Source organism: Deferrisoma palaeochoriense (assembly GCF_054656955.1).
In genome coordinates, this window is the sequence record NZ_BAAHXI010000034.1 from 1 (window position 1) to 43,254 (window position 43,254).

Sequence of the window (43,254 nt, forward strand, 5' to 3'; positions counted from 1 at the left end):
CTAATCGTTGCGGCGTTCGTTGAGGGTGGGGTTGTTGTTCGCCCGCCCCCCGTTTGACCGCAAGCCGCGGGTTACTTGGGGTTGGGCGGCCGCGGCGCCCCACCCGGCCCACGCCCGCCGGTACGGCGGGTTACCAAACATGTACAGGGGTTTTTGTTTTCGGTTGTTATTCTTGTCGGTTGTGGGTGGGGGGGGGCCCGCCCCCGCCGGCTCGGGTCGTTTTCGTCCGACCGCTTCGGTTACGGCACCAGGCAGTGGCCCGGCGCCAGATGGGTCCAGTGATGGAACGGAAAACAACCGGTCAGCAACACCAGCGTTGCCGCCACGGCCACCCCCCAGATCCACAGTCGTTTCATGGTTCGCGCGCTCCTTCGGGGCCTCGCCCCGGTTGGGGAAAGGGAAAAATGCCGTTGCCTGCCCCTTGAGACGCACGCGCCGCCCGGGGGTTTACCCGGGGCCAAACAGTTTCTTCGTCCACGGAAGAGAGATGCGCGTGGGGGACTGGGTCGGGCCGGGTGCGAATGCCCCACCCCGCCACAGGAGCCGTGCCAGGCGAAGGCCCACCGCCTCCTCCACCCCCCGCAGGAGGTCCACGGCCCGCACGGGCTCGGCCAGGATCACATCGGCCCGCGCGGCCGGATCCCCCGGTGTGCCACACGCCCCGGCGGGGCACCACACCACCGGCACGGACGGCCAGGGCAGCCCGGCCGGCCAGGGCCCCCAGCACACGACCACGTCGGCCTGCCCGATGCTCCCGGGTTCTCCGGGGACCACCTCGAGCCCGGCCGCTTCCAGCACCGGCCGCCACCCCTGTTCTTCCCCCACCCAGGCCACTCGCACCCGTCACACCTCCCCTCGACGAAGACAACATCCCTGATCCCCGGCAAGGGGTGCAGGGGGCGTGCCGTGAAGGAGCGCCCGGCGAATCCCGGGGCGCACGGAAGGGTTGTGAACTCGAGGGGGACTTCGGCGGCCGAGGCGAGGGGAGGGACCGAACGGAAATGGAGAATAGTCTTCAGCAGGCTGGGGACTATGGTTCAGGGGGCGCGACCGGGGGCCGGGCCTCGGGCGGCCCCCCGGGGAACCGGGCCCACACCACCTCCCCGTTCACCGTGTTGACGGCGGCCTCCCCGGCCCAGCGGCCGGCCTCGTCGAACAAAAACGCCAGCACGTACCCGTAGTACCACTCCCATCCTCCCGGCCGAAGCCCCTCGTCCGGGGGCACGGCCTGCCGCGCGCGCGAGAGAGCCTCCTCCGGCCCAAGCCGCTCCCGCACGAGGTCGGGGTCGCGCCGGGCCCGGTGCCCGTATTTCTGGTTCCACATCATCTCGGGGTCCATCCCCGGAAACCGCTTCGGCCCCAGTCGGCCGTCGGCGGAAATCTCCAGCGCGAAGGCCCCCCGCCCCGTGTCCGCCTCCCGCACGTAGGCGAAATACCGGTCCCCGCTGCGCGCCACCCTGTGGACCCGCACCCCTTCGAGGCCCAGGGCGGCGATGTACTCCTCCGCGTAGCCCCGCACCGCGTCGAGGCCCTCCACGGGCCGGATACGGAACTCCTTGGGCACGAGCCCCACCCCCGCCCGCACCGGGAACCCCCCGGGGCCCGCCGCCGCGTTGAGCGCGAGGGCCAATACGACCCATGTTCCCGCAACCCTTCCACGCATCCGTCACCTCCCGCACGGGGCACGCCGCTTGCTTTGGGAGTCCGGCGCCGTACACTCGCAGAAACCATAGCCTCCATTGAACACCCTGCAACCCGTAGACGAGGAGAGGCCCCCATGAAACGCCTCGCAATCGCCCTCGCCCTCGCCGCCACCGTCGGCCTCGCGCCGCCGGCCGGCGCCGAAAAGATCCCCGTTTCGGCCACCCCCGCCTACGAGGCCGCCTTCGGCGCCCCGCCGGCGTCCGAGGGGGTGGCCTGCCGGGCGGCCGTGGTGTACCTGCCCGGGCTGGGGGCCTCGGGTTCCCCCGACCGGCTCGCGCCGGTGCCGCTGTTCTCCGTGAACCCGGACCGGATCGTGGAGGAGGCGGCCCGGGTGCTGGTGGGGGGCCACCCGGAGCAGGTGCGCCTCCTGCCCCTTCCCCGCCTGTTTCCCGAGGGGACGACGCTGGCCGGGGTGGAGGTCACGGACGGGATCGCCCGGGTGCGGGTGACCCAGGGGCTCCCGGGCACGACCCACCCGCTGGCCGCCCAGGCGCTGGCCCACACCCTGACCCAGTTCGAGGGAATCTCGGCCGTGCAACTTCAGGCGGGTGCCGAGCCTCCCGGCCCCACGGTGCGGCCCGACCCGGCCGCCGTCGAACCGCCGGCCGCGCCCCGGCTGCTCGACGTGCTCACGGCCGTGCACGAGGGGGAGACCCCCGAGGAGATCGACGTCCTCTTCGACCGGCCCGTGGAGGTGATCGAGGTGCGGGTCGAGTCGCCCGCCGGCACCCCCATCCCCGGCCAACTCTACACCTCCATGTTCGACATGGCCGCCGTGCTGCGTCCCGCCGACCCGACCCGGATCCGCGAGGGCATGGAACTGCGGGTCACCTGGGCGGTCCGGGACCGCAAGGGCCGGGAGGCGCGGGGGGCGAAGACCCTGCCCCTGCGCTGGTACGTCCACCCGGAAACCCGATGATCCCCACGGTGCTTGCGGTGCTGGCCGCCCTGGCCGGACCGGTTCCGGATCGCGTGCCCGAGGCCGTGAGGGCCGGCACCCCCCGGGCCGTGGCCCGAATCCGGGCCGGGGCGGAAATCCGCGCCGTGTGGATCGAGGGGAAGTTCGGTGAGTACGGGGACCGGGTCCACGTGATCCGGTTCAATGCGGCGGGCGACCCGACGGCCGTGGAGGGCAAGTTCATCCGGCTGGGCGACGACCGGTTTCGGTTCTCGCCCGCACCGTGGGGCTGGCACGTCACCGGAAAGTTCGGGGACGGGGGCGGCCCCGGATTCGAGGTACACCTCGACGCCGCCCGCAGCATCCGTGAGGTTCGGGGCCGGTTCTACCATTACGGCGACGAGGTGTTCCGTTTCGTGCGGGACGGGGACGGCCGCCTCGTCCGGGTGGAGGGGAAGTTCGGCCGGGACGGGACCCCCGGGTTCACGTTCGGGTACGACGAGCAAGGGAGGATCACCGCCGTGATCGGCAAGTTTCTCACGTTCGGCGACGAGCGGTTCGTGGTCCGGTACTACCCCGGCACGCGACTCCCCCTCGAACTCCGGGGGAAGTTCGCGCGTTGGGGCGACGACCGGTTCGGGTTTTACTATGAAGCGTGGTAAGTGGTCGGCGGCCCGGGTGGCCGCCTGGGTCGCCGTCGGGGTGGTCTTCGCCCTCGGCTACGACCTCGTGGGCCTCCTGCCCTTCTGGGGAGCCCGCCTCCCCCTCTCGTGGGCCGCCCGCCTGCAGGACTGGAGCCACCCCCTGCGGTTCGGCCTCGTGCTGGCCGCCCTGGCCGGCCCCTGGTGGGCGCTCACGGCCGTGCACGGCTCCCCCCGCAAGCTCCCGCCCGGGCCGTCCCGGCGCCGAGCCCTGTGGATCGCCTGGGGAGGGCTGGCGGTCGTGCTGCTCCTGTTGGCCCTTCCTTCCCTACCCCTGATCCCCTGATCCCGCCGGCCGACCGGACGGCCCGCCGTTCCGGGGGTAGCGCCATCCCCCGGAAAAAAGGGGGCAGTTTTCGGTCGTGCCCAGGACCGGCCATGTGGGGTGTCAGCGGAGTCTGGCCATGGATCACCCCCTTTCGTGATGGGCTCGGGCGGCGGCGGCGGCGCCCCCGCTCCGCCGCCCACCGTCCGGCGTTTCCTGAGCCCTGCATCCCCCGTGCCACGGCCCAGTGCCCCCGCAGCGGCGCGCCCTGGCCCGCTTCCCTTCGCCCGTGCGGGGCTGCGGGGGCAGTTTCGCGAAGGATTTTCCACACCCCTCGGCCAATCCTCTACACCAAGCCCCGAACCGGTCCGCCCCGGGAACGCGCCCCCGAACCCCAGGGCCCCACCGGCCGGGTGCGGGGCGGGCGCGCCGCTCCCCGCGGCACGGTTCGTGCTTCCCTCCTTCGGGCGACACCCCGAACGTCGTCCACGCCACCGCCGGCGAGGAGTCGCCCCATGAACCGAACCGCAAGCCCCCTTCCGACGGGTCATCCCCATGGAAACGATGCCCCCCCCACGGGCCCCCGGGCCGACCGGACCCCGTTCCCGGCGGCACCCGCGGCCGTGGCCGCGCTGGTCGTGGTGCCGGTCATCGGCCTGTTTGTCGCCTTCGAGGTCCTCGGCCAGCTCGACCTGCTGGAACGGGCGCTTTCCCAACCCGGCGCGGTCGGGACGGCGGAGATCGTGCGAACCCACCTCGGCTACGCGGTGCTCGCCACGGTGTTCCTGGTGGCCGGGCTCGCGGCGGTGTTCGACGAACTCCTGGCGCGGCGGGGCCCCGCCGTCCGGGATGCGGCCCAGGAGGCCGACCGGGCCCGCCGGGAGGGCGCCCAGGCCGCGCTCCGGGCCGTGGAACTCGAACTCGAGCGACTGGGCGCCCGGGGTTCCGCACCGCCCGCCGCGTGGCGGGCCGCCGTCGCCCGGGCCCGCGCGGAGCTGGGGCTCGACGCCGGAGCGGCTCCGGCACCCTCGGCCGGGGCCGAGGATGTCGGTGTCCCCGTTACCCTGCAACACGGAAGGAGAATCCCATGAACCCGATACGGCGCGTCCTCTCGGCCCCCACCGTTCTCGGCGCGGGCGCCGGCTTCTTCGTCCTGCATCCTCTGGCCATGGCGGCGGTTTCGCCGCCCCGGGCCGTGCCCGACCTGGGCAGCTTCCATCCGGGGATGATCCCCATGGCCCTCGCCTTCGTGGGTGCGGGCGTGGCGCTGGCCTGGGCCCTGCACGTCCTGGCGCCGCCTCACGCCGATGCCGGGAAGGCCCCGGGTGGTGCCTTCGCCCGCACCTGCATGTACTGCAAGGCCATGCCGGTCGCCGGGCCGGACGGTCGGGAGATCTGGCTTCCGCTGGAGCAGGCCCTGCTCCAGTCCTACGACCTGACCCTGTCCCACGGCATCTGCCCCCACTGCATGGACGCCGTGGTCGAGCCGGAACTCCGGGCCCTGCGGGAACGCCGGGGCGGGCCCCTTGCCGGGTCCGGAACCCCGCGGTAGGTTCCAGGCCGGGCCTTGTGTGCAGGTACCCCACACGAAAGGAGAACCGTCATGAGCCAGGGGACAGACCCCGTCGTCGATCCGGTCTGCGGCATGGAGGTCGACCCGGCGAAGGCCGAACACCGCCATACCCACGGCGGCACGACCTACGTCTTCTGTAGCGCCCACTGCCTCGAGAGGTTCCGGGCGGATCCCGCGGCGTATTCGGGCGGCGCCCGCGACGCCGGCGAATCCGGGCCGGCCGCCCTCACGGACCCGGTGTGCGGGATGGCCGTGGATCCGGAGACGGCCGAACACCGGCACACCCACGGGGGCGCGACCTATGCGTTTTGCAGCGCCCATTGCCTGGAAACGTTCCGGGCCGACCCCGAGGCCTATCTGGGCGCGCGGCCGAGGGCGCCGGAACCCCACCCGGCCGGCACCCCGGGGGGCGGGTACACCTGCCCCATGCACCCCGAGGTGGTGGCGGACAACCCCGGCCCGTGCCCCAAATGCGGCATGGCCCTGGAACCGGTGCTCCCCGCCGCCCCCGGAACGGGCCCCACAGAGTACGTGTGTCCCATGCACCCCGAGGTGGTCCAGAGCGAACCCGGGTCGTGCCCCATCTGCGGCATGGCCCTCGAGCCCCGGGTGCCCGACGCCGGGGAGGAGGAGAACCCCGAACTGCGCGACATGCGCCGCCGGTTCTGGGTGAGCTTGGTGCTCACCGTGCCGGTGTTCCTGATCGCCATGGCCGACGCGCTGCCTGGCCGGCCGCTCGAAGGACTCGCCGCCGGCCGAACCCTGACCTGGATCGAACTCCTCCTCGCGACGCCGGTGATCCTGTGGGGCGGCTGGCCGTTCTTCGTGCGCGGCTGGCAGTCGGTGGTGAACCGAAGCCTCAACATGTTCACCCTGATCGGGCTCGGCACCGGCGTGGCCTACGCCTACAGCGTCGTCGCCGCCCTCTTCCCCGACCTCTTCCCCGCGTCGTTCCGGGACGAGGCCGGCCAGGTGGCCGTGTATTTCGAGGCCGCCGCCGTCATCGTGACCCTGGTTCTCCTGGGACAGGTGCTGGAACTCAAGGCGCGCAGCCAGACCGGCGCGGCGATCAAGGCCCTCCTGGGGCTCGCCCCCAAAACGGCCCGGCTGGTGCTTCCCGACGGCACCGAAACGGACGTCCCCCTGGACCGGGTCAAGCCCGGCGACCGGCTCCGCGTGCGGCCCGGCGAGAAGGTGCCGGTGGACGGGGTGGTGGTGGAGGGGCGGTCGAACGTGGACGAGTCCATGATCACGGGGGAGCCGATCCCGGTGGAGAAGGGCCCGGGCGACCCCGTCACCGGGGCCACGGTGAACGCCACCGGCTCGTTCGTGATGGAGGCCAAACGGGTGGGAGCGGAGACCCTGCTCGCCCAGATCGTGCGCATGGTGGCCGAGGCCCAACGCAGCCGGGCCCCGATCCAGAAGCTGGCCGACCAGGTGGCAGGCTACTTCGTGCCCGCGGTCGTGCTGATCGCGGGGATCACCTTCGTCGTCTGGGCCGGGTTCGGCCCGGAACCCCGCCTGGCCCACGCCCTCATCAACGCCGTGGCCGTGCTCATCATCGCCTGCCCCTGCGCCCTGGGGCTCGCGACCCCCATGTCGATCATGGTGGCCACGGGCAAGGGGGCCACGGTGGGCGTGCTCTTCAAGAACGCCGAGGCCATTGAGCACATGCGCAAGGTGGACACCCTGGTGGTGGACAAGACCGGCACCCTGACCGAGGGCAAACCCCGGCTCGTGACCGTGGAACCGGCGGAGGGGATGGACGAGGCGAGGCTTCTGCGCCTGGCGGCCAGCCTGGAGCGGGCCAGCGAACACCCCCTGGCCGCCGCCATCGTGGCCGGCGCGGCGGACCGGGGCGTCGAGCCGGCGGCCGTGGAAGGGTTTGAGTCGATCACCGGCAAAGGCGTACGGGGCCGCGCGGACGGGGCCGAGGTGGTGCTCGGCACCAAGAACCTCCTGGACGACCTGGGCATCGACCCGGGCCCGCTCGCCGGCCGCGCCGAGGCCCTGCGGGCCGAGGGGCAGACCGTGATGTTCGTGGCCGTGGATGGGAAAGCGGCGGGGCTTCTCGGGGTCACCGACCCGGTGAAGGAGACGACCCCCGAGGCGATTCGGGAACTCCACGCCGAGGGGATCCGGATCGTCATGCTCACCGGCGACAGCCGCACCACGGCGGAGGCCGTGGCCCGAAAGCTCGACATCGACGAGGTGGTGGCCGAAGTGCTGCCCGAGGACAAGGCGAACGTCGTCAAGAAATTCCAGGACGAGGGCCGGTTCGTGGCCATGGCCGGCGACGGCATCAACGACGCCCCGGCCCTGGCCCAGGCCCAGATCGGCATCGCCATGGGCACCGGCACCGACGTGGCCATGGAGAGCGCCGGGGTGACCCTGGTGAAGGGCGACCTGCGGGGCATCGTGCGGGCCCGGAGGTTGAGCCGGGCCACCATGCGGAACATCAAGCAGAACCTCTTCTGGGCCTTCGCCTACAACAGCCTCGGGGTGCCCATCGCAGCCGGCGTGCTGTACCCGGCGTTCGGGATCCTGCTGAGCCCCATGATCGCCGCCGCGGCCATGAGCTTCAGCTCGGTGTCCGTGGTGGGCAACGCGCTCCGGCTACGAAGCCTGCGGCTGTAGTTCCCCGACGGAGGCGATCAAAACGTGACCGAGGCGGTCACGCCCGCGCCGTAGTCCGGCGCACCGTCGGTCACGCCCTTGGAGACGTAGCCGCCCAGGCCGAACCCGGAGGGAAAGCCGACGTCGAGACCGAGCCGGACCTCGGCCGAGGGGCCCGCGTACTCCGAGGGCGCCGAGGCCCAGAAGACCGAGGTCCAGACCTCGGCCACGTCGGTGACGAACCGGCCCAGGCCGGCCTCGATCGCGCCGAAGTCCCGGAGCCCGAACGCCTCGGACTCGCCCTGGAACACGTAGCGGGCCGACCCGAAGAGATCCCAGTCGCCCAGGATCTTGGCCGCCTCCGCCCCCACCTCGAGGTCCCATTCCCCGGTGCCGAGGTTCTTTCGCTCGTCCGCCGTCGGCACCTTGACATCGGCCGACACCCGGATCTCGGGAACGGCGTCCGACTCCTCGATCAGGGAATACGACACCCCCACGGCCACGTCGCCCAGGCCCTCCTGCGCCTCGGTCACCGTGTCGACGTTCCCGGCCCCGTGGCGCCGGGAGTCCATCACGGCGCTCCCGCCCGTGGCCGGGGACCGCCGATCCGACTCCACGTCGAAGCGCATGCCGCCGGCCGTCGTCGTGGTGGTGCTGGCCGACTGGTAGAGGTACGGCACCGAAACCTCCAGGCTCCACCGGGGCGCGGGCCGGTAGCGCGCCTGAACCGTGACGGACCAGGCGTCGGTGGTCTCGCCGGTTCCGTAGTCCCCGGTCTGCACGTCCAGCCCGATCCCGAGGCTCAGGTTCCCGGCGGCCCGGGACGGGCCGGCCGCTCCCCCCACGAGAAGCGCCGCCACGACCACGACCGCGGATCGCTTTCCGTTCACGGCAGGCCTCCTTTCCCCCGCGTCATCGCGCGCCCGCCGACACCGGGAGTTCGAACCGCACCCGGTCGGCGAGCCCGCCCCGCTCCACCTCGACGGTGAACGTCCACCGGCCCGGCTCGTCCAACTCGAGGCCGGTCACCTCGTACGCCCCGTATTCCACCTCCCAGATCTTCGGCCGCACCTCCTGGCCCGACGGCCCCCGGGCCACGGCCCGCACCGTCGCCCCCTCCACGTCGCCCATCTCGGCGTGGTGGACGATCAACTCGAACCGGTTGCGGCCCACCCGGAGCCGTTCGGGGGTGGTTTCGAGTTCCACGCTGAACACGCGGTGTTCCCCGATCTCGAAAAAGCTCTCGGCGTAGTGTTTGGTGAACCCCTGGACCTTGGTGTCGATCCGGGTGAGGGGCGCGAACGCCGCGCCGGCGCAGCCCCCCACGACCAAGAGCACCCCAAACCATACGAACCGACGGACGAATCCCGTTTGCATCCGGCCCTCCATTTTTTGTGAAACTCCCGCTGGGACGGTGGGACGCCGGGACGCGAAAATCTTTCCTGATTCCCGCGTCGCCCCCCATCCGAACCTGTAGAAGCGGCCCCGTACCCCTGTTCTCTCCGCACGGCCCCTACTTTCAGAACGCGCCGCCGGCGCCGGCGAGCACCCGGAAGCGGACCTTGTTCTGGTCGCCGTTGAGGTCTTGCCACACGGGGAACCCGGCCGCTACGTACGCGTTGAACCGCGGGTGGAGCCGAAAGCGCACGCCGGGCGAGACGAGGAGCACCCCGCCCCCGCTGTCCGGATCCTCCTCGCCCGAAACCCTCTCCTTGGCCTGCCAAAGCCCGTTGGCCTCGAGGGCCAGATCCACCCGCAAAGGGGGCGGCACCCGCACCACGAACGCGAGATCGTAGTTCAGCCGGTCGCCCAGGTCGGTGCTCTGGGTTCCCTCGGTCACCCAGGTGTACCTCACCGAACCGTGGAGCGAAAACGGGCCGTAGGCCTGGCTCACGGCGGCGCCGGCCGTGACATCCCACGACCCGGTGCCCGGCTGGAACTCGGCCTCGAACCGCTCCCCCTCCCGGTCCCGCACCCGGGTCTGGCCCGTGGGCGCCTTGAGGGCGAGGATCCCGGTCGCCTCGAGGCCCCACGGCTCCGAACCGAAAAGCCGCACGTGCAGGTGCCCGGCCGCGTCCCCCACGCCCCGGGCGTCGCCGTGGCGGTGGACCTCGTCGGGCGGTTCCGACTCCTCGATCCCGAGCCGCACCACGTAGGGAACGCCCAGGTGCACCGTGACGAACCGGCCCAGGCCGTAGCTGGCCGAAAGGGTGTAGGTGGTGACGCTTTCCAGGTCGTGCACCTCCCGGTCCCGTTCGGCGAACCGGCGAAGCCGGCCCTCCCCGAAGGTGTCAAAGACGAGATGGTCCACCTGCAGATCCAGGGCCCCCCGTCCGGGGCCCAGATTGCCCGCCGCCGGCGTCACCAGCGGGCCCGCGCCCTTTCCCGAGCCCCCGCCCAGCACGGGATGGGTCGCCCAGGCCGGCACGGTGGCGCCCCACAGCAGCACTCCGACGAGAACCCCCTTTGCGCTGCGCTTCATCATCGCCCTCCGTATGTTCGGACGTTATCCTAGCATACCCCGTGCCGGGGAATCGGGTACCCGCCGGCGGGAGGCGCCGACGTTTCGTGGTCCCGGTGGGGAATAGTCGCCACAGCCGTAGGAGTGTCCCCGACAACCCGTTCCCGGCCCGCTGGCGGCCGGCGCCCCGGGCCGGCACGCGGCTTGCTCCCCTCCGATTGACCGGGGGCACTGGCCGTGGTAGGTTTCCCCCACCTTCACACCATTTCCCCAGGAGTCGTCTGGCATGCCTAAACCGATCGATCGCCGCGCGTTCCTCCGGACCGGGCTCGCCGTGGCCGCCGGCACCGCCGCAGCCGCCACGGGCCGGGCCGCCGAGTGGTTGCCCCGGCCGGCCCTGGCCGGGTTGGGGCCCGACGAGGTGCCCCTCCACGCCCCGGCCCTCCTGCGGCCGGGCGAACCGCCCCCGGGCGCCCCCCCGCCGGCCCAAGGGGCCATGGGCGGGATGCACGGCCACGCCATGGGCGGCGTGGTCGAGGCCCCCATGCCCGGGGTGCCCGCCGTGGTGGAGCCGCCGGGCGCCCCCTCGCCCTCGGAGGTGGAGTACAAGGTGTTCCACCTCGACATCCGGATCGTCCGCCACGAGATCCTTCCGGGGGTCGAGGCCCATATGCTGGCGTTCAACGGCATGGTGCCCGGCCCCACGTTCCGGGTGAACGAGGGCGACTGGGTCGAGGTCCGGTTCAAGAACCGCACCGAACTCATGCACACCATCCACTGGCACGGCATCGACGTGCCCTACACTATGGACGGGGTGCCCTGGGTCACCCAGGACCCCGTACGGCCGGGCCAGACCTTCGTGTACCGGTTCCAGGCCAGGCCGGGGGGCACCCGGTTCTACCACTGCCACTGGGGCACGGTGCTCCACATGCAGTCGGGCATGCACGGCGCGTTTCTGATCGAGCGGCCCGACGACCCGGTGCGCCAGAGGTTCCCGTACACCCGGGACTACGTGCTCATCCTGGAGAGCTTCGACCTCAACTTCATGCGGGAGGAACTCAACCGCATGCTCCAGCGCATGAAGGAACGCATGCGCCTCATGGCGCTGGGGAAACTCGACGAGCGCACCCTGGCCACGTTCCGGGGCTACTCGCAGTATCTCCGGGCGATCGAGGAGGGGTACATCCCGCCCTACACCCTCCAGCGCATGGCCGGCGAGGGGCCCCACCTCAACTTCAACTTCTTCGCCATCAACGGGAAGAGCTACCCCGCCACCGCCCCCCTGCTGATCCGGGAGGGGGAGTGGATCCGGGTGCGCCTCATCAACGCCGGCATGGTGGAACACTACATGCACCTGCACGGCCACCAGTTCTACACCGTGGCCGTGGACGGAAACGACCTGGCCGAGCCGGTGCGGGAGAACACCGTGCGCGTCTCCCCGGGGAAAACCGTGGACATCGTGATCCACGGCGACAACCCCGGGTACTGGACCTTCCACGACCACGACACCCGGCGGGCGACCAACAACGGGGTGTACCCCGGGGGCGCCCTCACGGTGCTCACCTACGAGGGGTTCGAGGGGCCCTACACCCCCCGGGTGGCCCTGGACGAGTGAGCGCGGTTCCGAACGAGGAGAAGCGGACGATGCGATTCCGGACGATGCTGACCACCACCGCCGCGCTCCTGGTCGCGGCGGCCCCCGGCGTGGACGCCAAAGACCTCGGCGCCACCGTGATGCCCCGGCTCACCCTGGGCGGGCGCCTGATCTCGACCCTGGACGCCACCTGGGCCGAGGGCTCCGGCCGCGGCGACGACGACCGGTACGACGTCAACGTGGCCGACACGAGCCTGCTTCTGCGGGCCGACCGCCGGCTCTTCGACAAGAGCGTGGGCGGGGCCGTGGTGGGGCTCGAGTTCCCCGACCCCGACGCCGACTTCCAGGACACGGTGTTCTTCCACCAGGTGTACGCGTTCCTGTGGGACCGAACCTACCAGGTGGAGCTGGGCCGCACAAAGCTCCGGAACTTCCTCGTCGAGTTCCCCACCCTGCGCGACGACGACCTCCTCGGGTTCACCGAGATCCAGAACGGGTTTTCCGCCTCCAACACCGAGGAGTACCACCAGTTCGGGAACCACCTGGCCCTGGATCTGTTCTGGCCCGAGCGCTTCCTCCAGGCCACGGGGTACCTCGCCCAGCGCATCGAGACCGATGAGGCGGGAGAGGTGAAGGAGGAGTTCGACTTGAACTCGGGGGGGTTGCAGGTTCAGTTCACCCGGCCGGAGGCCCTGCGGTTCGCCGGCCGGCTGCGGCAGCTCGGGTTCGGGTGGGACGCCCAGCGCGTGGACCGGGACGGCGACACCTGGAAGCACGCGTTCCTCGCCGGCGGCGTGGTGAACCTCACCATGGACCCCCTGGACCACTGGGAGGCCATGGCCCAGGTGATCTACGACACGGGCGCCGGGGACCCGGACCTCACGACGGAGCGGGGCCGGGCCGCGGCCGAGGCCCTCTCCGTGGTGGCGGCCGTGAACTACCGCCACGCCACCTTCCAGCTCCTGCGGTGGAAGGCCGGGCTCACCGCGGCCTACAAGGACTACCGGGACGAGGACGCGGCGGAGTGGAGCGCGGTGCCCACCCTCCAGTACCGCCTCGGCGACGGCGTGGGCCTCCTGGTGCAATACCAGTACACCCAACGCACCGGAGATCTTGCCGATGCCGTGGGGTTCGACCGGGAACACACGGTCCAGGTCGGGCTCAGCTTCGACTTCGAGACCACCTTCAACGACTACATCGGGGAGCGCCAGTCCATCCTGAACCTCGAACACGGGTACGTGCGCTGAACGCCGCCCCGGCCCGGAGGAGGCCGTCCATGAACACGAGATCCGTACGTCTTGCCGCCATCCTGCTGCTCCTTCTCGCGGCGGCCCTGCCCTCCGCCGCCCAGACCACCCTGGACCGCGTGAAGCGAACCGGGGTGTTGGTGGTAGGGGTACCCGAGGACGACCCGCCCCTGGCGTTTCGGGAACCGGACACCGGGCAACTTGCCGGGTACGACGTGGACGTGGCGAGGGCCCTGGCCCGGGAACTCGGGGTGCGGGCGCGCCTGCGCCCCGTGAGCGGCACCGACCGGCTCGCCGCCCTGATCGACGGGGAGGTGGACGTGGTGACGGGGCTTACGCATACCGAACCCAGGGGCGCCCTTGTGGCCTTCACGGAGCACTACCTCGTGTCCGGCCAGAAGCTCCTCGCGCGGGCGGGGACTATCCGCACCCACGAGGACCTGGCGGGCAAAAGAATCGGTGCGGTGGTCGGCACGTTCTCGGAGAGTTGCGCGCGGGAGCGGTGCCAGGTCAGCCGCATCATCCCGGTCGACGACTACCTCCAGGGGATCGAGGCCCTCCTCGCCGGCGAGATCGACGCCTTTATCGCCGACGAGGCGATTCTGGTCGATCTGCTGGCCGCGGTGCGGGGCCGGGGGTTCGAGATCCCGGACCTGGTGATCTTCGAGGAGGAGTACCACCTCGCCGCCCGCAAGGGGGACGCCTCCCTCGTGGCGGAACTGGACCGGGCCCTGGGGCGGTTGGAGAAGTCCGGCCGGCTCGCAGAGATCCGGGCTTCCTGGTTCGCCCCCCAGGAGGAGGTGGCCCCGCCGGCCTACGGGGCCATCGTGCGCAAGGCCGCGACCCGGCCACGCTATCTCGGCCTCGTGTTGCGCGGCGTGCTCTACCCCGACGCGGCGGTGGACCTCTACGCCCTCGACGGTCGGTACGTGGGCCGCGGCCAGGTGACCCGCGTGTTGGGCGACGAGTTCTACCTGGACGTGGACCCGGCGATCTACGACTACGTGCGCCCCGGCTACCTGGTGGCCATGAATATGACCCGGGAGATGGCCCTCGACGTGCTGCTCCGGGGCCGAATCGCCCTGAAGGCGGTGGAGGCCGAATCCGAAGCCGCCGCCTCGGGGCTTCAGGCGGAAAAGGAGCGGGAGGCTCTGGAAAAATTGCGGCGCGCCCGGGAACTGGACACCTTGCGGGAGCGAACCCGGATCTCCATCCAAGGCGACCGGGCCCGGTACTTCTTCTACTACCGGCGAAACCGGTTCCGCTGACCCCCCGACGTGCGGCGCCCAACGGGAAGGAGGCCAGCCATGATCCACATCGTCGAGACCGACAAGAGCGTGGGAACCGCTGTCGCCGACCTCACGGAGGCCGTGAAGCGCCACGGGTTCGGGGTGCTCCACACCTACGACCTGCGGGCGAAAATGCGGGAGAAGGGGGTGGAGTTCCCCCGGGAGTGCCGGATCCTCGAGGTCTGCAACCCCCACCGGGCGGCCGAGGTGCTCGGAGCCGACATGGAGGTGAGCCTGGCCCTGCCCTGCCGGATCACGGTGTACGAGGAGGGGGGAAAGACGAGGATCGGCACCTTGCTCCCCACGAAACTCCTGGAGGTCTTCCCGAAGGCCGGGGCCGTGGCCGGGGTGGCCCGGGAGGTGGAGGGGGAGATCCTGGCGATGATCGAGGAGGCGGCGGGGTGAGTTCCGCTAGGAGGCTGGAAGGCTGGGAGGTTGGAAGGCTGAACGGCTCGCTAATTCCTTCAGGAAAATATTGCCGGGAGCGGCTGGGGGGCTGCGATTCGGGTACCAGGGGTCAGACTTCTGAAACGCCGGGGAAGTCCGAGAACGAAAACGCGAGCGTTCCTACTCCGGGCAACGGGTTCCCCTGTCCACCGTCTTCTGCACTCTGACCTCTGGTACGGCCACGCGCCTTTCCCCCTGCCCTCCGTCCTCTGATCCCTGGTTCCTGCACCGCAAGCCCCCCCGGGGCCGATGGGGGCTTCCCGGGAACGAGGTGGAGAGCCCCTCACATCGGCCCCGCCGTCGTGCTAGCATACCTCCCCTTCGCATTCCCGAGGGAGGAGGCCCATGCCCCACAGCCACGTGTTCCCGTTCTCGGCCCTGGTGGGCCAGGACCGGATGAAGCTCGCCCTGGTCCTCAACGTGATCGACCCCACGATCGACGGGGTCCTGATCCGGGGGGAGAAGGGTACGGCCAAGTCCACGGCCGTGCGGGCCTTGGCCCAACTCCTGCCCGAGATCCCGGTGGTGGCCGACTGCCCCTTTTCCTGCCACCCCACCCGGCCCGAGGAGATGTGCGCGCGGTGCCGGGAGCGCCGGGTGGCCGGCGAGGCGCTGCCGGAGGCCCGAAGGCCCATGGCCGTGCTGGATCTGCCCGTGGGCGCCACGGAGGACCGGGTGGTGGGCTCGATCGACATCGAGCGGGCCCTCAAGACCGGCGAGAAGGCCTTCGAGCCCGGGGTGCTCGCCCGGGTGAACCGGGGCATCCTCTACGTGGACGAGGTGAACCTCCTGGACGACCACATCGTGGACGTGCTCCTCGACGCGGCCGCCATGGGGGTGAACCACGTGGAGCGCGAGGGCGTGTCGGTGCGGCACCCGGCCCGGTTCGTGCTGGTGGGCACCATGAACCCCGAGGAGGGGGAACTCCGGCCCCAACTCCTCGACCGGTTTGGCCTGTGCGTGGACGTGGTGGGCATCCGGGACCCGAAGGACCGGGTCGAGGTGATCCGCCGCCGCCGGGCCTACGAGGCCGACCCCGAAGGGTTCCGGCGGGCCTGGGCCGAGGCCGACGCCCGGGTCCGGGAGGCCCTGGTGCGGGCCAAGGACCTTCTGCCCCGGGTGGAGGTGACCGACGAGGACCTCGAGGTGATCGCCACCCTGAGCGTGGACCTGGGGGTCGACGGCCACCGGGCGGATCTCGCGCTGCTCAAGGCCTGCCGGGCGCTCGCGGCCTACCGGGGCCGCACCCGGGTCACCGACGACGACATCGCCGAGGCCGCGGGCCTCGTGTACGCCCACCGGCTCAAGAAGACCCCCTTCGAGGAGCGGATCCTCTCGGAGGAGGAGGTGGTCTCCTCGATCCAGCGCACCCGCGAGGCCCAGAAGCCCCCCAAGCACAACCCGCCCCATAAAAAAAAAGAGCCCACCTGAGCCCCGAGAAGAAGGCCGGCGACCGGCTCGTGCTGGCGGAGCGGGTGTACGCCGCGACCGGCCGGTTTCTCGTGCGGGGCACCGTGGTGAACCGGGAGGTCCGAAAGCACCTGGCCCGGGGCCGCAGGGTCCGAAACCGCCTGGCTCCCGACGCCGGCCGCTACATCCGGGCCCGCATCCCCCAACACAAACCCCGAGCCCTCGCCGTGGACGCGACCCTGCGGGCCGCCGCCCCCGAGCAACCCCGGCGCCGGGCCCTGGGACTCGCGCCGCCCACGGGCATCGCCGTGCTGCCCCCGGACCTCCGGGAGAAGGTGCGCACCCGGCGCTCGGGCGTGAGCCTGCTGTTCGCCGTGGACGCCTCGGGATCCATGGGGGTCGAGGAGGTGATGGCCAAGGCCAAGGGCATCGTGCTCACGCTGCTCACCGACGCGTACCAGAAGCGCGACCGGGTGGGCCTGCTGGCGTTCCGGGGCACCGAGGCCCGGCTCGTGCTCCCCTTCACCTCGAGCGTGGCCCAGGCCCAGCAGCGGCTCAAGGACCTCCCCACGGGGGGCAAATCGCCCCTTGCGCTCGCGCTCGCCAAGAGCCTCGAGGCGTTTCACCGGGAGCTCACCAAGCACCCGGGCCGAATCCCGCTTCTCGTGCTTCTGACCGACGGCAAGGCGAACATCAGCATGGCCGGCCGGGAACCCTTCGACGAGGCCCTGGAGCAGGCCCGGCGCATCCGGCGGGCCGGCATCCGGAGCCTCGTGGTGGACACCGACCTCACGTGGATCCACTCCTACGCCTACGCCCGGGTGCTGGCCGAGGCCATGGGCGCCCGGTGCCTGGGCATCCGCGACCTGGAACTGGGGAAGGTGATCGACTTTATGACGCTGGGAAGCGGGAAAGCTAGGAAGCTAGGAAGTTAGGAAGCTGGGAGGCGAAAGACCTTTTGGTCACAGATGCACACAGATCTACACGGATTTTTCACCCCTGGGGTGGACCGGGGCCGCGTCGTTCTCTCCCCGCGGCCCCAAACCCGGGGATCCCGGAGCCCAAGATCTGTGTTCCTCTGTGTTCATCTGTGGCTCCCCCGCGCCTTCGCAATCCGCCCTACGCCCCTACCGCCTTCCCGAGCGAAACCGCCAACTCCGGAAACGCCCGTAGGACGGCCCGGTCGGCCGTGACCAGCGGGCACCCCAGCTCCGCGGCCAGGGCCACGAACTCGCAGTCGTAGGCCGAACACGGACTTTCCCGCACGAGGCGGAGCACCTCGTACGAGTCCACCACGTACTCACGGCCCGCCATCAGATCCTCGGCCTCCCTCTGGAGGGCGTAGGCGCGGGCGAAATCGATCTCGTTCTTCCGCAGATAGAGGGAAAGGACGCTTCGGAACTCACTTCTCCAGAGCAACGGGGCCGCCCACTCGGGGTCTTGCCGCAGCAACCGCTCGGCCAAAGGGGTCTCGCGGGTCGGGAGGTAGAGGTAGGCGAGAGCGTTGGTGTCGACCACGATCACGGACGGCCCTCGTCGATCGCGGCGGCGATCTCCTCCGGATCGAACCCCTCGGCGCGCAATCCGGCACGCAACCGCCGGGCCCTCGCAACCCGCTCTTCCGGATCCACCGCGTTCGAAAGAAGGACACGCTCCAGACAGGCGATGGCCTCGCCGTTGATGCTCCGGTGGTGGGCCCGGGCAGAGGCTTTGAGCCGCTCGTACAGCCGGTCGGGCACGTTTTTGAGTGTGAGGGTCGTTGGCATGACACCCTCCGTAGCGCACCAATTTGACACCATTATGGTGCCTAGATGGTTTTGCGCAAGCCCCCCGGCCTCGGCTCACCGCCCCCGATCCGCGCCCAACGGGGTGAACCGATGGCTATCCCTCCGCCCGGCCGTCCGCCCGTTCCCAGGGGCCGTCCAGGGCCCGGCGGATCCATTCCGTGGCGCAGAAGGTGCAGGACACCCGGATCTCCCCCTCTTCCTCCAGGAGTTTTTGGGCCTCGCCGGGCCCCAGCGCGGCCAGGGTGGCGTCGAGCCGCTCGGGGCTGCACCGGCACCGGAACGCCGGCGTGCCCAGGTTCCGCACCTCGTAGGGGATGCCCTCCAACGCCCGTTCCAGCACCGCGTCGAGCCCCCCGTCCCGCAGGAGATCCGTGACCCCGCCCAGCCGGCCGAAGTTCTCCACCAGGCGGTCCAGGTCCTCGTCGGTCGCGTCGGGCAGGGCCTCCACCAGGATGCCGCCGGCCGCCCCCACCCGGTAGTCGGGCGCCACGAACACCCCCAGGGCCACGGCCGAGGGGATCTGTTCGCTGGTCAGAAGGTAGTAGGCCAGGTCCTCGGCGATCTCGCCGGTCTGGATCGGCGCCGTGGACACGTAGGGCTCCTTGAGCCCCAGGTCCCGCACCACCACGAGGTCCCCCTTCCCCACCCCGCCCCCGACGTCCAGCTTTCCGTCCCGGGAGGGGAGATCGGCCTGCGGGTTCTGGACGTACCCCCTCACCGAAAGATCCGGCCGGCCCTCGGCCACCACGGCTCCCAGGGGCCCGTCGCCCCGCCACTGGAGCAGCACCGACGCATCGCCCTTGAGCAGGCTCCCCAAAAGCGTCGCGCCCGTGAGCGCCCGGCCCAGGGCCGCCGTGGCCGTCGGCGAAAGCCGGTGGCGGCGGCGCGCTTCCTCCACCAGCTCGGTCGTCTCAGCCGCCCGCACGAGAAACCCGCCCCTCTCGGGGAACACCGACACTAGCCGGTCGGCCATCAGGGGCCCTCCTTGTGCCGGGGCAGCGTCACCCGGAACGTGGTGAGATCCCTCTCCGGGTCCACCTCCACATCCACCGTGCCACCCATGGACCTTACCAGGCGGTACACAATCCCCAGTCCCCGCCCCTTCACGTCGGCCGCCCGGAGGGCCTCGAGCTGGTCCGGGTCCAGCCGGCCGGGGTTCGAGATCTCCACGTGGACCCGGTCGCCGTTTCCAAAGGTTCGCACGGTGAGGGTGCCGCCCGTGGCCGGCATGGCCTTGGTGGCGTTGTTCAGGAGGTTGTCGAGCACCCGCTCCAGCGCCAACCGCCGCACGCGCACCCAGAGCTCGGGCTCGAGGCTGCCGGCGTCGGTCTCCACCCCCGCCCGGCGCTGTTCCCGGATCGCTTCGGTGTTCACGGCCACCCGGTCACGGACCACCTCCGAGAGATCCAGGGCCTCGGGCCGGCTCACGGGGTACAGGCTCAGGGCCATTTCCTGGAGCCGGGTGCCCTCGCGGATCACCACGTCGAGGTACCGGAGCATCTCGTCCCTGCGGTCATCGCCCGCCTCCAGCATCCGCCGCACCCGGCGGGCGAACCCGGCCACGGCGATGGCCGGGTTCTTGAAGTCGTGGAGGATGTCGTCGAGCCGCTCGATCTCCAGCACCTGGGTGAGCTGTTTGCCGAAGAAGGTGAGGATCTCGATCTCCTCGTCGGTGAAGAACCGTCGGCGGTCCACGGCGTCGAACACCAGGATGTAGCGGACCCGGTCGGCCAGCCGCAGGGGCACGTACAGGATCGAGTGGATCCCGTGGGTCCGGCAGAACTGTCGGAGGTCTGCCGTGACGAGGAAGCTCTTTTGGGGGTCCTTAATGAGAAGGTACGAGGGGTGCACCCGTTCGGCCTCGAAATCGCCCGTGGGGAGCCCCTGGCGCACCACCGCGTTCAGGTACGGGTGCTCCGCGAGCCGGAAGGTCTTCCCGATGGTGTGGTACCCGCCCTCCACCGGCCACCCGGCCTCCAGGACCGCCTCCGTCTCGTCCTCGTTCACCGCGAACAGGCTGCAGCTCTGGATCCGGATGATGTCCTGGAGCTCCTCCACCGCCGGCTGAAAGAGATCCTTGAGCTTAATGCCCCGGTCCTGGGAGAGCTTCGCGAAGATCCGCTCGACGATCCACTCCTTCTTCTCGTTCATGCGCCGAAGGTCGAGGATCTGCTTGCGGGCCACCACGTAGCTCACCCGCTGGGCCATGAGCTGGGCCACCTCGATCTCGGTGGCCGTGAATTTCCGGTTCGCCTCGGCGTAATAGATCTGGATCGCCCCCTGTACGTCGGGGGCCCGGGGGTCGAACCGGGGAATCGAAAGGGGCACCGCGAGGAGCGACCGCAGGCCGTGTTTCAACACCGCCTTGTTCCGGTAAGCCGGATCGCTTTCGATGTCGGGCACGGTGTGGGCCCTCTGGGTGGCCACCACCCGCCCGGCCACGGACTCCTCGAAGGGGATCGCCACCTCCCGCTCGGCCTCGGCCATGTGGAACGAGCCGAACGAGACCATCTGGTTGAGCCGCGGATCGTAGAGCCGGATCGAGGCCCCCCGGGCGCCCAGGAACTCCACGATCACCCGGGCCGCGTCGTAGAGGATCTTCCGCCACGACTGGTTGGGGTCGATGGCCATCAACCGGTTGAAGGTGGTGAACACGCACTCCAGGGCCCAGGGCAGGTCCGGGTGGTCGAGGCGGCGGAGGATCTCGGGGAGGGTGCAGGTGCGGTCTGGCATGGCTCGGGCCCCGGCGTGTCGGGTTCGTGGGTTGTATACGGGAACCGCGGCAATCGGTCAAGGAGTCCCCGGTTTTCCGCCCTTTCCGGCGCGAAAAGCCGCAGGGGTGGTAGAGCCGCCCCGGGTTTCGTACACTTGGTCCCCCACGGCTCGGACGACAAGGAGCGGACCCCATGGACCGAATCGCCGATTTCCTGTTCGAGGCGGGCATGCTCAAACGCACCCCTCGGACGGGTTGGCAGTTCCTGGGCTCGGGCACGGAGAGCGTGGCCGAGCATGCCTACCGGACGACCCTGATCGCCTACGTGCTCGCCCAGCTCTCCCCGGGAATCGATGTGGACCGGGTAGTGCGGATGGCCCTGCTGCACGACCTCACCGAGGCGCGCACCGGCGACCTCAACTACATGAACCAGAAGTACGTGCGCGCCGACGAAGACCGGGCCACCGAAGACCTGACCCGGGGGCTTCCCTTCGGAAGCGAGGTGGCCGAACTCCTTCGGGAGTTCCGGGCCCAGAGCACCCCGGAGGCGGTCCTCGCAAAAGATGCGGATCACCTGGAGATGCTCCTCCAACTCAAGGAACACCTGGACGTAGGAAACCGGAATGCGGAGGAGTGGATCCCCTTCAGCCTCAAGAGGCTCAAGACCGACGTGGCCCGCGACCTGGCCCAGCGGATCCTGGCCCGCGACTCCTCGGCCTGGTGGTTCGATAAGGACTCCGACTGGTGGGTCACGGGGGGCAAGACGTAGAGACCGTCGGGACGCTGGGACGTTCGGACGTTAGGACGGTGGGACATCCCGGCCGCGCGTTCCCTGGTCCCCTCGGTCGGCTCCGGGCCCGCCGCCTTGCCTCCCAGCCTTTCCTTGCCCTCCTCGAAAACCCTGGCATCTTTGACCTGGCTCAAGGGAACGGGGCGCCCGACCCCGTATGATCGGCGCCGTTCCGAGGAAGAGCCGTTTCCCACCCCATCGTTTCGAGGAGGTACGCCATGTTCTGCAACCAGTGTGAACAAACCGCCCAGGGTAAAGCCTGCACCAAGTGGGGCGTCTGCGGGAAATCCCCCGAGGTCGCCGCGCTCCAGGACCTTCTCACCTACGCCGTCCGGGGCCTCTCGGCCGTGGCGGCCGCGGGCCGGAAGGTTGGGGTCGTGGACCCCGAGGTAAACCGGTTCACCGCCCAGGCCATTTTCTCCACGCTGACCAACGTGGACTTCGATCCGGCCCGGTTCGTGACCTGGATCCGCGAGGCCGTGGAGCGGCGCGAGGCCCTGAAGCAGAAGGTCGCCGCCGCAGGCGGTATCACCACGTTCGCCGACCCCGCCGCAAGCTTCCAGCCGGCGGCGGACGAGGCCGGCATGGTCAAGCAGGGCGAAGAGGTCGGGCTCCCCATCGACGCCGACCGCGACGAGGACGTGAAGAGCCTTCAGGAGATCACGCTCTACGGCATCCGGGGGGTGGCGGCCTACGCCGACCACGCCGCGATCCTCGGCCAGGAGGATGACGCCGTCTACGCCTTCATCCACGAGGCGCTCTCGAAGATCACCGACAAGAGCCTCGGGCTCCAGGACTGGGTGGGCCTTGCGCTTAAGACCGGCGAGGCGAACCTGCGGGCCATGGAGCTCCTGGACGCCGGGAACACGGGCCGGTTCGGCCACCCCGTGCCCACCGAGGTGCCCCTGGGCCACAAGAAGGGCAAGGCCATCCTGGTGTCGGGCCACGACCTCAAGGACCTGGCCGACCTCCTGGAGCAGACCAAGGACAAGGGCATCTACGTGTACACCCACGGCGAGATGCTTCCGGCCCACGGCTACCCCGAGCTCAAGAAGTACCCCCACTTCTACGGCCACTACGGCACAGCCTGGCAGAACCAGAAGAGGGAGTTCGCGGCGTTCCCCGGCGCGATCCTGATGACCACGAACTGTTTGCAGGAACCCCAGGACAACTACAAGGGGAACATCTTCACCACCGGGCTGGTGGGCTGGCCCGGCGTGATCCACGTCCCGAACGGCGAGTTCGGACCGGTGATCCAGAAGGCCCTGGAACTCCCCGGGTTCGCCGAGGACGCCGACAAGGGCTCGGTCATGGTGGGGTTCGCCCGCAACGCGGTGCTCGGCGTGGCCGACAAGGTGATCGAGGCCGTGAAGGCCGGCGCGATCAAGCACTTCTTCCTGGTGGGCGGCTGCGACGGCGCGAAGCCCGGCCGGAACTACTACACCGAGTTCGTGGAGAAGACCCCGGCCGACACCGTGGTGCTCACGCTGGCCTGCGGGAAGTTCCGGTTCTTCGACAAGAAACTCGGTGACATCGGCGGCATCCCGCGGCTCCTGGACGTGGGCCAGTGCAACGACGCCTACTCGGCCGTGCAGATCGCCGTGGCGCTCGCCAACGCCTTCAACTGCGGGGTGAACGATCTGCCCCTGTCTCTGGTGCTCTCCTGGTACGAGCAGAAGGCCGTGGCGATCCTGCTCACGCTCCTGCACCTCGGGATCAAGGGGATCCGGCTCGGGCCCAGCCTGCCCGCGTTCATCACCCCCAACGTGCTCCAGGTGCTCGTGGACAACTTCGACATCAAGCCGATCTCCACCCCGGACGAGGATCTCCAGGCGATCCTCCAGGCCGCCTGAGCCGCGCGGGCATCCCGCAAACCCCGCCGCCCCGCCGGACCCCGCGTCCGGCGGGGCGGTTTTTCGTTGTGCTACCCGCCACGACCGCGATAGAACCGGGGGGGTTCGGTGCCGAAACGAACGCGAAAGGAGAGCCCCGTGGCCGTGCACGAGGTGGAGCGAGACCTGTTCCTGGTGGACCTGGATCTTCCCGGTCTGGAAGGGTTCCGGCAGTTCCTGAGCGCCTGGGTGCTCCGGCGGGGGAGCCGGGCCGTCGTGGTGGATCCCGGGCCGGCGGCCGCCATCCCGGCGCTCCGGGAGGCGCTGGGGGCCCTGGGGGTGGAGCGGCTCGACGCCGTCGCCCTGACCCACATCCACATCGACCACGCCGGCGGGGCCGGGCTGTTGGTCCGCGAGCATCCGGACGCGGTGGTCGTGTGCCATCGGAAGGGCGCGCCCCACCTGGCCGACCCCGCGGCCCTGTGGGACGGCTCCCGAAAGGTCCTGGGCCGGTTGGCCGAGGCCTACGGGCCCATCGCCCCCGTGCCCCCGGGAAACCTGGCCTCGCCCGACGAGCTCGAGGCCGCCGGGTTTCGGATCCAATGCCTCGAAACCCCGGGCCACGCCCCCCACCACCTGGCGTTCCGCGTGGGCCCCTGGCTCTTCGTGGGGGAACTCGCCGGGGTCCGCGCCCCCGGACCGGGCGAGGACTGCTGGCGCCCCGCCACCCCGCCGCCGTTTCGGCACGACGTGTACCGGGAGACCCTGGCCCGGGCCCGCGACCTGGGCGGAGAGCTCGCGTGCCTCGGCCACTACGGGGCCGTCCCGGACCCGGACGGGGTCCTGGCCGCCGCCGGTGACCAGCTCGACCGCTGGGTCGAGGCGGTCCGGGCCCACCGGCACCTCGAGGGGCCGGCCTTCGAGGAGGCCGTGTTCCGGGACCTCCTTCGCACCGATCCCCGGTTCGCCCCCTTTGCGACGCTGCCGGAAGACGTCCGGGAACGGGAGCGCTACTTCTTCGGCAACACCCTCAAGGGCCTCCGGGGCTGGGTGGAGCGCGCCGGCTGAAGGCCCGACGGATCGGGCCGCCGGGTGAAGTCCCGCGCCCCCCGTTTCCCCCGCCGATCCTTCCTTCTCAAGAACCCTTCGAGGTTGGCCGATGAGGGTGCCGGACGACGCCACCTCCCGAGCACCCCCGTCGACCCGGAGCAGCAGCCCCTATGCGTACCGCCCCCGACGCGGCGCAACACCCCTGGTCGCTCCCGCCCGAGCAACTGGGCCCCCTGACGGCCCGGTGGCTCCTGGCGGATGAGACCGGCACATCGGCCCGTGACCGAGTGTTGAAGCGGCTTCGGAGCTCCCAGCGCTCGATCTGGACCGAGAGCGGAGAGGAACGGGATCTCCGGGGCATCCGCTTGGCAGGGGAGGACCTCTCGGGACTCGATCTCGCCGGGCACGACTTCTCCCACGCCGATCTCTCCGGGGCGAACCTCAGCGGGGCCACCTTGAACGGGGCGTCGTTCGTCGGGGCCGACCTCAGCAAGGCGAACCTCGAGGGCGCCGAACTCCTGGGCGCAGATCTCCGCGGGGCCCACCTGAACGGCTGCCGGGCCCGGCGGGCCGGTTTCGGCGAAACCGACGCGGAGGAGGCGATCTTCTTCGGAGCCGACCTCGAACTCGCCACCTTCACCCGAGCCGGACTCCACAACGCCGACTTCCGGGCGGCCAAGGCGTCCGGCGCCCGGTTCCGCGAGGCCGAACTCCTGGGGGCCGACTTCTCCGGTGCCGACCTGCGGGGGGCGGACTTTGCGCTCGCCGACGTCTCCGGGGCCACGTTCACCGGCGCCGACCTTCGGAACGCCCGCATGCGCGGACTCAAGGGGTTCCGCTCCGCCACCTGGATCGGGGTGGACGTGCGCGACGTGGACTTCACCGGCGCGTACCTTTTCCGGCGCCACGTGCTCGACGAAAACTACCTCTACGAGTTTCGCCGGCAGAGCCGCTGGCACGAGTTCCTGTACCGGCTGTGGTGGCTCACCTCCGACTGCGGCCGGAGCCTGTGGCGGTGGGGCCTGTGGAACCTCGGGCTCGCCCTGGTGTTCGGATGCCTCTACCTCCTGGTCGGCATCGACCCCGGCGACCACCCCACCGTCTTCACCCCGTTCTACTACAGCATCGTCACCCTCACGACCCTGGGCTACGGCGACGTGGTACCCGCCACGGCCGCCGCCCAGGTGCTCGCCGTGATCGAGGTGATCCTCGGGTATCTCGGACTGGGGGGGCTCCTCAGCATCCTGGCCAACAAGATGGCCCGCAGAGCCGATTGAGGAGGCCCCGGATGTTTGGACTCGGGAAGAAGAAAAAGGCCCCGGCGGACGGGGCCGCAGGCCCGGGAAAGGCCACCCCGGGAAAACCGGCCAAGAAGCGCGCGGTCGTCCCCCTCCAGGGGGCGGAGCTCCCAGCGTTCCACCCGGTGGCCATGAAGGCCATGCGGGAGATCCGGGAGGGGGAAAAATCCCCCGCCCAGATCGCGGAGACCATCTCGGCGGACCCCGGGCTTTCGGTGCGGGTCCTGCGGACCGTGAACTCCGCCGCCTTCGCCCTCCGGCGGGAGGTCACCAGCGTGGACCACGCCGTGGCCCTCCTGGGGCTTGGGCGGCTGGAGTCCGTGCTGATCAGCGTCGCGGTGCGGGAAGCCCTGCCCCAGCAGTGCTTCCGGGGATTCGAGCCGGCGCGGTTCTGGCGCACGGCCGTCACCCGGGCGGCGATGGCCCAGGAGTTCGCGGGGCTGCTCCACCCGTCGACCCGGATGGAGTGTTTCACCTGGGGCCTTCTGGTGGACCTGGCGGTGCCCCTGCTGGCCCAGCACCACACCGCCAGCTACGGCCGCATCCTGGAACGGTGGCACGCCGGGGAGGGCGAACTCCACGCCCTGGAGCACGAGGCCTTCGGCTGGACCCACGCCGAGGTGGGAGCCCGGGTGTGCCGGGACTGGGAGCTACCCGAGCCCCTGGCGGCCGCCGTCGAGGACCACCACGCCGAGGGCCCCGAACCGAGCCGCTGCCCGCCCGGCGTGCAGTTGGCCGCCATCCTCTGCGAAAACCCGGAACACTCCGGGCTGGAACGGATGGCGGAGGTCGCCGCCGCCCGGTACGGCGTCCCGGAACCCGTCACCCAGCAACTCCTGGCCGCGGCGCAACAGAAAGCAGCCCAACTGGCCAGCCTGTTCGGCGCCTGACCCGTTCCCGCCCCTGCCGAACGCCCCCTCGTGGCCCCCTGGCTGGGCCACTTCTGTCTTTCCGGTCCGCCTTCAGCGCAAGGCTGCGGATCTCCCCGCGGCCCCGTGGAAGCCCCCCTGACTCGCCCGCTGGGGACTACGGGAGGACCCGGGGCGCCCAGACGGCAAAGGGCCCGCGGCGATTCACCCGCCGCGGGCCCTCCCACTTTCTGGTCGGGACGAGAGGATTCGAACCTCCGACCCCCTGAACCCCATTCAGTCTCAACCCTGTATTCGCCGGGATTTCCTGCCGTCCCATCCGTTCTCAAAATGGGCCCAGTCTTCTTTGATCTCAATGTGTTATGCTACACGGCGTCTCGCCGTGGGAACGGTGGAGAACGCCTTTCTTCCCACCCAAGGGCGGACCTAAGGGACACCTAAAGGGACACTTGCGGCCGCCATTCTTTCACTTCATGAGTCAAGAACATCATACATCCAAGTCGCGTAAACTTCGTTCCGTGCGCGGGAAACTGACCGACACCCAGGCCCGCAGGGCGCCCGTCCGCGACCGGCGGTACGAACTCCGGGATGGGGGCGGACTGGCCCTTTGGGTGTACCCCACCGGCCGAAAGAGTTGGATCTACGTCTATTCCCTGACCGAGGCGGACGGCGTGACCCGCCGGCGCCGCGTCACCCTGGGGGAATACCCGGCCGTTTCGCTCGAAGAGGCCCGGCAGCGCCACCGGGTGGCGCGAGAACTGGTCCGCCAGGGGAAAGATCCGCGGGTCGAACACGAGCGCCAAAAGCGCGCGGAGGCCGAACGGCGCGCGGCCGAGGCCCGTGCCGCCCGAAAGCTCACGGTGGCGGGCCTGGCGGAACTCTACCTCAAGGTGTATGCCAAACAGAAAAAGAGCCACGACGAGCAGCGGCGCCTCCTCCGCAAGGACGTTCTCCCCCGCTGGGGCCACCGCCTCGTCGAGGAGGTGGAGCGCACCGACGTAAGCGAACTCCTCGACCAGATCGTGGCACGCGGGGCCCCCGTGGTTGCCAACCGGGCCCGGGCCGTTTTGTCCCGCATGTTCCGCTGGGCCCGAGCCCGGGGCTACATCGAAACGAACCCGGTGGAGAGCACCGAACCCCCGGCCGTGGAGAAGGAACGCGACCGCGTTCTCGGCATCCAGGAACTCCGTCTCTTCTGGCACGGGCTCGACCGAACCCCCCTCTCCCACGAGGTAAGGACCATCCTGCGGCTCATCCTCGTCACGGCCCAGCGCCCGGGAGAGGTGGCGGGCATGCGCTACGAGGAACTCTCGCGCGAGAACGGGATGGTCCTCTGGACGATCCCGGGAACCCGGCGCAAGAAGGGGGACACCCACGTCCTTCCCCTGCCCCCGTTGGCGCTCGACCTGATCGGCGCATGGGAGGGATTGACCGGGCCCGTGTTCCCTTCCCCCACCGACCCGGAAGGCTCCGTGACGGTCCGCGCCCTCTCCCGGGCCTTGCGGCGCAACCTGGGCCCTCCCGACCCCTCGCCACCCAAGAAGCACGGGGTCCGCAAACGCGAACCCATCCCGGTCGCGCCGTTCACCCCCCACGACCTTCGCCGCACGGCGGCCACCCGCATGGCCGACGCCGGGGTGTCCATGGTGCTGGTGCCCCTGGTCATGGGCCACAAGCCCCGCGACATCACCCGGCGGGTCTACGACCGCAACCTCTACCTCCGGGAGAAAGCCGACGCCCTCGCCCGGTGGACCCGCTGGCTCCAGCGGACGCTGTCGGCGCAGACCGGCCCCGCCGACGTGATCCCGTTTCCGGCCCCGATGGAGTAGGCGATCGCCGGTTCGGGGTCACGGGTCGGGCGGCACCAGGCGGCCCCTTTGGGCGTCGAGCTGCTCCCGGATGAACAGGTACACGGCGACCAGGGTCGCCTCGTGAATGTCGTCCGGCCAGTTGTCCCGAGTCGTAACCCGGCATACACCCAGAATCCCGCGGAGCAGCGCCTACGCGTGCGCGGCAAACGACATGCCGAACTGGATCGACGATCGCTCAGCGGCTTCCGCGGCCTCCAGACCTTGCTCCCACTCCGGACCGATATATACGGGACTTGGAGAAATCCACGGGCCGGATCGGACCTATCCACCCCCCGGGTCAGTAACGCAAGAATCCCCACTGGGCGGAAACTTATGCGAGGAAGGAGAGCGCCGCACGCAATAGGATCTCAACGCCGGTGGACAGGCTGTCCTCGTCGATATCGAAGCGTGGATGGTGATGAGGATAGTTGGTCCCCTTGCGCTCGTTACCGGTTCCTACGAACACGAGCACCGCCGGGACCTCCCTCCCGAACTCGGAGAAGTCCTCCCCCGCCAGGCAGATCATGGAACAGATGTTCGCCCCCCCCACGGTCTCCTCCGCTGCTTGTCGGGCCAGCTTCGTCATTTCGGGGTGGTTGACCACGGGCGGGTGACCTCCCTCGAAGTAGATCTCGCAGTTGGCGCGGTGGGCCTCGCACACACGTCGAACGATTCGTTCGAACCGTTGCTGAAGTGGCTCGATCCCTTCCTCACTCAGTGTCCGGATGGTCCCCTCCAGGACTGCGCTCTCCGGAATCACGTTAGAAGCCGACCCGGACTCGACCTTGCCGAAGACCACGAGAGTGGGCCTCAACGGATCTATTTCTCGGGTCTGTATGAGTTGACTCGTCTGAATGACGTTCGCTGCCGCAACCACCGGGTCGATCGCAGTGTGCGGAAACGCGGTGTGCCCGCCCCGCCCCTCGATCACGACGCGGAAGTGAACCATTCCGGCCATCACCGGCCCTTCGGAGACTGCCACCTTCCCCGTCTCGATGGGCGTCCAGAGGTGCAGCGCCATGGCCGCGTCGACCCGAGGGTTCTCCATCACCCCCTCCTCAATCATCCGCCGCGCCGCAACGTTCTCTTCGTTGGGCTGGAAGACGAACTTCACGTTTCCATGGAGTCGGTCCCGCATGCCTGCAAGGATCTTCGCCACAACCAGGAGTATCGCCGTGTGACCGTCGTGGCCACAGGCGTGCATGACCCCCTCGTTCTCAGAACGGTAGGGCACCTCATTGAGTTCCTGCACTGCAATGGCATCCATGTCGGCCCGCAGGAGAAGCGTGCGCCCTGGGCGGGCTCCCTTAAGGAGCCCCACGACCCCCGTTTGGGCAATCCCCCGCTGTACCTCCAATCCGAGGCCTTCCAGGTACTCAGCCACGATTCGGGCCGTACGAACCTCCTGAAAGCCGAGTTCCGGGTGCCGATGGAAATCCCTGCGGAGGCGGACGACCTCTTCCGTGCACCCCAAAACCATCTCGTGAATATCCATGCTCCCTATCCTTCCGACCGCTCACCGTCCAGGTCACTCCCCGGTGCAGACTATTTCAGCAGAGCGATGACCTCAATCTCCACATCCAGGCCGTCGTCGATCCCAGCCACCGCCACACAGTTCCTCGCAGGGAGAGTGCCGGTAAAGTACCTCCGATAGACCTCGTTGAATTCGTTCTTCACATCCATGGAGGAAAGGTAGACGTCGCATCGCACCACGCGGTCGAGCCCGGAGCCTGCGGCCTCCAGAATTTTGCTGATGTTTTTCATAATCAGCTCCGCCTGCTCGGCAACTGTGCCGTGGACCGGCCGGTTGGTGGTCGGGTCCTCCGCGGTCTGCCCAGCAACGAAAACGAACCCACCGGCAACAACCGCTTGCGAGTACGGCCCGGGCTCGGGGGCGTCAGGGGTGTAGACGCTTTCGGGCTTCATGACGTACCTCCCATTGGTCCAGCGCAAATCCGCGTCACCCTCTCATTTGATGAAGAGCTTCCGCTCGAACTGGACAAACGACTCGCAACCCCGGTCGGTGATGCGGATCGGCTCGGTGCACTCAAACCCGAAGTCGTCCATCCAAATCCCGGGCATGAAGTGAAGCGTCATGTTCGGCTGCAGGACGGTCTCGTCGCCGGGACGCAGACTGATCGTGTGCTCCCCCCAATCTGGCGGGTAGCCGACGCCGATCGAGTATCCTACCCGCGACTCTTTGACCACCTTGCTGCCGGCGATGGCCTTGCGCCAAGTAGCTTCGACCTCCTCGGCGGTCACTCCGGGGCGGATAAAGGCGAGCGTCTCGTTGAGGCCGTCGATCACGACTTGGGCCACCTCGGCGAGCCCCGCCGGAGGCTTCCCGATCGCCACGGTCCTAGCCAGGGGCACGTGGTAGCGGTGACGGCACGCGGCCAGTTCCAGGAAGAGGAAGTCTCCGCGCTCGTAACGCCGATTCGTCCAACTCAGGTGGGCTGTGGTCGTGCGCTCCCGGGAGGGGATCAGCGGTGCGATGGCCGTGTAGTCCCCCGTGTAATCCGCGGTGCCGCTGATTTGGGCGTGATAGATCTTGGCGGCCACATCGCCCTCGCGCACTCCCTCCTCAATCGCGTCGATGGCGGCCATCATGGTGTGCTCCATGATGCGGGCGGCTTCTCGCATGTGGCCGATCTCAGCCTCGGACTTGACGACTCGCACCCAGTTCACCAGGTTCGTGGCGTCCGAGATCTTCGCGTAGGGGAGACTTGCGCCGAGCATCTCGAGGCATAGGCCGGTGAAGTAGTAACTCTCTTTCTCCACCCCCAACCGCCGTCGGTCCGCGCCCATCCGTTCCAGCAGGCCGGCGACGTACTCCATTGGGTGCTTGAACTTGGACTGCACGTAGTCGTCCGGGTAGCCGAAGATGTTCTCGTCGTCGAGCCAGGTGGTGAGCCGCGCTCCGTTCCTGTCTTGGCCGCGCCCGAACCAGAGGGGTTGCTCCCGATCCAAGAAGACGAGCACGCCCTGGTGCACGTAGAACGACCAGCCGTCGTAGCCGGTGAGGTAGTTCATGTTGGCCGGGTCGGTTACCAGCAAGATCTCGATCCCGGCGTCGTACATGCTCTCTTTCGTCTTTTCCAACCGTTCCCGATACTCGGAAACCTCGAAATGCAACATGGTTCCCCCTCCTCCTGCCCCTCGCACTACCGTGCCGCCGCTTCCAAGGTCGATAGGTAAGACTTCGCCTCGATATTCCCCCCACTCACCACCACGACCACGCACCGGCCCAGATCTGGGATCTTGCAGCGAAGAAGCGCCGCGATCCCCACCGCGCCAGCACCCTCCACCACCTGGCGCTCCCGGTCGAGCGCGTGGAACATACCGGCTGCGATCTCCTCTTCGGAGACCAGGACCATGTCGTCCACCAAGTCGCGCACCATACGGAAGGTGTACCGGTTGTCCAGCGCTATCCCCCCGAGCAGCGCGTCGGCCAGACTGTCCTTCTCCTCAATCTCCACCGGTTTGCCGGCCTGGAGGGAACGATACATGGCCGGCGCCACTTCCATGGATACCCCGATGACCCGGATGGCCGGATTGGCACGTTTCATTACCAAGGCGACCCCAGCGGCCAGCCCTCCCCCCGAGATCGGGATCACCACCGTGTCGACCTCGGGGGCGCCCTCCAGGATCTCGAGCCCAATCGTTCCCTGTCCCGCAATGACCCACGGGTCGTCGAAAGGGGCGACCATGGTCAGACCTCGATCCCGCTGTACCTCTAGGGCCTTCCTGTAGGCTTCGTCCTGGCTCGCCCCGTGCTGGACCACCTCGGCGCCCAAGGCCCGCATGGCATCCACCCGGTACTCGGGAACACGGTTGGACAGACACACTGTGGCCCGGATTCCCAGCTTTTGCGCGACGAATGCCACCGCACGTCCGTGGTTGCCCGTGGAAAACGCAATGACACCTCTCTTTCTTTCCTCTCCGGAGAGGGCCAGCAATTTGCTCGCAGCGCCCCGGACCTTGAAGGAGCCGGTCTCCTGGAGATTCTCAAGTTTCAGCATCACGGGGCGACCCGCCAGGCGACTGAGTTCCCGGGAGGCGATCAGGGGCGTCTTTCGCGCGATGCCGTGCACGCGTTTTCGCGCGATGAACACATCCTTAAGAGTTGGAGCGTCCACGAGCATCGGTTGGACCTCGGGTCCGACGGCTGGAAAGCGGTGCTGCTGTGCCGCAGCCGGGGGCGTCATGTTGCTCTCGGATCAGCCGCTAAACGCCATGTTCGGGAGAAACAGGGCGATCTGCGGAAAGACGATGAGCAGCGCCGTCACGAGCAGCAGGATGAGGATAAACGGCGGCGTTCCCCGTATGACCTCGAAGTAGGGTCTGCGGAAGATCAACTGCGCCGTGAAGATGTCGCACCCGAAGGGGGGGGTGGCCGAGCCGACCGCTGCCTGGAGCGTCACCAGAGTGCCCAAGAGAACCGGATCGACGCCGGACTGCACGACATAGGGCTGAAAGATCGGGCTCAACACGTAGATGGCCACGATGGGGTCTACGAACATGCAAGCGACGAAGTAGGAGACCACCACAACCAAGATGACCTTCAGTGCCGTCGGATCCGCCCCGAACACATGCGGCAGGAAGGCCTGGGGAATCCGCAGGAAGCTGATCGTCCAGGAGAACGCCTGTCCCGCCCCCACCAAGATAAACACCACGCCGGTGATCACGCCGGTCTGGAGGAACGCATCCTTGATGCTCTCCAGAGAAAGGCTCTTGAAGACCAGGATTTCCAGAATCAGGGCGTAGGCCACCCCAGCAGCGGCGGCCTCCGTGGGGCTAAAGATACCGGTGTAGATCCCGCCGATGATTACGATGGGAAACCCCATGACCGGCAGGGCGTCCTTGACAGCCGCGATCCGCTCGCGACGGCTGGCCTTGGGCAGCCGGCCCACGTCGCGCTTCTTGGAGTAAAAGTAGCAATAGACCGAGAAGAGCAAGAAGATGAGAATGCCTGGCCCGATGCCCGCAAGAAAAAGCTGACCGATTGATGTGCTCGTGGCCACTCCGTACACGATGAAACCAATGCTCGGGGGGATCAAGAACGCGATGTCGCTGGAGTTGATGATCAGGGCCAACGTGAAGGGACTCGAGTACCCGGCCTCGATCAACATCGGTCGCATGATCCCGCCGATCGCCGCCACGGTGGCTTGGGTAGAGCCGGAGACGCTCCCGAACAGGGTGCAACTGGCGTTGGTGGTGATGGGAAGGCCGCCGGGGATATGGCCGACGAAAGCCTTGACCATCCGGATCAGCCTGCCCGCCGCCTCTCCGGAGGTCATGAGGCTAGCGGCCAGGATGAACATGGGCACGCAGACCAACGCGGGAGGCGTGACCCCGGTGAGCACCTGCTGGACGAGCACCGTGAAGGGCATGTTCGGCAGGTAGATGCTCATATACAGAAGGAGCGACCCCAAGAGGACGACCATGAAGGGGAAGCCGAAGAAGAGCATGAAGACCAAGCTGAACCCGAATAGTTTCACGTCGCACCTCCTCCGGTCTCGTCCCCATGAAGCCCGGTGCTTCCGTTGGGCAAACGCTCGGTCTTGAACATTCGATCACTACGAAATCTTGCCTATCCATCACGATCTACAGAATGTCCTCGTACTCGCTCTGTTGATCCGGGGATATCCAGGTTTCCCGACGTTTCAGGTTTATGATGATCGTCCGGATATACTGGACTCCCGCGATCGCGAAGCCGACCGGGACAATGACGTAAAAGATCCAGAAGGGTACGTGCAAAGCGGGGCTGAGGTGGCCACGGTTCAGGGCCATCATCAAATAAGCGTAAGACTCCCGGGCCATTACGAACATCACGGCCGCGCTCACCGTCGAGATGATGATGATGAAGACCTTCTCGACGGCGGCGGGCATGAGATCCAGAAGGGCCCCCATCCGGATGTGCCGGCCCTTCCGAACCCCGTAACTGAGCCCGACGAAGGTGGTGAGGATCACCAGGAACTCTGAAATTTCCTCGGCATAGTAAAGGCTCTTGGAGAACGCCCTGGCGATCACGTTGGCGATCAGGAGGATGCTCAAGGCGGCGACGCAGAGGATCAGGCACCACTCCTCCAGAAAGTTTAAGGTTTGCCCGCTCGCGCGTGCCAACCGTGACAACCAAGACCGGGTGGGCTGCCGTTCTTCGCCGCTCATCGCCGTCTATCCTCCGTTAGGCGGTTCCCGCCGCCAAGGTAGTCCGCGGCGGGAACCGCAGGTAGGACCGCTCTAGTGCTGGATGCCGAGCGCCTTTTTGGCGTCCTCGAAGTCCTGAAGCAGAGCGTCTAGCACCTTCTGGGCGTCCTCTCCGCCCATCTCCACGTACTTGGCGTACACGGTTTTGGCCGCCTCTTTGAAGGGTTGGATCTGTTCGTCCGAGAGCTCGACGAACTTCACGGCCGGACGCTCCTTTTTGATCTTCTTCATATCCGAAGCGTTCTTTTCGTCGATCCATTTTGCCGCTGGTATCACGGCGTCGACCCAGAACTGCTTCATCTTTTCCTGGGCGTTCTTTGGAAGCGAGTCAAAAAACGCTGCATTTGCGGTGGGGATGCCCACAAAAGGCTCCGCCCAGATCTGAGTGAAGTAGTCTTGGACCTCATAGAACTTCATGCTGTAACAGGCAAAAATCGGGTTCACCTGTGCGTCGATCAGGCCTGTCTGAAGCCCACCGTACACCTCACCGTAACTCATGGGGGTCGGGGTGGCACCGTAGGCCTTGTAGTTCTCCACGAGGATCTTGGAGGCCATGACCCGGACCTTCAGGCCCTTCATGTCGGAGATCCCGTTGATTGGCTTCTTCGACGTAATCCACTGCCACCCCTCGTAGACGATGCCCAGGGGCACCAGTCCGTTCTTGCGGAACTTCTCCTCGAGGAGGGGCATGAACTTCCCATTTTTGACGACCCACGCCAGGGCCTCGGGAAACCGCTCTCGGGGTGCCCAGTAGTTCAGTGCAAGCGCCTGGGCTTGGGTTACAAAGGAGCTGATCCAAGCGTAGTCGGAGAAGACGAAATCGACCACGCCGAGTTGTGCCAGTTCGTTGATGTCTCGGCTATCGCCGAGCGAGCCGTACGGGTAGACGGTGATGTCGATCTTGCCGTCTGACCAAGAGCGCATCTCGTCGGCGAACTTCTTTGCCCAGACGGTCATGAAGTCCCCCTCAATCTCCTCGGAGGCCAGCTTCGCTTCGACCTTCTTGCCCGTATACTCGCCCGCGAAGGCGACTCCGAGCGAGAGGGCAAGCACCAGACATGTCACGGCAACGGTCAGTCTCTTCATGGCTTCCTCCTTCCTTTCCACGATGGTGGGGGGTGGCTCGCTTGGGGTTGGTTTCTCGCCTCGCCGGCCCCTACAAAAACCCCTGAAAGGGCCGGCGGACCACGGCCGAGAATACGTAGTTGATCATGGTGATGTAATCGAAGACGGGAAGCCCCACGGCTGCCTGAACGTCCGCGGCGTACGGCGGAAGAAGACTGCACTCCAGGAGCAGGGCCTGGACGGCAGGATTGCGTTCGACCAGGCCCTGCGCCACCGACACCACCTCGTCGCGGACGGCCGCAGCGTCGAGGATTCCGGTTTCTTCGATGGCGAACGAGCGGAAGTGCTCTTGGTCCTCAAGGCCTGCGACGACGACACGATCAATCTCGGGCACGCCGACGGCGGCAAGGAGGGTCCCATCCAGGCTTCGCCCGTCGGCAGTAACGACCCCCACTTGTGCGTCCTCGCCGAGAATGCTGAGGATGAAAGGGATCTGGAGTAGGCTCGACAGGAAAACCGGCACACGCAGTTCCCCCGCGAGCCGTCGCTGATGCAGCGCCATGAACCCGCAGTCGCCGGTGACCGCCCTTACGCCTTGGCTGACCAACTCCTCTGCGGCGGCCTTCAGGGCCTCGTACACGGTGGGATCCTTGCCGATGGCCCGCTGCACCGTGAACCCTGCAACCTTCTGGAAGCGCACGGGGAATTCATAGGTCGTGGCATTGGCCACGTCGCCCGGGATGAACGGCACGGAAGTGTCCAGAAGGAGGATGCCAATTGCCTCCCCGCTGCTCACCTGGCCTTTTCGCGCCCTATAGATCATTCGGTCCCCACTCCCCGGAACACCGTGCTTCCTCATCCTTTGACGAACAGCTTCCTCGGGAAGCTCGCGAAAGTCTCGTGTCCGGTCTCGGTCACGCGGAACGACTCGCTGCATTCGAAGCCCCAGTCGTCCATCCACATTCCGAGGATCATGTGAAATGTCATGTTTGGCTCAAGCACCGTCTTGTCGCCCGGCCTCAGGCTCGCGGTGTGCTCCCCCCAGTCAGGGGGATAGTTCAATCCCATCGAGTAGCCGATGCGGGACTCTTTCTTGAGACCCACCCGGGCAATCACCTGGCGCCACGCGAACTCCACCTCCTCACAGCGCGCCCCCGGACGAACCGCTCCGAGCGCGGCATGGAGTCCCTCCACCACCACCTCGGCGGTGTCAACGAGCTTCTGGGGCGGCTTCGAACCCAGGTACATCGTGCGGGCCAGTGGGCTGTGGTAGCGGTGCCGGCAACCCGCGAGTTCTAGGTTGACCGCGGTCTCGTTCCGGTAGGGTTCGTCGGTCCAAGTAAGATGGGGGGTGGAGGTCTTTTCGCCGGTGGGCATCATCGGCACGATCGCCGGGTAGTCGCCCCCGAAGTCCTCGGTTCCCCGAATCTGGGCCCGGTAGACCTCCGCCACCGCGTCGCACTCCCGCACCCCCGGCGCCACGGTCTCAATGGCCGTCTGCATCACCCGTTCGGCGATCTTGCCGGCTTGGCGCATGTACTCGATCTCTTGGGGTGACTTGACGATCCGAACCCACGAGACCAGAAGGTTCCCATCCTTGAAGGTGGCGCCGGGGAGGTCCTTCCGAAGCTCCGCGTAGCACCGCGCGCTGAAGTAGTAGGCGTCCATCTCGACGCCGATCGCGCGACGTTCCCAGCCGCGCCGCTTGATCTCGTCCGCGACGAAGTTCATGGGGTGCCTGTCCGGGGCTTGGACGTAGTTGTCGGGATATCCCAGGATGTCCTCCTCTCCCAGGAAGGTTGTGTATCGGGCCCCGTTGGCGTCCATACCCCGGCCAATCCACACCGGTGTTTCCTTGTCTAGGGCCACCACCACGACCTGTGGCACGTAGAAGGACCACCCGTCATAGCCGGTCAGATAGTTCATATTGGCGGGGTCGGAGACGATCAGGACGTCGATCCCCGCCTCCTCCATCCGTTTCTTCGTCTTTGCGATTCTCTGGAGGTACTCAGTCTTCTCGAACAGTGCCATTGCCGACCTCCTCTCGCACAAATCGCTGTCTCCAGCATTCCCCCCGAACAACTCTTTGGGATCAACCCCAACCCCTCAGTCGTACGGCCTTGCTGATCTTCCTCAAAGCGTTGATCCACGCACCGCTTCGCAGGGAGTTCGTCTTCACCTCTCCAGCCGTGGCAACCGCCTCCCGGTAGGCTTTAAGAATCCGCGTCCGCAAGCGGGCGTTCACCGTGTCCAGGTCCCAGTAGTCGTCGGTGAGCCCCTGGGTCCGCTCGAAAGAGCACACCAAGGCGCTGCCGCAGTTGGCCACCACGTCGGGGACGATCAACACGCCGCGCCCGAGGAGCGCGTCCTCGGCGGCCGGAGTGACCGGGCTGTTGGCCGCCTCGACGATGAGCCGGGCCTTCACCGCGGCCGCGTTGCCTTCGTGGACGACACTCTGGACCGCGGCGGGAATCAGAATGGTACAGTCGATTTCGAGCAATTGTTCGTTGGCGATGGGATCGGCACCGGGGAAGCCGACAACGCTGCCGGTCCGGGCAACGTGCTCTCGGAGCTTCGGGATATCCAAGCCCCGCTCGTTGATGATCCCCCCGCGGACGTCGCTCACGCCCACGATCTTGGCGCCAGCTTCGTGGAGAAGGCCGGCGGTCACGGAACCCACCTGCCCGAAGCCCTGAATGACCACACTGGCGCCCGCCACCTGGATCCCATTGTCCTCCGCGGCCGCGCACAAGGTGTGGAAAACACCGCGGCCCGTGGCCGCTTCGCCCCCCAGGGAGCCGCCAAGGATAGGAGGCTTGTCGTTGATGGCCGCCGGCATGTGGTGCCCCGCGATCTGCTCGTACTCGTCGAGCATCCAGGCCATGGTCTGTTCGCTGGTGCCGATGTCGGCCCCGGGCACGTCGATCCAGGGACCCTTGGACGGCAGGTGTCTCACATAGGCGCGGCACAGCCGTTCATACTCCCAGGTCGAGAGAGATGCCGGGTCGGCCTGGATTCCTCCCTTGGAGCCCCCTCCGGGGATCCCCGCGACGGCGTGTTTGATGGTCATGAGAAAGGCCAGGGCCTTCACTTCGTCCAAATCCAGGGACGGCCGAACACGCGTGCCGTCCTTGCAGGGCCCTAGGGCGTCGTTGTACTGGACGCGCCAAGCGGTGAAGAACTTCACCGTCCCGTCGTCCATCCTCAGCGGTATACGAAACTCGAAGATCCGTTTGGGGGCGGAGAGAAGGTCCACGACGATCGGATCGATAGACCCGAGTTGCGCGGCCGCTCTCAGGGCGTGCAGTGCGGTGTCAAAAACATTGCGCTCTTTCATCGGAATTCCACCCAGTGTCGAACAAGTTAATGAAGAACTGTCGGCCTCGAAGGGAGATTCAGGGCCTGGGGATCGAGAGATCCTCCTTGTAGTCGTTCATGACGATCTCCATGCCGCTACGGTCGATCCAGTCCATCGCGATCTCAGCTAGGCGTACCCGCTCCACCATGAGGTCGTCGAGCATCTTCCGATCCACCCAGGTGTTGTACAGGGCCGCCTCGGACGGGCCCGGTTCGATCTTGAAATACACCGGTGCGGCCACCCTCGCGATGTCCGCGGCTTCGTGCAAACGCTGGAAGCCGCCCATGGACTCCACCAAGCTGATATAGACGTCCAGCGGGATCTTCACTCCGCTCCGAATGGAGGCGAGCATCGGGAGCGTCAGATCGGCCAGGGGATTGAAGCTGTCGGCCCCGAGCTCCTCCAGGAGTTTCCCGCCTGCGGCCGTGCCGTGCCCCGCGAAAACCGAGATTTTGAACTTCACGTCTTTCGGTAGGACACCGTCGGCCCTCATCTTGGCGGTGAGTCGGAGCATCCCCTCGTCAGTGGTGAGAAATCCCCGGATACCCGCCTCGATGCAGCGGTCCAGCTCCCGCAGGAAGTAGTACATCATGTCGTGTCCACGCATGCGCATGCCTGACACGTACCCTTCCTTGGTCAGATACTGGCGCCCGTTGTCCCACGCCCGAGCCGCCATTGGGTTCACCACGATCTCCAGCTTGTTCTCGGCGCCCAATTGGGCGAAATCCCGGAGTTCCTGTTTGTCCATCAAGGTGGTGCCCTTCACCACAGAAATCACCCGATGCACAGTGACGCCCCGTTTCTCGGCCTCTCTCACCATCACTTCCAGATTCGAGACCGTCTCAGCCCCTGAGATCTCGATCCGAGCGTGGCCCCCCCCGGGAAACCGGTGTGGAGAATCCGGCAAGTCGTAGCGCTCACGCAGGGAGAGCCCCGCGTTCCTCACGTAGTTCTCGATGTCCTTCCAAGGCATGTTCACACTCCTCCCAAGATGACGCCTTCGTTGGGGCTCCTGAGTTTCGCCATAGTCGACAACTTGTTTATGATTCCCCTTTAAGGGCCTGCAGCAGTTTCGGCAGTTCCCCTTCCACCATGGTGTAGGTGTGAACCTCCTCCGGGAACCGCTTTGCCCGAACGTCCTCCACATATTCCTTCAGGGCCTGGATCACCACGCCGGCCACGTCTGCGTATCGTTTGACAAACTTCGGTGTGAAGGCCTGGAAAATCCCCAAAATGTCGCTTGAGATCATCAACTGACCATCCGCTTCGATGCCGGCGCCGATGCTATACACCGGGATGGCGAGTTCGTCGCGAATGATCTTGCAGACCTCGGGGGGAACCGCCTCAACGAGCAGCGCGAAGGCGCCCGCTTCCTGGATGGCGCGTGCATCCTCGATGAGTTCGAGAGCGGCGTCGGCGGTCCGGCCCTGGGCCTTGAAACCGCCCTGCTGCCCGGAACTTTGGGGGGTAAGTCCGATGTGGCCCATCACCAACATACCGCCGTCCGCGATGGCCCGGATCTGGGGACACACCCGTCTGCCCCCCTCAAGCTTGATGGCGTCTACACGCGCCTCCTTGAAGAAGCGACCTGCGTTTCTCACCGCGTCCTCCACGCTCACTTGGTAGGACAGGAATGGCATATCCCCAATTACAAAAGTGTTCGGGGCCCCTCGCCGGACGGCCTCGGCGTGTACGATGCACTGATCCATGGTCACCGGCACGGTACCCTCGTAGCCGTACACGCACATACCCAAGGAATCTCCCACCAGGAGCATGTCCATCCCTGCCATCTCGGCGAACTGAGCGGTGGGGTAATCATAGGCGGTTATCCACACCACGCTATCGCCAGTTTCCTTCATCTTCTGCAGGTCCAACCGGGATAACTTCTTCTTGGGCATTGCGCTTTCCTCCTCGGATTGGATGGAACGGTCCAACAGCCGGGACGCCCGTCCTGTTTCGCTCCGGGCCAATTACTCACCCCGAGCCCCCAGCTGCCTCGAAAGTCGTCCGCAAACTTCCTTCAGATCTTTCTGCATTCGGGCCACCTTCTCATCCGTCATCCGCAAGGTCGGCCCGGACAGGCTCACGGCATAGGCTGGATGTTCGGAGTAGTCGAAGACCGGCGCTGCCACACACCGGAGGCCCAAGCACAGCTCTTCGTTGTCAATGGCGTAGCCCCTTTCCCGCACTTGCTGTAACTCTCGGCGGAGTATGCTGGGATTCGTGATCGTGTTAGGCGTCCGTGGTTCCAGTTTCGCGGACACCAGATACTGCTCCTGTTCCTCTGGCGGTCGAAACGCCAGGATAGCCTTTCCTAGTGCGACAGTGTGGGCTGGTACGCGGCTCCCGATGGGCGCGTCCACCCGCAGCGTCTCTCGGCTCTCCACCTTGTCGACGTGCACCACGTCGCCTCTATCCCAGAACCCCAGATTCACGGTCTCCCCATGGCGCGCCGCGAGGTCTCGCATGTAGGGGCGTGCCACTTCGCGGATCTCGACGACGTTGGCGACGCGGTTACCAATCTCGAAGGCCTTCATGGAAAGTCGGTATCGGAGGCTCCTGGGATCCTGGGTGACGTACTGAAGCTCTCGCAAAGTCGCCAGGAACCGGTGTGCCGCGCTGCGATTGAGATCCAAGCTGCGGGCCACCTCGCTCACGGATAGTTCCCCCCGGTCGGCAAGAAGCTCCAAGATCCGGAGCCCCTTCTCCAGCGAACCAACCTTGTAATAGGGCCTCTCCGTCCGATCATTCCCCAACGGCTCACCCCTTTCCTCATCTCGACGGCAGAAACGCATCGGAAAAGAGCGTCGGCTCCGTCATGTGTTCACTATGCGTGACAGCGTCACGGAATATGGACTAAGTATAGCTAAGCCGGAGCCCGAGTCAAGGTCTTTTTTCACTCCGACCCAAGAATCCTACCGCTGGGAAGCCTCAGCGCATGAACTGCTGCGCAAAAGGGGTGGGCATGGTCGTGGCGGGCAGATACCGGGCGGCAAGGTCGATCTGGCGGCAGCAAGCGTGGGCCAGTGGTGGAGTCGGTGATCGGTTTGGGGGTTCGGTGGCAGCGGTGATTGCGCAGGTTTCCGTGTGCGTATTCCGAGGAAGTCGACCACCGATTCCGGTGATGTCGTCCAGGGGGTCGGAGCGAAGCGACGCTGGGGGTTGGATCATACGCTCAAGTGGTCGGCATGGGTCAACGGGGAGCCTTGTCCAACGAGAAGTGAGCCTGAACGGGACCCTTCATTCCAAGGTGAGGTGAGCACCAGGCGGCCGAGTCTGCCATACTCGGAGGATGATCATCATGCTCAAGGCCCCACGGCTCACCCTGGACCAGATCCGGCCCTTCCTCGACGGCGCCCTGCCCCTGGAGTTCGAGATACCCTCCCGGCAGAGCGGCTACGACTGGATCGCCGCAGAACTGCGGCGGTTCGGCTACGGCAGACTTTCGAAAAAGGACAAGGGCCTCGTGCGGCGCTATCTCGAAACCGTCACCGGGTTCTCCCGTTCCCAGATGACCCGCCTGATCCGGCAGTTTCGCACGACCACCTATATCCGCGACCGCAGAGGCCCCCCGGCCAAGCCGTTCCCGCGCCGCTACACGGCCGCCGACGTTCGACTCCTGGCCTACGTCGACGCCGTGCACGGGACCCTCTCAGGGCCCGCCACCCGAAAAATCTGCGAGCGGGCCTACCGGGTCTTCGGGGACCCGCGCTTCGAGCCCTTGGCCTCGATCTCCAACGGCCACCTCTACAACCTGCGCCACTCCACCGCCTATCTCAACGAGCGCGGCCACGTTGCGAAGACCCGCCCCTCCCGGGTGAACATCGGTGAGCGGCGAAAACCCCGGCCTGAAGGCCGCCCCGGATTCCTCCGGGTCGATTCCGTCCACCAGGGCGACCACGATGGCACCAAAGGGCTCTACCACATCAACCTGGTGGACGAGGTTACCCTGGGCTTGACCCGGTTTCGTGGACACTTCGACACTGAGTCGGAAGGAGGTGTTCACGATGCCGAAGACACGACCAGCGTACCCACCAGAGTATCGGGCCCGAATCGTAGAACTGGTGCGGGCCGGAAGGAGCCCCGCCGAGTTGGCTAGTGTCCGTCCGGAAATTCGAGATTTGGCCGTACAGGGCCGACCGGCCCGAGGGGTAGGGTTTACCCCGGTGGACCGGTGAGACGGTGACGAGTCCGAATGCGGTTGTCTATTTCATCCAGTGAAGGAAA

Annotated in this window: 41 protein-coding genes; 19 read left to right on the plus strand and 22 right to left on the minus strand. The window is 67.5% G+C overall.

What is annotated here, in order from left to right; translation table 11 throughout:
- Nucleotides 1-447: 447 nt before the first annotated feature.
- Both ACYQ8L_RS10600 and ACYQ8L_RS10605 read right to left on the minus strand, forming a co-directional pair.
- Nucleotides 448-840, minus strand: coding sequence for a hypothetical protein (locus tag ACYQ8L_RS10600; RefSeq protein WP_459941765.1), 393 nt, complete (start codon nt 838-840; stop codon nt 448-450).
- 190 nt (nt 841-1,030) lie between these two features.
- Nucleotides 1,031-1,663, minus strand: a complete 633-nt coding sequence (locus ACYQ8L_RS10605) for a hypothetical protein (protein WP_459941766.1) — start codon at nt 1,661-1,663, stop codon at nt 1,031-1,033.
- A gap of 114 nt (nt 1,664-1,777) precedes the next feature.
- On the opposite strand from ACYQ8L_RS10605, the gene ACYQ8L_RS10610 reads away from it, so the two are divergent.
- From ACYQ8L_RS10610 to ACYQ8L_RS10635, 6 genes are all read left to right on the plus strand, one after another.
- Nucleotides 1,778-2,623, plus strand: a complete 846-nt coding sequence (locus ACYQ8L_RS10610; protein WP_459941767.1) for a GerMN domain-containing protein — start codon at nt 1,778-1,780, stop codon at nt 2,621-2,623.
- Nucleotides 2,620-3,264 (plus strand): hypothetical protein, encoded by a 645-nt coding sequence (locus ACYQ8L_RS10615; RefSeq protein WP_459941768.1) that lies wholly within the window; start codon nt 2,620-2,622, stop codon nt 3,262-3,264. Before ACYQ8L_RS10610 ends, ACYQ8L_RS10615 begins: the two co-directional genes overlap by 4 nt.
- Nucleotides 3,251-3,589, plus strand: coding sequence for a hypothetical protein (locus tag ACYQ8L_RS10620; protein WP_459941769.1), 339 nt, complete (start codon nt 3,251-3,253; stop codon nt 3,587-3,589). Before ACYQ8L_RS10615 ends, ACYQ8L_RS10620 begins: the two co-directional genes overlap by 14 nt.
- A gap of 494 nt (nt 3,590-4,083) precedes the next feature.
- Nucleotides 4,084-4,659: a hypothetical protein gene (locus tag ACYQ8L_RS10625; protein WP_459941770.1), complete on the plus strand. Its 576-nt coding sequence runs from the start codon at nt 4,084-4,086 to the stop codon at nt 4,657-4,659.
- A complete protein-coding gene (locus tag ACYQ8L_RS10630; RefSeq protein WP_459941771.1) occupies nt 4,656-5,120 on the plus strand; it encodes a hypothetical protein in 465 nt (154 codons plus the stop codon). Before ACYQ8L_RS10625 ends, ACYQ8L_RS10630 begins: the two co-directional genes overlap by 4 nt.
- Nucleotides 5,121-5,171: 51 nt before the next feature.
- A complete protein-coding gene (locus ACYQ8L_RS10635; protein ID WP_459941772.1) occupies nt 5,172-7,778 on the plus strand; it encodes a heavy metal translocating P-type ATPase in 2,607 nt (868 codons plus the stop codon).
- A 17-nt stretch (nt 7,779-7,795) separates the two neighbouring features.
- Here ACYQ8L_RS10635 and ACYQ8L_RS10640 read toward each other — a convergent pair whose 3' ends face one another.
- From ACYQ8L_RS10640 to ACYQ8L_RS10650, 3 genes are all read right to left on the minus strand, one after another.
- Entirely contained in the window at nt 7,796-8,647 is an 852-nt protein-coding gene (locus ACYQ8L_RS10640; RefSeq protein ID WP_459941773.1) for a transporter, read from the minus strand.
- Between the two features lie 22 nt (nt 8,648-8,669).
- Nucleotides 8,670-9,134 (minus strand): hypothetical protein, encoded by a 465-nt coding sequence (locus tag ACYQ8L_RS10645; RefSeq protein ID WP_459941774.1) that lies wholly within the window; start codon nt 9,132-9,134, stop codon nt 8,670-8,672.
- Between the two features lie 142 nt (nt 9,135-9,276).
- Nucleotides 9,277-10,239 carry a transporter gene (locus ACYQ8L_RS10650; RefSeq protein WP_459941775.1) on the minus strand — a complete coding sequence of 321 codons (963 nt, stop codon included), beginning with the start codon at nt 10,237-10,239 and terminating at the stop codon, nt 9,277-9,279.
- 265 nt (nt 10,240-10,504) lie between these two features.
- On the opposite strand from ACYQ8L_RS10650, the gene ACYQ8L_RS10655 reads away from it, so the two are divergent.
- The 6 genes from ACYQ8L_RS10655 (at nt 10,505) to ACYQ8L_RS10680 (ending at nt 17,140) form a co-directional block, all read left to right on the plus strand.
- Complete coding sequence (locus ACYQ8L_RS10655; RefSeq protein WP_459941776.1) at nt 10,505-11,833, plus strand: multicopper oxidase family protein; 1,329 nt, start codon at nt 10,505-10,507, stop codon at nt 11,831-11,833.
- A 29-nt stretch (nt 11,834-11,862) separates the two neighbouring features.
- Nucleotides 11,863-13,059, plus strand: coding sequence for a hypothetical protein (locus tag ACYQ8L_RS10660; protein WP_459941777.1), 1,197 nt, complete (start codon nt 11,863-11,865; stop codon nt 13,057-13,059).
- A gap of 29 nt (nt 13,060-13,088) precedes the next feature.
- Nucleotides 13,089-14,327 carry a transporter substrate-binding domain-containing protein gene (locus ACYQ8L_RS10665; RefSeq protein WP_459941778.1) on the plus strand — a complete coding sequence of 413 codons (1,239 nt, stop codon included), beginning with the start codon at nt 13,089-13,091 and terminating at the stop codon, nt 14,325-14,327.
- A gap of 39 nt (nt 14,328-14,366) precedes the next feature.
- Nucleotides 14,367-14,753 carry a DUF302 domain-containing protein gene (locus ACYQ8L_RS10670; protein WP_459941779.1) on the plus strand — a complete coding sequence of 129 codons (387 nt, stop codon included), beginning with the start codon at nt 14,367-14,369 and terminating at the stop codon, nt 14,751-14,753.
- A 387-nt stretch (nt 14,754-15,140) separates the two neighbouring features.
- Nucleotides 15,141-16,226, plus strand: coding sequence for a magnesium chelatase ATPase subunit I (locus ACYQ8L_RS10675; protein ID WP_459941780.1), 1,086 nt, complete (start codon nt 15,141-15,143; stop codon nt 16,224-16,226).
- A 44-nt stretch (nt 16,227-16,270) separates the two neighbouring features.
- On the plus strand, nt 16,271-17,140 hold the full coding sequence (locus ACYQ8L_RS10680) for a VWA domain-containing protein (protein ID WP_459941781.1): 870 nt from the start codon (nt 16,271-16,273) through the stop codon (nt 17,138-17,140).
- Nucleotides 17,141-17,324: 184 nt separating this feature from the next.
- On the opposite strand, the gene ACYQ8L_RS10685 is transcribed toward ACYQ8L_RS10680, so the two are convergent.
- From ACYQ8L_RS10685 to ACYQ8L_RS10700, 4 genes are all read right to left on the minus strand, one after another.
- Nucleotides 17,325-17,729 (minus strand): type II toxin-antitoxin system VapC family toxin, encoded by a 405-nt coding sequence (locus tag ACYQ8L_RS10685; RefSeq protein ID WP_459941782.1) that lies wholly within the window; start codon nt 17,727-17,729, stop codon nt 17,325-17,327.
- Nucleotides 17,726-17,971 carry a FitA-like ribbon-helix-helix domain-containing protein gene (locus ACYQ8L_RS10690; RefSeq protein WP_459941783.1) on the minus strand — a complete coding sequence of 82 codons (246 nt, stop codon included), beginning with the start codon at nt 17,969-17,971 and terminating at the stop codon, nt 17,726-17,728. Before ACYQ8L_RS10690 ends, ACYQ8L_RS10685 begins: the two co-directional genes overlap by 4 nt.
- A gap of 115 nt (nt 17,972-18,086) precedes the next feature.
- Entirely contained in the window at nt 18,087-18,965 is an 879-nt protein-coding gene (hslO, locus tag ACYQ8L_RS10695) for an Hsp33 family molecular chaperone HslO (RefSeq protein WP_459941784.1), read from the minus strand.
- Nucleotides 18,965-20,725, minus strand: coding sequence for a GAF domain-containing protein (locus ACYQ8L_RS10700; protein ID WP_459941785.1), 1,761 nt, complete (start codon nt 20,723-20,725; stop codon nt 18,965-18,967). The genes hslO and ACYQ8L_RS10700 overlap by 1 nt, the downstream gene beginning before the upstream one ends.
- Nucleotides 20,726-20,898: 173 nt before the next feature.
- On the opposite strand from ACYQ8L_RS10700, the gene ACYQ8L_RS10705 reads away from it, so the two are divergent.
- The 6 genes from ACYQ8L_RS10705 (at nt 20,899) to ACYQ8L_RS10730 (ending at nt 28,373) form a co-directional block, all read left to right on the plus strand.
- The gene (locus ACYQ8L_RS10705; protein WP_459941786.1) at nt 20,899-21,474 is read left to right on the plus strand and encodes an HD domain-containing protein; all 576 of its coding nucleotides are present in this window, start codon (nt 20,899-20,901) and stop codon (nt 21,472-21,474) included.
- A 239-nt stretch (nt 21,475-21,713) separates the two neighbouring features.
- Nucleotides 21,714-23,348 carry a hydroxylamine reductase gene (gene hcp, locus ACYQ8L_RS10710; RefSeq protein WP_459941787.1) on the plus strand — a complete coding sequence of 545 codons (1,635 nt, stop codon included), beginning with the start codon at nt 21,714-21,716 and terminating at the stop codon, nt 23,346-23,348.
- A 138-nt stretch (nt 23,349-23,486) separates the two neighbouring features.
- Nucleotides 23,487-24,395 (plus strand): MBL fold metallo-hydrolase, encoded by a 909-nt coding sequence (locus tag ACYQ8L_RS10715; RefSeq protein WP_459941788.1) that lies wholly within the window; start codon nt 23,487-23,489, stop codon nt 24,393-24,395.
- 152 nt (nt 24,396-24,547) lie between these two features.
- Nucleotides 24,548-25,654: a pentapeptide repeat-containing protein gene (locus tag ACYQ8L_RS10720; RefSeq protein WP_459941789.1), complete on the plus strand. Its 1,107-nt coding sequence runs from the start codon at nt 24,548-24,550 to the stop codon at nt 25,652-25,654.
- An 11-nt stretch (nt 25,655-25,665) separates the two neighbouring features.
- Nucleotides 25,666-26,565: an HDOD domain-containing protein gene (locus tag ACYQ8L_RS10725; protein ID WP_459941790.1), complete on the plus strand. Its 900-nt coding sequence runs from the start codon at nt 25,666-25,668 to the stop codon at nt 26,563-26,565.
- 497 nt (nt 26,566-27,062) lie between these two features.
- A complete protein-coding gene (locus ACYQ8L_RS10730; protein WP_459941791.1) occupies nt 27,063-28,373 on the plus strand; it encodes a tyrosine-type recombinase/integrase in 1,311 nt (436 codons plus the stop codon).
- Nucleotides 28,374-28,725: 352 nt separating this feature from the next.
- Here ACYQ8L_RS10730 and ACYQ8L_RS10735 read toward each other — a convergent pair whose 3' ends face one another.
- The 13 genes from ACYQ8L_RS10735 to ACYQ8L_RS10795 form a co-directional block, all read right to left on the minus strand.
- Nucleotides 28,726-29,889 (minus strand): M20 metallopeptidase family protein, encoded by a 1,164-nt coding sequence (locus ACYQ8L_RS10735; protein WP_459941792.1) that lies wholly within the window; start codon nt 29,887-29,889, stop codon nt 28,726-28,728.
- 50 nt (nt 29,890-29,939) lie between these two features.
- Nucleotides 29,940-30,320, minus strand: a complete 381-nt coding sequence (locus ACYQ8L_RS10740; protein ID WP_459941793.1) for a RidA family protein — start codon at nt 30,318-30,320, stop codon at nt 29,940-29,942.
- 42 nt (nt 30,321-30,362) lie between these two features.
- Nucleotides 30,363-31,532: a M24 family metallopeptidase gene (locus ACYQ8L_RS10745; RefSeq protein ID WP_459941794.1), complete on the minus strand. Its 1,170-nt coding sequence runs from the start codon at nt 31,530-31,532 to the stop codon at nt 30,363-30,365.
- Between the two features lie 26 nt (nt 31,533-31,558).
- Nucleotides 31,559-32,509, minus strand: a complete 951-nt coding sequence (gene eutB / locus ACYQ8L_RS10750) for a hydroxyectoine utilization dehydratase EutB (RefSeq protein WP_459941795.1) — start codon at nt 32,507-32,509, stop codon at nt 31,559-31,561.
- A 105-nt stretch (nt 32,510-32,614) separates the two neighbouring features.
- A complete protein-coding gene (locus ACYQ8L_RS10755) occupies nt 32,615-33,865 on the minus strand; it encodes a TRAP transporter large permease (RefSeq protein WP_459941805.1) in 1,251 nt (416 codons plus the stop codon).
- 136 nt (nt 33,866-34,001) lie between these two features.
- The gene (locus ACYQ8L_RS10760) at nt 34,002-34,565 is read right to left on the minus strand and encodes a TRAP transporter small permease (RefSeq protein WP_459941796.1); all 564 of its coding nucleotides are present in this window, start codon (nt 34,563-34,565) and stop codon (nt 34,002-34,004) included.
- Between the two features lie 72 nt (nt 34,566-34,637).
- A complete protein-coding gene (locus tag ACYQ8L_RS10765) occupies nt 34,638-35,690 on the minus strand; it encodes a TRAP transporter substrate-binding protein (RefSeq protein WP_459941797.1) in 1,053 nt (350 codons plus the stop codon).
- Nucleotides 35,691-35,760: 70 nt separating this feature from the next.
- Nucleotides 35,761-36,492, minus strand: a complete 732-nt coding sequence (locus tag ACYQ8L_RS10770) for an aspartate/glutamate racemase family protein (protein ID WP_459941798.1) — start codon at nt 36,490-36,492, stop codon at nt 35,761-35,763.
- 32 nt (nt 36,493-36,524) lie between these two features.
- Complete coding sequence (locus ACYQ8L_RS10775) at nt 36,525-37,700, minus strand: M24 family metallopeptidase (RefSeq protein ID WP_459941799.1); 1,176 nt, start codon at nt 37,698-37,700, stop codon at nt 36,525-36,527.
- A gap of 61 nt (nt 37,701-37,761) precedes the next feature.
- Nucleotides 37,762-39,006 (minus strand): Glu/Leu/Phe/Val family dehydrogenase, encoded by a 1,245-nt coding sequence (locus ACYQ8L_RS10780; protein ID WP_459941800.1) that lies wholly within the window; start codon nt 39,004-39,006, stop codon nt 37,762-37,764.
- Nucleotides 39,007-39,064: 58 nt separating this feature from the next.
- Nucleotides 39,065-40,000, minus strand: a complete 936-nt coding sequence (locus ACYQ8L_RS10785) for a hypothetical protein (protein ID WP_459941801.1) — start codon at nt 39,998-40,000, stop codon at nt 39,065-39,067.
- A gap of 67 nt (nt 40,001-40,067) precedes the next feature.
- Nucleotides 40,068-40,925: a 3-methyl-2-oxobutanoate hydroxymethyltransferase gene (gene panB / locus ACYQ8L_RS10790; protein WP_459941802.1), complete on the minus strand. Its 858-nt coding sequence runs from the start codon at nt 40,923-40,925 to the stop codon at nt 40,068-40,070.
- Nucleotides 40,926-40,997: 72 nt separating this feature from the next.
- Nucleotides 40,998-41,783: an IclR family transcriptional regulator gene (locus ACYQ8L_RS10795; protein ID WP_459941803.1), complete on the minus strand. Its 786-nt coding sequence runs from the start codon at nt 41,781-41,783 to the stop codon at nt 40,998-41,000.
- A gap of 545 nt (nt 41,784-42,328) precedes the next feature.
- Here ACYQ8L_RS10795 and ACYQ8L_RS10800 point away from each other — a divergent pair.
- The gene (locus ACYQ8L_RS10800; RefSeq protein ID WP_459941804.1) at nt 42,329-43,126 is read left to right on the plus strand and encodes a hypothetical protein; all 798 of its coding nucleotides are present in this window, start codon (nt 42,329-42,331) and stop codon (nt 43,124-43,126) included.
- The last annotated feature ends 128 nt before the right edge of the window (nt 43,127-43,254 follow it).

Bases quoted from the DNA above. Each gene is read 5' to 3' on its own strand.
- ACYQ8L_RS10630 (WP_459941771.1), top strand. From the start codon at position 4,656: ATGAACCCGATACGGCGCGTCCTCTCGGCCCCCACCGTTCTCGGCGCG.
- ACYQ8L_RS10785 (WP_459941801.1), bottom strand. From the start codon at position 40,000: ATGCCTTGGAAGGACATCGAGAACTACGTGAGGAACGCGGGGCTCTCC.
- ACYQ8L_RS10720 (WP_459941789.1), top strand. From the start codon at position 24,548: ATGCGTACCGCCCCCGACGCGGCGCAACACCCCTGGTCGCTCCCGCCC.
- ACYQ8L_RS10675 (WP_459941780.1), top strand. From the start codon at position 15,141: ATGCCCCACAGCCACGTGTTCCCGTTCTCGGCCCTGGTGGGCCAGGAC.
- ACYQ8L_RS10770 (WP_459941798.1), bottom strand. From the start codon at position 36,492: ATGATCTATAGGGCGCGAAAAGGCCAGGTGAGCAGCGGGGAGGCAATT.
- ACYQ8L_RS10760 (WP_459941796.1), bottom strand. From the start codon at position 34,565: ATGAGCGGCGAAGAACGGCAGCCCACCCGGTCTTGGTTGTCACGGTTG.
- ACYQ8L_RS10655 (WP_459941776.1), top strand. From the start codon at position 10,505: ATGCCTAAACCGATCGATCGCCGCGCGTTCCTCCGGACCGGGCTCGCC.
- ACYQ8L_RS10700 (WP_459941785.1), bottom strand. From the start codon at position 20,725: ATGCCAGACCGCACCTGCACCCTCCCCGAGATCCTCCGCCGCCTCGAC.
- ACYQ8L_RS10800 (WP_459941804.1), top strand. From the start codon at position 42,329: ATGCTCAAGGCCCCACGGCTCACCCTGGACCAGATCCGGCCCTTCCTC.
- panB (WP_459941802.1), bottom strand. From the start codon at position 40,925: ATGCCCAAGAAGAAGTTATCCCGGTTGGACCTGCAGAAGATGAAGGAA.
- ACYQ8L_RS10745 (WP_459941794.1), bottom strand. From the start codon at position 31,532: ATGTTGCATTTCGAGGTTTCCGAGTATCGGGAACGGTTGGAAAAGACG.
- ACYQ8L_RS10725 (WP_459941790.1), top strand. From the start codon at position 25,666: ATGTTTGGACTCGGGAAGAAGAAAAAGGCCCCGGCGGACGGGGCCGCA.
- ACYQ8L_RS10610 (WP_459941767.1), top strand. From the start codon at position 1,778: ATGAAACGCCTCGCAATCGCCCTCGCCCTCGCCGCCACCGTCGGCCTC.
- ACYQ8L_RS10650 (WP_459941775.1), bottom strand. From the start codon at position 10,239: ATGAAGCGCAGCGCAAAGGGGGTTCTCGTCGGAGTGCTGCTGTGGGGC.
- hslO (WP_459941784.1), bottom strand. From the start codon at position 18,965: ATGGCCGACCGGCTAGTGTCGGTGTTCCCCGAGAGGGGCGGGTTTCTC.
- ACYQ8L_RS10705 (WP_459941786.1), top strand. From the start codon at position 20,899: ATGGACCGAATCGCCGATTTCCTGTTCGAGGCGGGCATGCTCAAACGC.
- ACYQ8L_RS10735 (WP_459941792.1), bottom strand. From the start codon at position 29,889: ATGGATATTCACGAGATGGTTTTGGGGTGCACGGAAGAGGTCGTCCGC.
- ACYQ8L_RS10635 (WP_459941772.1), top strand. From the start codon at position 5,172: ATGAGCCAGGGGACAGACCCCGTCGTCGATCCGGTCTGCGGCATGGAG.
- ACYQ8L_RS10690 (WP_459941783.1), bottom strand. From the start codon at position 17,971: ATGCCAACGACCCTCACACTCAAAAACGTGCCCGACCGGCTGTACGAG.
- ACYQ8L_RS10755 (WP_459941805.1), bottom strand. From the start codon at position 33,865: ATGCTCTTCTTCGGCTTCCCCTTCATGGTCGTCCTCTTGGGGTCGCTC.
- ACYQ8L_RS10625 (WP_459941770.1), top strand. From the start codon at position 4,084: ATGAACCGAACCGCAAGCCCCCTTCCGACGGGTCATCCCCATGGAAAC.
- ACYQ8L_RS10740 (WP_459941793.1), bottom strand. From the start codon at position 30,320: ATGAAGCCCGAAAGCGTCTACACCCCTGACGCCCCCGAGCCCGGGCCG.
- ACYQ8L_RS10620 (WP_459941769.1), top strand. From the start codon at position 3,251: ATGAAGCGTGGTAAGTGGTCGGCGGCCCGGGTGGCCGCCTGGGTCGCC.
- ACYQ8L_RS10670 (WP_459941779.1), top strand. From the start codon at position 14,367: ATGATCCACATCGTCGAGACCGACAAGAGCGTGGGAACCGCTGTCGCC.
- ACYQ8L_RS10665 (WP_459941778.1), top strand. From the start codon at position 13,089: ATGAACACGAGATCCGTACGTCTTGCCGCCATCCTGCTGCTCCTTCTC.
- ACYQ8L_RS10775 (WP_459941799.1), bottom strand. From the start codon at position 37,700: ATGGCACTGTTCGAGAAGACTGAGTACCTCCAGAGAATCGCAAAGACG.
- ACYQ8L_RS10765 (WP_459941797.1), bottom strand. From the start codon at position 35,690: ATGAAGAGACTGACCGTTGCCGTGACATGTCTGGTGCTTGCCCTCTCG.
- ACYQ8L_RS10660 (WP_459941777.1), top strand. From the start codon at position 11,863: ATGCGATTCCGGACGATGCTGACCACCACCGCCGCGCTCCTGGTCGCG.
- hcp (WP_459941787.1), top strand. From the start codon at position 21,714: ATGTTCTGCAACCAGTGTGAACAAACCGCCCAGGGTAAAGCCTGCACC.
- ACYQ8L_RS10615 (WP_459941768.1), top strand. From the start codon at position 2,620: ATGATCCCCACGGTGCTTGCGGTGCTGGCCGCCCTGGCCGGACCGGTT.
- ACYQ8L_RS10645 (WP_459941774.1), bottom strand. From the start codon at position 9,134: ATGCAAACGGGATTCGTCCGTCGGTTCGTATGGTTTGGGGTGCTCTTG.
- ACYQ8L_RS10780 (WP_459941800.1), bottom strand. From the start codon at position 39,006: ATGAAAGAGCGCAATGTTTTTGACACCGCACTGCACGCCCTGAGAGCG.
- ACYQ8L_RS10605 (WP_459941766.1), bottom strand. From the start codon at position 1,663: ATGCGTGGAAGGGTTGCGGGAACATGGGTCGTATTGGCCCTCGCGCTC.